The sequence below is a fragment of the Streptomyces sp. NPDC050610 genome (assembly GCF_040654875.1).
GTDB lineage: Bacteria > Actinomycetota > Actinomycetes > Streptomycetales > Streptomycetaceae > Streptomyces.
In genome coordinates this window covers 1-42629 of the sequence record NZ_JBFAIV010000054.1, presented here as the reverse complement: position 1 = coordinate 42629, position 42629 = coordinate 1, and the positions used below count along the sequence as shown (strand labels likewise).

General features: G+C 72.8%; 25 protein-coding genes and 1 pseudogene. 17 read left to right on the top strand and 9 right to left on the bottom strand.

Features of this window, described 5'->3' with window-relative positions:
• Positions 1–327: 327 nt before the first annotated feature.
• Positions 328–1164, bottom strand: coding sequence for an SDR family NAD(P)-dependent oxidoreductase (locus tag AB0I22_RS37090; protein WP_363135431.1), 837 nt, complete (start codon positions 1162–1164; stop codon positions 328–330).
• A 377-nt stretch (positions 1165–1541) separates the two neighbouring features.
• Positions 1542–1865 (bottom strand): putative quinol monooxygenase, encoded by a 324-nt coding sequence (locus tag AB0I22_RS37085; protein ID WP_363135430.1) that lies wholly within the window; start codon positions 1863–1865, stop codon positions 1542–1544.
• A 286-nt stretch (positions 1866–2151) separates the two neighbouring features.
• Between AB0I22_RS37085 and AB0I22_RS37080 the strand changes: the two genes are divergently transcribed.
• The gene (locus AB0I22_RS37080) at positions 2152–3087 is read left to right on the top strand and encodes a LysR family transcriptional regulator (RefSeq protein WP_363135434.1); all 936 of its coding nucleotides are present in this window, start codon (positions 2152–2154) and stop codon (positions 3085–3087) included.
• Here the strand turns inward: AB0I22_RS37080 and AB0I22_RS37075 are convergent.
• Both AB0I22_RS37075 and AB0I22_RS37070 read right to left on the bottom strand, forming a co-directional pair.
• The gene (locus AB0I22_RS37075) at positions 3078–3809 is read right to left on the bottom strand and encodes an SDR family NAD(P)-dependent oxidoreductase (RefSeq protein ID WP_363135429.1); all 732 of its coding nucleotides are present in this window, start codon (positions 3807–3809) and stop codon (positions 3078–3080) included. The genes AB0I22_RS37080 and AB0I22_RS37075 overlap by 10 nt on opposite strands.
• A 378-nt stretch (positions 3810–4187) precedes the next feature.
• Positions 4188–6290, bottom strand: coding sequence for an AAA family ATPase (locus tag AB0I22_RS37070; protein ID WP_363135428.1), 2103 nt, complete (start codon positions 6288–6290; stop codon positions 4188–4190).
• A 411-nt stretch (positions 6291–6701) separates the two neighbouring features.
• Here AB0I22_RS37070 and AB0I22_RS37065 point away from each other — a divergent pair, with 411 nt between their 5' ends.
• Positions 6702–7835 (top strand): glycosyltransferase, encoded by a 1134-nt coding sequence (locus AB0I22_RS37065; RefSeq protein ID WP_363135427.1) that lies wholly within the window; start codon positions 6702–6704, stop codon positions 7833–7835.
• A 20-nt stretch (positions 7836–7855) separates the two neighbouring features.
• A complete protein-coding gene (locus AB0I22_RS37060) occupies positions 7856–8845 on the top strand; it encodes a zinc-binding dehydrogenase (RefSeq protein ID WP_363135426.1) in 990 nt (329 codons plus the stop codon).
• 667 nt (positions 8846–9512) lie between these two features.
• On the opposite strand, the gene AB0I22_RS37055 is transcribed toward AB0I22_RS37060, so the two are convergent.
• Entirely contained in the window at positions 9513–10469 is a 957-nt protein-coding gene (locus tag AB0I22_RS37055; RefSeq protein WP_363135425.1) for a LysR family transcriptional regulator, read from the bottom strand.
• Positions 10470–10629: 160 nt separating this feature from the next.
• Between AB0I22_RS37055 and AB0I22_RS37050 the strand changes: the two genes are divergently transcribed.
• From AB0I22_RS37050 to AB0I22_RS37040, 3 genes are read left to right on the top strand one after another with little or no spacing between them, the layout of a single operon-like run.
• A complete protein-coding gene (locus tag AB0I22_RS37050) occupies positions 10630–11325 on the top strand; it encodes a type 1 glutamine amidotransferase domain-containing protein (protein ID WP_363135424.1) in 696 nt (231 codons plus the stop codon).
• Positions 11326–11327: 2 nt separating this feature from the next.
• Entirely contained in the window at positions 11328–11894 is a 567-nt protein-coding gene (locus AB0I22_RS37045) for a helix-turn-helix domain-containing protein (protein WP_363135423.1), read from the top strand.
• A 36-nt stretch (positions 11895–11930) separates the two neighbouring features.
• Entirely contained in the window at positions 11931–13289 is a 1359-nt protein-coding gene (locus AB0I22_RS37040) for an aldehyde dehydrogenase family protein (protein ID WP_363135422.1), read from the top strand.
• 62 nt (positions 13290–13351) lie between these two features.
• Here AB0I22_RS37040 and AB0I22_RS37035 read toward each other — a convergent pair whose 3' ends face one another.
• A complete protein-coding gene (locus AB0I22_RS37035) occupies positions 13352–14275 on the bottom strand; it encodes a GNAT family N-acetyltransferase (RefSeq protein ID WP_363135433.1) in 924 nt (307 codons plus the stop codon).
• A 421-nt stretch (positions 14276–14696) separates the two neighbouring features.
• Here AB0I22_RS37035 and AB0I22_RS37030 point away from each other — a divergent pair, with 421 nt between their 5' ends.
• Together AB0I22_RS37030 and AB0I22_RS37025 are read left to right on the top strand one after the other, a co-directional pair.
• A complete protein-coding gene (locus AB0I22_RS37030; protein ID WP_363135421.1) occupies positions 14697–15179 on the top strand; it encodes an Lrp/AsnC family transcriptional regulator in 483 nt (160 codons plus the stop codon).
• A gap of 25 nt (positions 15180–15204) precedes the next feature.
• On the top strand, positions 15205–15900 hold the full coding sequence (locus AB0I22_RS37025) for an HAD family phosphatase (protein WP_363135420.1): 696 nt from the start codon (positions 15205–15207) through the stop codon (positions 15898–15900).
• 83 nt (positions 15901–15983) lie between these two features.
• Here the strand turns inward: AB0I22_RS37025 and AB0I22_RS37020 are convergent, their stop codons facing one another.
• From AB0I22_RS37020 to AB0I22_RS37010, 3 genes are all read right to left on the bottom strand, one after another.
• Complete coding sequence (locus AB0I22_RS37020) at positions 15984–18203, bottom strand: NADP-dependent isocitrate dehydrogenase (protein ID WP_363135419.1); 2220 nt, start codon at positions 18201–18203, stop codon at positions 15984–15986.
• A gap of 133 nt (positions 18204–18336) precedes the next feature.
• Positions 18337–19011, bottom strand: coding sequence for a 4'-phosphopantetheinyl transferase superfamily protein (locus AB0I22_RS37015; RefSeq protein WP_363135432.1), 675 nt, complete (start codon positions 19009–19011; stop codon positions 18337–18339).
• Between the two features lie 152 nt (positions 19012–19163).
• Complete coding sequence (locus AB0I22_RS37010; protein WP_363135418.1) at positions 19164–22193, bottom strand: amino acid adenylation domain-containing protein; 3030 nt, start codon at positions 22191–22193, stop codon at positions 19164–19166.
• A gap of 992 nt (positions 22194–23185) precedes the next feature.
• Between AB0I22_RS37010 and AB0I22_RS37005 the strand changes: the two genes are divergently transcribed.
• The 9 genes and pseudogenes from AB0I22_RS37005 to AB0I22_RS36965 form a co-directional block, all read left to right on the top strand.
• A complete protein-coding gene (locus AB0I22_RS37005; RefSeq protein WP_363135417.1) occupies positions 23186–27160 on the top strand; it encodes an amino acid adenylation domain-containing protein in 3975 nt (1324 codons plus the stop codon).
• Positions 27160–37011 (top strand): amino acid adenylation domain-containing protein, encoded by a 9852-nt coding sequence (locus AB0I22_RS37000; RefSeq protein ID WP_363135416.1) that lies wholly within the window; start codon positions 27160–27162, stop codon positions 37009–37011. Before AB0I22_RS37005 ends, AB0I22_RS37000 begins: the two co-directional genes overlap by 1 nt.
• A gap of 97 nt (positions 37012–37108) precedes the next feature.
• On the top strand, positions 37109–38230 hold the full coding sequence (locus AB0I22_RS36995) for a GSCFA domain-containing protein (protein WP_363135415.1): 1122 nt from the start codon (positions 37109–37111) through the stop codon (positions 38228–38230).
• A complete protein-coding gene (locus tag AB0I22_RS36990) occupies positions 38193–38888 on the top strand; it encodes a hypothetical protein (RefSeq protein WP_363135414.1) in 696 nt (231 codons plus the stop codon). The genes AB0I22_RS36995 and AB0I22_RS36990 overlap by 38 nt, the downstream gene beginning before the upstream one ends.
• Before the next feature lie 85 nt (positions 38889–38973).
• A complete protein-coding gene (locus AB0I22_RS36985; RefSeq protein ID WP_363135413.1) occupies positions 38974–39846 on the top strand; it encodes a TauD/TfdA family dioxygenase in 873 nt (290 codons plus the stop codon).
• A 233-nt stretch (positions 39847–40079) separates the two neighbouring features.
• Positions 40080–40763: pseudogene (locus AB0I22_RS36980) on the top strand (transposase); the annotation flags it as partial.
• A gap of 154 nt (positions 40764–40917) precedes the next feature.
• On the top strand, positions 40918–41121 hold the full coding sequence (locus AB0I22_RS36975) for a hypothetical protein (protein ID WP_363135436.1): 204 nt from the start codon (positions 40918–40920) through the stop codon (positions 41119–41121).
• On the top strand, positions 41122–41472 hold the full coding sequence (locus tag AB0I22_RS36970; protein ID WP_363135435.1) for a hypothetical protein: 351 nt from the start codon (positions 41122–41124) through the stop codon (positions 41470–41472).
• 185 nt (positions 41473–41657) lie between these two features.
• The coding region (locus tag AB0I22_RS36965) for a transposase (RefSeq protein WP_363135412.1) at positions 41658–42629 on the top strand (972 nt) is incomplete at its 3' end.

Here is a 42629-nt window from a genome sequence, read left to right as displayed (position 1 = left end):
CGCCGAGCAGGCGACGGCCGAACCAACGAACCTGAACACCCGTCAACCCTCACTGACCAGCTGATCAGCAACTCCCGAGCAGCGGGGGAACCTCACCTGCGCGTACGAGCTGGGCAACCACCACCGGGCGCACTGGTTCCACCAGCGTCTCCATCACCTACTGAAGGGTCATCTGGGGGGGGTGAGCCTGCCGGCGGTCCGGGAGAACCGGGCACGGCTGGTTGTTGTCTGTTACCTGTTGTCTGTTGTCTGTGGCGGCGTGCGCGGCCGTACTTCTGCCGACGGCGGCACCGTCCTCCGTGCCCTCGGTCTCTCGCCCCGTGCCGCTCAGTCCAGCCATGCGGACATGGCGCGAAGCACGTTGCCGCCGTCCAGATCCGCGAGAGACAGCCCGACGAAATCGACGGCGGCCTGGGAGGTCTGCCAGCGGAACCTGGGGGTGTCCGTGGTCGCCGCCTCGACCACCACTGCCGCCGCGTCCTGAGCCGGCTGCCCGCTCGCCATGGCCTTGCCGGCCGCCGTGAAGAACGTGTTCGCCAGGTCTTGGTAAGGGCCGTCCGGGGCGGCGAGTGCTTCGGTGTCGAGGTTCTCCATCATGTTCGTCACGACGGCCGCGGGCTCGACCACACTGACGGTGACCCCGAAGCGGGCTGCCACCGGCGCGAGGGACTGCATCAGGCCCTCGACGGCGAACTTCGAGGCGCAGTACGCGTCCATGAACGGCTCGCCGACGGCTCCTGCATTGCTCGTGACGGTGACGATCCGTCCGGCGCCGGAGCTCCGCATCGACGGCAGTACATGCCGGGTGAGCGCGGCGACGCCGAGGAAGTTGACGTCGAGCTGTCTCTGCAGAGCGGCGTCGCTCAGTTGCTCAAGTGTGCCGAAGGTCGCGCTGCCGGCGTTGTTGACGAGGATGCCGATGTTCCCGAACTCGGCCGTCACGTCGTCCAGGCACGCACGCGCCCCGTCGTGGTCCGTGACGTCCAGGGCCCGCACCGTCAGGTCCACGCCCTGGCGTTCGGCCTCGGCCCGCAGAGCGGCGGACCGGCCGGTGTCGCGCATCGTCGCCACGACGTGCAGCCCCTTGCGCGCCAGGCCGAGCGCGGTGTGCAGGCCTATACCGCTCGAAGTCCCCGTCACGACCGCGATCTTGTTTTCCGTCACGTTGAATCACCTCGATAAATCAAGTCGCATTGCTTCGGCAGCGGAGATCGGACGCAGTTCCCGCTGTACGTCAGCGCCGCACTCGCAGCGGAAGCGGTCACGAAGTGGCCCGTGCCGCTTCCTCGATCAGCTGAGTCACAGCGTCCGACCGGGAGAGGGTGACCGCATGCAAGGCATCGACGGTCACCCGCTGCGCCAGGGCGCGCTCCGCCCTGCGGGGCTGGGCCTCCGCCGGGAATGGTGCGACCCCCGCTGGTCTCGTACATCAAGGACCTGCTGAACGGCATGGCATCGATGGCCCGTGGTGCTCCGCGTGCGTCATGCCGTGAGGGCTTCGTAGATCGCGCTGCGTCGTGCGGGCGGAAGCGTAAAAACCGTCAGCGCGGGGTGTCCTGGTCGGCGGTACCGTGACCGAGCGGGGTGAACACCTGGATCTCGGGTGCGCCGGTGAGCAGTTCGATCAGTTGGCCCAGGGACTCGGCGAGCCAGGGTTCCTGATTGTGGCTGTCCAGGTCCTGCTGTGAGGCCCACTTCTCGATGAGGACCAGAGTCAGCGGATCGCCCACGGCCTCGTGGGCCTCGTGGGACAGGCAGCCCGGTTCCCGGCGGGAGCGTTCCACCATCGAAGTGATGAGCTTTCGGGCCTCGTCCGCCCGGCCGGCCCGAAGCCTCGCCGTCCCGACCACGGTCACAGATGTCATTGGTTGTGCCCCTTGCTGTACACACCGGTCCGTCCGGCGCACAGTCAGCGAACCATCCGGTCCGCCGGTGGGGAAGGTCCGATCCGGCATGGGCGCCCATGCCCGCCTGGCATGGATCCGAGCATGGATCCGAGCATGCGGCACCGCCGGTTCGCGCACAGGACACAGGACGGTCTCTGCCCCGACCCGGTCGAAGGGTCGCGAGATCCCGACCCCCGTGAAGGCGGCGCAGGCTCGGCCGATATGCCTGGGTAGCGCAGCAATTTAGGCTATGTGAGTGACAGACATGGACCTTCGGCAGATCAGGTACTTCCTCGCCGTGGCGCATGAGCGCAACTTCACGCGCGCCGCCCGGCAACTGGCCATGACGCAACCGGCCCTGTCCCGCGCCGTACGGTCACTGGAGCACATGGTGGGCGCCGAACTCTTCGTCCGCGGGCCGCGCTCCGTCGAACTGACCGATGTCGGACGGGTGCTGATGACCGAGGTCTCCGGCCTCGACGAGCGTGTCGCGAGCGCGCTCCGCGAGGCCCAGCGCGCGGCCCAGGACACCAGCCCACCCCTTCGGTTGGCGGTACGCGGCTGTGACGGAGGGCTGGCGGGCCGCCTCGTCGAGGAGTGCGCGGCCCGCCTGCCCGGCCAGAGGGTGGACCTGATGTTCACCGAACCGCTGGCGCAGCCCGCAGCGGTCCGCTCGGGAGGGTGCGAACTGGCTCTGATCCGGGTGCCATACGTCGCATGGTCGCTGGCGAGCGAGACATTGCTGACAGAACCCCGTGTCGCGCTCCTGCCCACGGATCACCCGCTCGCCTGCCGCGCCGAGGTGAATATGGACGAACTGGCCGGCGAGACGGTGGTGATGGGGCCGGTGGCCAGTGAGCAGGAGCGTGCTTATGGGGCCGGCGCCGACCTGCGCGACCGTCCGTGGCGAGAAGGGCCCGCGATACGCGACTCCCTGGAGATTCTGTCGACGGTCGGTCTCGGGCAGGCGATCGCGTTCGTCCCCAGGTCCGTGCTGCCGGCGGACACCCACCCATGGGGCATCAAGATGGTGCGCGTACGGGACCTCTCGCCCAGCACCTTGCAGTTGGTCTGGCACGAGTCCAGCACCTCCCGGGCCGTCGCACGGTTCGTCCGGCTCGCGCTGGAGGTGTCGGACGTGGTGCTGGCCCGCCACAGCGCGTCAGTGTCGACAGGCCCGGCGGCACAGTTTCAGGGCTGAGGGTGAAGCTGCTCGATCCGGTCGCGTTTGGTGTACATGTCCCAGTACTGCTCGGCCAGATCGTCGGGGTCGGCGACCGGGAACTCCGGGGCCGACTTCGCAGTATCTGCGCTCTGCGCGCTTGCGGTCTGGGTGAAGAGGGCGTTCAGCTCGCTGCGGGCGATGCCGGCGCCGACGGAGAGGGTTCCGGCGTAGATGCCCGCGTCGGCGAGTTCACCGTGCAGAGAGTAGAGGTAGTTGCGGGCGGCGGCGCCGAGGGGTGCGAGGCCGCTGAGTCCTGGCATGGGGTGGACGGCGGTGACGCCGGTGGTCAGGAGGAAGGCGCCGTCTCCCCGCTCGGTCCATTCCGGCAGCACTGCGCGGACTACCTCCACGGGCGTCAGCAGGAACATGGGGAGGCCCTGCTCCAGCAGCGCGGCATCCGTCCGGGCGGCCGGAGTGAAGCTCTGGTCGGTGCTGACCGGCCCGTACTCGATCACGTCGATACGACCGAAGCGCTCGCGGATGCTCGCGATCAGCGCCGGCATGTCGGCGGGCCGGGACAGGTCCGCGGTGAACGCGGCCGCCTCGATGCCGTCCGCCGCCAACTGCTCGACGAGGGCGTCCAGACGCTGTTGGCGGCGCGCCACCAGGGCGACGCGGAAGCCCTCGCGGCCGAAGCGGCGGGCGACGGAGATACCGAGGCCGGTCCCGGCCCCGAGAACAGCGATGACTTTGGACATGAGGGACGATCCTTGTTCCAGCTGTCCAGGAATCCTGGCCCTGTGGTCAACGTACGCCGGGACGGTAGCATGCAACTTGACCAGAAGGTCAAGTTCCCCGTGGGGAATGGGTACATGCGGGCCGACGCGCAACGGAACGCGGGAAAGCTGCGCGCAGCCGCCGCCGAGTTCCTCCCGGAACGCGGTCCGCAGGCGCCGCTCAAGGGGATCGTGTTCGTCTTCGCCGCCGACGCCTTGCCGGCCCGCGCGACCGCGGAGACCGCCCCGGATGCCTGGCGCCGCCAGGTCGTCTGCCTCCTGGGCGGCCTGCGCACCGAGGCCGCCCGCGCCTCTGGCCCGCGGCCGACTACGACCACGATTGCGACTACGACGCGGGACTCACCCGGTGGAAGGTGCCCTGGAAGGCGCCCCCGGTCGCCGCAGCGGTGTCCCGTCGATCTCGTGGCGCCACATGATGTCGGTGATCCGCTCGACCGCGCCGGCGAGATGGCGCCGGTAGGTACTGAACGGCAGGCCCAGCCGCCGGGCGGCGGCTTCCTGGGTCGAGGGCCCTTCGACGAACGCGGCCAGGGCGGCGCGGTGACTTTTCTCGCCTCCTCGCTCCAGCGGGAGATGGTGGATGGCGTTGCGGAGGACGTCCTCCAGCGGCATGGCGTGGGCCCGTACAAGGCGGCTGTTCTGCAGGGGGCTGAGGGCCAGTTCGTCGGGCCAGCGCAGCGTGCGCAGCGCGGAGCGGGCCGCGGCGGTGAACTCGGCGTGCGTCACCACGAGGGTGTCACCGCCCTGCCTGCCCGCGGACTCCGCTCCCGCGGTCGCGGAGTCCGCGAGAGCGGTGCCGAGCATCCCGTCCGTCTTCTCCGCCAGCCAGGAGGCCGTGGGCAGGGGGCGCCAGTCGTGGGCGAAGAGGCGGTAGCGATGGCCTCCGATCTCCACCGCGGTGTCCACGGGCCGCATGTCGCAGTGGAGCAGGTGCTTGTCCCAGAATCCGTCGTCCCGCATGACGATGAAGCTCCAGGCGAGCTTCTCGTCCCGGATGATCTCGCCGAACATGCGCCACAGCGCCAGGTCCATCACGGGTGAAGGCCGCTGGTAGGTGCCGCGGCCGACGTGGAAGCGCGCCATGGAGATGTGTTCCCCCGTCCGCAGCGGGCCGTGCCGACGGACGTGCTCCCAGGCCACGGCCGCGACCGGATCGTGCGACTCGCCCTCGAACGCCGTCAGTTTGAGCCACGCCGAGCAGCCGGCGACGTCGTCGCCGGGCGGCACCTTCTGCATATGGAACGCCTCGGGCTGCCGGGCGAGCCAGTGGGCGGCGGTGCGCGCCGAGTCCGCTCCCTCCTGGTGCCGGACCAGCTCCACGACCGCGGGTTCGTGGCCGGGGCGACAGGGCAGGTCCTCCACCAGTCCGTACGGGTGCCAGCGGTGCGTATCGGACATGAACCCGTCTCTGCGGTACAGGAACTGGAGTTCCCCCACCGCGTGGAGGAAGCGGGCGGGTACGGCCGTGCGAACCCGTTCCAGCAGGTGCACCCTGAGCCTGGTGTGCAGGTCGGCGAAACCTTCCGGGTCACGCCAGCGCAGATCTGCTTCGAGTGCCTCTCTGACCACGTCATGCGGGTGGACGCCCGCCGTCGTGGTTTCGATGTAGGGCTGCTCTCTGAGCCAGGCGAACAGTTCGCGTCCCCGCTCCCCGAGAAGGGCGCGCAGCAACTGTTCGGAGGTGATGTGGGCGTGTGCGCACACTTCCAGGGCGGCCCGGTGGGCCTGGGTGGGGGGATCGCCCACGAGATGGCGCAGCAGCGCGGCGATGACATCCTGGCCGGGCGACCCGGCGACCGCGTAGTCGGCGCCGGGCACCGGACCGGTGTGCCGTACCGCCGCGGCGGCGGCCAGGGCGAGGGCCAGCGGATGTCCGCCGGTGAAGGAGAGGATGTCCTGGTGCAGGGGCTCGGGGATCCCGCGCCGCTGGAGGAAGAGGCGGCTCTCGGCCGGATCGAGGGCGGTCACCGGCAGAACATCGAGGAGGTCGGCCCACGCGGGGTCGGCGAGCCGGACCGGGTCGGGCGCCTGACGGCCCGCGACGACGGTGACCGTGCCGTCCGGCAGGTACGGCAGGCACTCGTCGAACAGCCACGTCTCCAGATGCCCGCGGTCCTCGAAGGTGTCGATGAGGAGCACGGCACGCGGGTCCTCGGACGCGGGACCGACAGCGCGGCCAAAGCTCTGCGCGTCGGTCGGAGCGGTACGTCCGTCGACCTGGACGACGGGGCGGTTCCTCAGCTCCGCCTCGTCGGCGAAGCGCCGCAGAAGGGCGGATTTGCCCACGCCTCCCGGGCCGTGCAGGAACAGGACGCGAGGAGCGTCGAGGCCGCCGTCCAGCGCTCTGCCGAAACGCCGGAGTTCCCCGTCGCGACCGACGAAAGAGTCTCGACGGGTCTTCTTCAGCCGGTCACCGAGTCTCATCATGCCGTTCGCGTTCATCAAGGCCTTGCTGGTCCCGGTTCTGGTCCTGGTGCTGGCTTTGGTCCTGGGAAAGGAATCGCGCACCCCCCGCTGGGAAGCGCGCCACCGTCACCAGCATAGAAGCCGCACGATCACCGGGGTCGAGCGGTCCTGCGGGGCAGAGTCGAGCGGTCCTCCGGGGCAGGCCGGCGATGAGCGGAAGCGGATGATGTCAGCGTCGAGTGAGCACCGTATGAGCACAGTTTCGCTGTCCTGACCTCGCACAATGATCGAGAGTCACGCCTCGTGAACCGCCCCGGCCGCCCGTCGGCGACCCGGCTGTCGCGGGCCGTGGCGCGTGTCCGCGCGTGCCCCGTCCTCGTGACGGGGCACGGCCGCAGCGGCGCCCCGACTCCTGATCTCCCGATCCGACAGGAAGACCGAACCACCATGCGCATTCTGTTCTCCGGCACGCCCGCCTACGGGCACCTCCTGCCGCTGCTGCCCCTTGAGCGGGCGGCACGAAAGGAGGGGCACGACACCGCCGTGCTCACCCACGGCTCCATGGCCGACGTGGTCGCACCGGCGAAGGTCCTGCCCGCCGGGGCGGGCCTGGAGGAGATCATGCTGGAGGTGCACCGCCGTACGGGTGCGAACGCGGCGACGGACACGAGCGCGGCGACGGTCGGCGAGTTCTTCGGCGGCGCCCGGGTGGACCTCGGGATCGACGAGGCACTCGCGGCGGCGCGGGAATTCCGTCCCGACCTGGTCGTATCCGATTACGTGGACTACCTGGGGCCGGCGGTGGCCGCCGGGCTGGGGGTGCCGTGGGCCTCCCACTCCGTCGGCATCGCCGTCGACGGCTCTCAACGCGAGGCGATGCGGGCCGCCGCCGCGGAACGGATGCGGAAGCGCGGCATCACTCCCACCGACCCGGTGGCCACGGTCGACCCCTGGCCCGCGTGTCTCCAGCAGGACGACTGGACGGCGGGGCCGGACCGGATCGCCCTGCGCCCGGCGGCCCACGAATCGGAGACGGAGACGGGCTCCTGGGTACGGCCGGAGTTCCCCGGCCGTACCCATCTGCCGCACGTCCTGGTCACCCTGGGCACCATCGTCGACGACGCGGACGCCCTGGCCGCGATCGTCGACTCGCTGGGCGCGCACGACGTCAACACCATCGTGGCGGTCAACCCGGCCGCGGACACGGACAGCCTCAGCGTGGACACCTCGCGCGTGCACTTGGCCGGGTTCGTCCCCATGAGCCGCCTGCTCGACGGTGTCGACGTGGTGGTCTCCTCCGGCGGCGCCGGAACGGTCCTGGCGGCGCTCAGCTCGGGCACCCCGATGGTGATCCTCCCCCTGGGACTCGACAAGCCCGTCAACGCGGAACGCACCGCCAACATCAAAGCGGCCGTGGTCGTGACGGAACCGCGAGCCATCGGGGAGGCCGTCGGCCGCGTACTCGCCGACCCGTCGTACGCCGAGGCCGCGACCACCGCCTCGAAGCTGATCGCCGAGATGCACCCGGCAAAGGACGTCCTCGGCATGCTGCTCGCCCGCATCGCGCCGACCGGGCGCTGAACGTCAAGGACGGTCTTCACATGTACGCGATACGCCAGTACGCCTACGGCCCCGCCGACATGCTGCGCCACGAACGGGTCGACCGGCCCGAACCGAGCGCCGACGAAGTACTGATCAAGGTCGATGCCGCCGGGGTCCATCTCATGGACACGGTCCTGCGAGCCGGCTCGGACCTTGGACTCCCGTTGCTGGAGCTGCCGATGACACCGGGCCGCGAGGCCGCCGGTACCGTCCAGTCCATCGGCGCGGAGGTCGATCCCTCCTGGCTGGGACGGAGGGTGGTGGCCTACCTGGGTCATGAACGCTCCGGCGGATACGCCGAGTTCGCGGTGGCGGACACGGCGTCGCTGCACGCACTCCCTTCCTCGCTCACCGCCGCGGCGGCGGTCGCCATGATCGGCACCGGCCGTACGGTGGTCGGCGTCCTGGACCAGGCGCAGCTCACCGCCCGTGACACGGTCGTGGTCACCGCCGCGGCCGGCGGGATGGGCACCCTGCTGGTGCAGGCGGCCCGGCGGGCGGAAGCCGTCGTGGTCGGACTCGCCGGCGGCCGGCGCAAGACGGAGCACGTTCTCGCCGAGGGCGCGGACGCGGCGGTGGACTACACGGCCGACGGCTGGGCCGCGCGGCTGGCGGAGGCCGTGGGCCCGGATGGCGCGAGCGTCGTGCTCGACGGCGTCGGCGGCCGGACAGGCGTCACCGCCATGCGCAGCCTCACCTCCGGAGGCAGGCATCTGTACTACGGATGGGCCTCCGACCCGGGCAGCTTCGCGGCCCTCCCCGCGGAGGAGCTCACCCGGCGCGGCATCTCGTCGCAGTTCGTGGCGGGCCCGACCCTGTTCGCGCTGCCGGGCGGCATCCGCGCGTTGGAACGGCGCGCCCTCGAAGAGGCGGCCGCGGGACGGCTGCGCCCGGCTCTCACCACGTACGCCTTGACGGACGCGGCGCGGGCACATCGCGCGCTGGAGTCCCGCGCCACCACGGGCAAGGTGGTGCTGCTTCCCGGGTAAGGTCCGGGCGCGCCGGAGGGCGGCCCGCGGCAGACCTGGTACAGGCGACAGCTGGGTATCCGCGTTCAGCAGGCGCAGCAAGCGTCGTTCGCGCTCATGCACCGCGGGTCGTCCGCGTCGACGCGGAGTCCCGTCGTGACACACCTGCCCACGGCCAACCATGCTTGCGAACCGGCCAAAGCCCTCGGTGCCGTTCTCGGCCTGCAAGAACCTGCCTCGGCGCGGCGCCCTGGCCATCCGCCTGCTTGACGTTGCGAAGAACATCATGAAGCCGAGAATGCCGAGCGCGTGGCCGCGCGGGCCCCGGCACCGGGCGTACACGCCGCAGAAGACGACCGCGAGGAACGCGGCGTCGCGCGGCAGGGGCTGGTCGTGCAGCGCGGCGAGGCCGCCGGCGACGGCAGCGGTGAGCGAGTGCCCCTGGAGGTACGAGACGACGACGGCCAGGCCGATGCCGAGCACGGCACGGCACGGAGGAAAGCCAACGGACCATCGGCGGCCGGTCGGCTCCTTCAACTCGGTCGGCCCCTTCAACTCGTACGGCTCGTACGGTTCATACGGCCGTGTCGGCTTCGCTGCCCAGGCACGTACGGCTCGTGTGGCTCGTAGGACCGCGCCGCCTGCGCTGCCAGGCCCGTACGCGGTCGCAGGACCGTGCCCGCCCCCGCTACCAGGCGCGTGCGGCCCGCTGGAGGGAGTCGCGGACGAGGGCGACGTGGGGGTTGTCCGCGGAGCCCGGGCGCTGGACCAGGTAGCCCGTGTTGATCGGGGCGTCCTCGGGGTCGTGGAGGAGGGCGAGTGCGCCGGAGGCGAGCGCGTCGCGGCAGAGGTAGCGGGGCAGTACGGAGAATCCGGCCCCGGCCGTGACGGCGGAGAGCACGCCCCGCAGGTCGGGGACGGTGACGGCGGGGCGGCAGGTGATGCGTCTGCCGAAGACGTGCCGCCAGTAGCGGCGGACGAGGGGCAGGTCCGGGGCGTAGCCGACGAGCGGGATGTCGTGCAGCGGGGCCGGGCCGTCGGCGGCGACGCGGGCGGGGCCGCCGATTCGGTCGGCCCACGCGGGGGCCGCCACCAGGACGAGTTCCGCGTCGGCCAGCGGCAGGGGCGCCGGGGCGCGGCCCCGGGGGCGGGACGTGGCGATGACCAGGTCGTGGCGTCCGGCGCGCAGCTCGTCCAGGAGCGCTTCGGTCGCTCCGGTGGCGACGCGCAGTTGTACGCCCTTCTCGATGAGCGGCGCGAGGGACGGCAGGACGCAGTGGCACAGCAGCTCGGCCGGGCCCGCGAGCTGTACGGGCTCGGCGGGGGCGCTGTCGAGGGGGCCGCCGTGTCCGGTGACCGCGGCGAGGGCGTCGAGGGGGTCGGTGATCCGGGCGGCGAGCGCGTCCGCGAAGGGGGCGGGGGCCGCGCCGCGCGGCTGCCGCTCGAAGAGCTCGCGGCCGAGCTGCCGCTCCAGGGCGCGGATCTGGGTGGTGACGGTCGGCTGCGAGAGGCCGAGCAGGCGCGCGGCGGCGGTGAAGGAGCCGGACCGGTGCACGGCGAGGAAGGTGCGCAGCAGGTTCAGGTCCAGCGGGGCGGCGGGGAGCTGCTCCGTTCCGGTCGCGTCATCGGAAATCCTATGGACCATATGGGCCACCCTATTGGTTTTCGGTGGGTCGGTCGCTTTACGGTCGGGCCATCGCCACACTGACGTTCCGCGTGCGGAGTGTCAGAGTCTCCGGATCGCCGGTGTGCGCGCTCCGTACCCTCTTGGGCCCCGCGCGGGTCCGCATCCTCGGAGAGACACCATGTCGAAGATCCTTTTCGTTGTGACCGGCGCCGACCACTGGACGCTGGCCGACGGCACCGAGCACCCGACCGGCTTCTGGGCCGAGGAGGCCGTCGCCCCCTACGAGGCTTTCAAGGCGGCGGGGCACGAGGTCGTCGTCGCCACGCCGGGCGGCGTCGTGCCGACCGTCGACCAGGGCAGCCTGGCGCCGGAGGCCAACGGCGGCCAGGAGGGCGCCGACCGCGTCGCGGCGTCCCTCGCCTCCTTCACCGAACTACGCCGGCCCGTCGCGCTGGCCGACGTGGACCTCGCCGACTACGCCGCCGTTTTCTACCCCGGCGGCCACGGCCCCATGGAGGACCTGGCCGTGGACGCCGGCTCCGGCGCGCTGCTGGTCGCGGCCCTGGAGTCCGGCACGCCGCTCGGCGTGGTCTGCCACGCCCCGGCGGCGCTGCTCGCCGCCACCGGGGCGGACGGCGCCAACGCGTTCGCCGGCTACCGGCTGACCGGTTTCACCAACGCCGAGGAGCGGCAGGCCGGGCTCGCGGACAAGGCGAAGTGGCTGCTCCAGGACCGGCTCCTGGAGATCGGCGCCGACTTCCAGGAGGGCGCGCCGTGGGCCCCGTACGTGGTCGTCGACCGCACGCTGGTCACCGGCCAGAATCCGGCCTCCTCCGCCCCGCTCGCCGCCGAGCTCCTGAAGAAGCTGGCCTGAGGATGGCCTCCGACCGGCTCCCCGAGGTCCTCGACGCCGCGTACGAGTGCCTCACCAGGTACGGCGTGCGGCGCACCACGATGGACGACATCGCCTCCGCCATGGGCGTGTCCCGGTCGGCGGTCTATCAGTACGTCCGCGGCAAGGACGATGCCTTCCGCCGGCTCGCCGAGCGCCTGCACGCCGAGGCGCTCGCGCGGGCCCGGCAGGCGGCGGCCGCCGAAGGCGCCACGGCCGCGGAGCGCGTCCGCGGCGTCCTGGCCGTGAAGCTCGCATTGGTCCGGCGGCTGTCCCAGGACTCACCGCACGCGGCCGAACTCCTCGACGAGAAGGCGCGCGGATTCGGCGACGTGTGCCTCGGATTCACCGGCGGGGTCAACGGGCTGCTGACCGAGCTGTTCGCCGAGGCGGGGACCGCGGCCGGTACGGAGCCGGCCGAGGCCGCCCGTATCTGCATCGCCCTCGTCGTCGGCCTGGAGTCCATATCCGACGCCGAGCGGCTCTTCGACCCCGCCGTGGACGCGCTGCTGACCGGCCTCTTGGGCGCTCCGGCGCGGCCCGCCGCCTGACCCCGGACCACTATCCCTCCCCCTCTCCCCCAGGAAATGACTGTGACCACTGAAACCGCCACTGAATTCACCGCCGAGCACGCGGCGGCGCTCGTCGCCCGGCTGCGCGCCGCCTTCGACACCGGCCGCACCAAACCGCTCGACTGGCGCGTACGGCAGCTCACCCGGCTGCGCGACCTGCTCACCGAGAACCGCGAGACCATAGCCGACGCCGTCCACGCGGATCTGCACAAGCCGCACGCCGAGACGTACGCCGCCGAGGTCGACTTCACGGTGCGGGAGATCGACCACACCCTGGAGCACCTGGCCGAGTGGCTGAGCCCGCAGCCGCTCGCGCCCTCGGCCCTCGCGGGGCTGCCCGACGGCTCGACGGCGGGCACGCGGTACGAACCGCTCGGCACGGTCCTGGTCATCGCGCCCTGGAACTACCCCGTCCAACTGCTGCTCGCGCCGCTCGCCGGGGCGCTGGCGGCGGGGAACGCCGTGGTCCTGAAGCCGAGCGAAGTCACCCCGACCACCTCCGCGACGATGGCCGCCCTGGTACCGAAGTATCTGGACACGGACGCCGTGGCCGTCGTCGAGGGCGGCGTGCCGGAGACCACAGCGCTGCTCGCCCAGCGGTACGACCACATCTTCTACACCGGCAACGGCGCCGTCGGCCGCATCGTGATGCGCGCCGCCGCCGAGCACCTGACGCCCGTCACCCTCGAACTCGGCGGCAAGTCGCCGGTGTTCGTGGACCGGGGCTTCGACGCGGCGGGTGTGGCGGCCGTCGCCGCGCGGCTGGCCGACGCCAAGTTCCGCAACGCCGGGCAGACCTGCGTCGCCCCCGACTACGTGCTGACCGACCCGGAGACCGCTCCCGCGCTGGCGCGGGCGATCGGCGAGGCGGTGGGGAAGCTGTTCGGCGCGGACCCGCAGTCCTCGCCCGCGTACGGGCGCCTCGTCAACCAGCGGCACTTCGACCGGGTCGCCGCCCTGCTCGGCTCGGGGACGACGGCCTTCGGCGGGCGGACCGACCGGGACGACCTCTACATCGAGCCGACGGTGCTCACCGGGGTAGGGGCCGACGAGCCGGTGATGCGGGAGGAGATCTTCGGCCCCGTGCTGCCGGTCCTGACCGTCTCCGGTCTCGATGAGGCGATCGCGTTCATCAACGACCGCGACAAGCCGCTCGCCCTGTACGGCTTCACCGAGGACGAGGCCACCCGACGGCGGCTCGCCGACGAGACGTCCTCCGGCGGGCTCGGCTTCGGGCTGCCGATGGCCCATCTGCGGGTGTCGGAGCTGCCGTTCGGCGGTGTCGGCGAGAGCGGGCTCGGCAGCTACCACGGCCCGTACTCCATCGCCACGTTCAGCCACCGCAAGGTACGCCTCGACGTGCCGCTCGGCTGACGGGCCGTCACCGCGTGAGTGGGCGGGGACGCCGATCACCGGCGTCCCCGCCCTGTCCTGCGTCAGCTCCAGACCATGCTGACCGCGCGTTCGAAGTTGACGTATCCGGCGCGTCGGAAGGCGTTCGCCATGGGGGTGTTGCCGAGATCGGTGGCCGCCCGGACGCGGGGGACGCCCTGTTCGGCGAGGACGCGGGTGCCCTCGGCGAGGATGTCGTCGATGTGGCCGTTGCCGCGGTGTTCGGGCAGCACCGCGAGGTAGGCGATGATCGCGTTGTAGTCGTTGCGGGCCGGGATGACGAACCCGACCGGCTCGCCGTCGGGCAGGGTAGCGACCCGCCACCAGTCCCGCGGGCTGGTGTAGCGCGCGAGCTCCTGCTCGTAGTGGTCGGCCGCCGCGTCGGGGACGGACATCCGGGTGAGATCGTCCAGGCTGTGCGCGTCCAGCGTGCCCTCCAGGACGCGCGCCATCAGGTCCAGCAGCTCAGCGGTGTCCTGGAGCGGGCGGAACGCCAGGCGTCCGCTCGGCCCCGGCACCGGCGTCCCAGGACGCCACTCCAGGCGCAGCCGTTCGACGAAGAGCCGGGCTCCCGTCCGTTCCAGGACGGTCATTCGGTCCTCGACGACGCGTCTGGCCGCCGTGGTGTCGCGCCAGTCGGCGGGGATGAAGCGGCTGTACTCGGGCGGCCGGGCCCCGGCGGGCAGGACGGCTGCCATCGCCGTTCGCAGCAGGCGCACGCCGATGTCCACCCGCTCGGCGGCGGGGGCCGCGTCGTCGATGTCGAGGACGTCCAGGAGGGCGGGCTCCGCGTCCCCGGGCCGGCCCCACCAGGCGGCCCTGGCGAGCAGGCGGTCGCCGCGCAGGGCGACCCACATCCATTCGGGCCGCCGACGGCCGCCGGCGAGGTCGTCCGCCAGCTCCGCGTCGAGGACGTAGGGCAGTCGGCGGAAAAGGTCGAGTTCTTCGCGTCCGGTGATCGGACGCATGGTCAGGCCGTTCTGTACTGCGGTCAAGGCACGCTCCGGTGAAGGCGCCCGTCCCGTCCGGGGTCAGTCGCGGTGCGCGCCCCGGGAGGGCACAAGCGCGGTGATCATGGCGATCATGGGCTTATCCCTCCTCTCGCGGTCGTGGCCCCTCGGCCCTGGCGGCGGGGGTCCGGGCCATTTCTAACCGGCCGCGGCGCCGCCCGCAATCCCTTTTCGATCATCGAGCGGGCAGACGTCGAGGACTCTTGCGGTCCGGTCACCGAATGCGGTCCGGTCACCGAACGGGCGGCGCGTCGAGGGCCGCGATCCGATCCGATCACCGAGCGGGCGGGCGTCGAGGGCGGCGGGTTCACGCCCCGGCGGCTGGGCCATTGGTACAGTCCTCGGACCGTTTCACCGACCACACGGGAGACATGGGCCCATGGCCGTGGACGAGCTCGATGCCAAGATCCTCCGGCTGCTCCTGGAGCAGCCGCGCACCAGCGTGCGGGAGTACGCGCGCACGCTGGGCGTCGCGCGCGGCACGCTCCAGGCGCGGCTGGACCGCATGGAGCGGGACGGGGTGATCACGGCGTACGCGCCGCGGCTGTCCCCGGCCGCCCTCGGCCACCCGGTGCTCGCCTTCGTCCATATCGAGGTGACGCAGGGGCGGCTCAACGATGTGGGGGACGCGCTCGCGGGGGTTCCGGAGATCATCGAGGCGTTCTCGACGACGGGCGGCGGCGATCTGCTGACGCGCGTGGTGGCCCGTGACGCGGCGCATCTGGAGGACGTCATCCAGCGGCTGATCCAGCTGCCCGGCGTCGTGCGGACCAGCACCGAGGTGGCGCTGCGCGAGCGGGTGCCGCACCGGATGCTGCCGCTGGTCGACGCGGTCGGGCGCGCGGGCCGCCGGCCCGCGTGATGCCGGGCTTGGCATCCTGGGGTGCATGAGCACTACCCAGAACACTTCGGTCATCTTCGATCTCGATGGAACGCTCGTGGACAGCGAGCCGAACTATTACGAAGCGGGGCGGCAGGTCCTGGCCCAGTACGGCGTGACCGGCTTCAGCTGGGAGCAGCACACCCGCTTCATCGGCATCGGCACCCGCGAGACGCTGGCGGCACTGCGCCGCGAGTACCGGATCGAGGCGCCGGTCGAGGAACTGCTCGCCGCGAAGAACCGCGCGTATCTGGAGCTGGCCGGGGCGCGTACCGAGGTCTTCCCCGAGATGCGCGACTTCGTGAAGCGGCTGCACGCGGCCGGGGTGCCGATGACGGTGGCGTCCGGCTCCTCCCGCGAGGCGATCGGCGCGGTGCTGGCCGCCACCGGCCTCGACGCGCAGCTGACCACCTTCGTCTCGGCGGAGGAAGTGGCCGCCGGCAAGCCGGAGCCGGACATCTTCCTGGAGGCGGCCCGGCGGCTGGGCGCCGCGCCCGCGGACTGCGTGGTCCTGGAGGACGCCCCGCCCGGAGCCGAGGCCGCGCACCGCGCCGGGATGCGCTGCGTCGCCATCCCGTACGTACCGGGCACGACCGGCGATCCGGCGTTCGCGACGGCCGGGCTCCTCTTCGCGGGCGGGCAGCCGGATTTCAGCGCCCAGGCCGCGTACGACTGGGTCGTACGGCCCACGCCCACGTCCTGACCGCCACGGCACACCGCCCCGGCCGGAACGAGGTCCGGCCGGGGCGGTGCGGTGTGACGCGCTCTGATCAGGCGATCAGGCGATCAGGCGAGCGTCGCCAGCGCCTGGTTGAGGGTCGCCGACGGGCGCATGACGGCCGCGGCCTTGGCCGGGTCGGGCTGGTAGTAGCCGCCGATCTCGGCGGGCGAACCCTGCACCGCGATCAGCTCGTCGACGATGGTCCGCTCCTGCTCGGCCAGCGTCTTGGCGAGGGCCGCGAACGCCTGCGCGAGCTGCGCGTCCTCGGTCTGCTTCGCCAGCTCCTGGGCCCAGTAGAGCGCCAGGTAGAAGTGGCTGCCGCGGTTGTCGATGCCGCCGAGGCGGCGGCTCGGCGACTTGTCCTCGTTGAGGAAGGTCGCCGTCGCGCGGTCGAGGGTGTCCGCGAGCACCTGGGCGCGCGCGTTGCCCGTGGTCTGCGCGAGGTGCTCGAAGCTGACCGCGAGCGCGAGGAACTCGCCCAGGCTGTCCCAGCGCAGGTAGTTCTCCTTGACGAGCTGCTGGACGTGCTTGGGCGCGGAGCCGCCGGCGCCCGTCTCGAACAGCCCGCCGCCGTTCATGAGCGGGACGACCGAGAGCATCTTCGCGCTGGTGCCGAGCTCCAGGATCGGGAAGAGGTCGGTCAGGTAGTCGCGCAGCACGTTGCCGGTGACCGAGATGGTGTCCTCGCCGCGGCGGATGCGCTCCAGGGAGAACGCGGTCGCCTCGACGGGCGTCATGATCTCGATCCGCAGGCCCTCGGTGTCGTGCTCGGCGAGGTAGGTGCGGACCTTCTCGATGAGCTTCGCGTCGTGCGCGCGGCCCTCGTCGAGCCAGAACACGGCCGGGGCGCCGGTCGCGCGGGCGCGGGTGACGGCCAGCTTGACCCAGTCCTGGACGGGCAGGTCCTTGGTCTGGCACATGCGGAAGATGTCGCCGGCGCCGACCGTCTGCTCCAGCACCACGGCGCCGCCGCCGTCGACGACCCGCACCGTGCCGGTGGCCGGGATCTCGAAGGTCTTGTCGTGGCTGCCGTACTCCTCGGCCTTCTGCGCCATCAGACCGACGTTGGGCACGGAGCCCATGGTCGACGGGTCGAAGGCGCCGTTCGCCCGGCAGTCCTCGATGACGGCCTGGTAGACGCCGGAGTAGCTGCTGTCGGGGAGCACCGCGAGGGTGTCCGCCTCGCCGCCGTCCGGGCCCCACATGTGGCCGGAGGTGCGGATCATGGCGGGCATGGACGCGTCGACGATGACGTCGCTCGGCACGTGCAGGTTGGTGATGCCCTGGTCCGAGTCGACCATCGCCAACTCGGGGCCCTCGGCCAGCTCGGCCTCGAAGGACGCCTTGATGGCCGCGCCCTCGGGCAGCGCCACCGCGCCCTTGAGGATGCCGCCGAGGCCGTCGTTCGGGGTGAGGCCCGCCGCGGCGAGCGTCTCGCCGTACTCGGCGAACGTCTTCGGGAAGAAGGCGCGCACCACGTGGCCGAAGATGATCGGGTCGGAGACCTTCATCATCGTGGCCTTCAGGTGCACCGAGAACAGCACGCCCTCGGCCTTGGCGCGGGCGATCTGCGCCGTGAGGAACTCGCGCAGCGGCGCGACCCGCAGCACGGAGGCGTCCACGACCTCGCCCGCGAGGACCGGCACCGACTCGCGCAGCACGGTGGTGGTGCCGTCGTCCCCGGCCAGCTCGATGCGGAGCGAGCCGTTCTCGGCGATGACGGCGGACTTCTCGGTGGAGCGGAAGTCGTCGGCGCCCATGGTCGCCACGTTCGTCTTCGAGTCGGCCGTCCAGGCGCCCATGCGGTGCGGGTGCGCCTTGGCGTAGTTCTTCACCGACGCGGGGGCGCGGCGGTCGGAGTTGCCCTCGCGCAGCACCGGGTTGACGGCGCTGCCCTTGACCTTGTCGTAGCGGGCGCGGATGTCGCGCTCCTCGTCGGTCTTCGGGTCGTCCGGGTAGTCGGGCAGTGCGTAGCCCTGGCCCTGGAGCTCCGCGACGGCCGCCTTGAGCTGCGGGATCGAGGCGGAGATGTTCGGCAGCTTGATGATGTTCGCGCCGGGGGTCTTGGCCAGCTCGCCGAGCTCGGCGAGCGCGTCGGCGACCCGCTGGTCCTCGGTGAGGCGCTCCGGGAAGCCGGCGAGGATGCGGCCGGCGAGGGAGATGTCACGGCTCTCGACGGCGACCCCGGCCGTCGAGGCGTATGCCTCGACCACAGGCAAGAACGAATACGTCGCCAGGGCCGGGGCCTCGTCGGTGTGTGTGTAGATGATGGTCGAGTCAGTCACCCGGTGCTCCGCTCCACGTCTGCAACATTGCTTGATATCAAGATATCCCGTGGCCGCCCCCCTCTCGACAGGGCCCTGCCCCTCCCGGTGCGAGCGAGGGAGCGGAGGCGGAACGGGACCGTCGTCCAGGCTCTCAGCCGGCCGGCGGGTACGCGATGGCGGTGAGGACCAGCCCGTCCCGTACGAGCCAGCGGCCCTGGAACCCGGTGAGGGCGCGGCCGTCCGGGTCCTCGCGGCTGACCAGCAGGCGGGCGGTGAACGTGCCCTGTGCCGCACCGTCGGCCGCGTCGAATTCCAGGTGGGCCTCGTGGAAGTCCAGCCACGCGCCGGTCAGCGGGAACCAGGTCTTGTAGACGGACTCCTTGGCGCTGAACAGCAGCCGGTCCCAGTGCACGTCGGGCCGGAGTCCGGCCAGCGAGTCGAGCTGCCGCTGCTCGGCGGGGAGGGCGATGGACTCGTAGACGCCCTCGGGCAGCGGGCCGTGCGGCTCGGCGTCGATGCCAAGGGAGGCGATGTCCGTGCGGCGCGCCACGGCGGCGGCGCGGTAGCCGTCGCAGTGCGTCATGGAGCCGACGATGCCCTCCGGCCAGGCGGGGGCGCCGCGCTCGCCGTGCACCAGGGGCGCCGGAGGGCGGCCGAGCCGGGCCAGGGCCTGCCGGGCGCAGTGCCGGGCGGTGGTGAACTCGCGGCGCCGCTTGTCGACGGCCCGGGTGATCAGCGCCTCCTCCTCGGGGAAGAGGCGCGCGTCGGCGGGGTCCTCGAAGGACTCGGCGGACTCGGCCGCTGCGGGCAGCAGGCCGGCGATCATGGCATGCCCGCCGCTCCGCTCGCTCTCCCGGCCGCCGCTCCGTTGGTTGTCCCGTCCATTGACCCGTTCGCCGTTCCGGTCGTTGTCCTGGTCGCCGCTCCCGGGTCCGCGGGGCGGCGGTACGTCCGTACGCTCGTCGCGGCCCGTGCTCGTCACTGCGTCTCCTGGAGGTCGGCGACCACGGCGGCGATGCCCCGTACGGTCGGTTCGTCGAAGTAGGCGGACAGCGGCACGTCCACGTCGAGCCGTTCCAGTATGCGGGTGGATATCTGGGTCATGGTGATCGAGTGGCCGCCGAGGTCGAAGAGGTCCTCCGTGTCCCCCAGCGTGGGCAGCCGCAGCACCTCGCACCAGATCTCCCGGACCGCCTCCAGCGGGCTGTCCACGCCCGCCGACGCCGGGGCGGCGGGCTCGGGCGGCTCGGGCAGCGCCGCCCGGTCGAGCTTGCCGTTCGGCGTCGTCGGCAGGGCGTCCAGGGCGACGAATGCCTCGGGCACCATGTACGCGGGCAGCGCCGCCGCCAGTGCGCGGCGCAGCTCCCCCGCGTCCGAGCCGCCGACGTGGTAGCCGACCAGCCGCCCGTCGCGCACCGCGACGGCGGCCCGGTCGACGCCGTCCGCGGCGAGCAGCCGCGATTCGATCTCGCCGAGTTCGATGCGGTAGCCCCTGAGCTTGATCTGGTCGTCGGAGCGGCCGCGGAATTCCAGCTGCCCGTCGGGGCGGTGCCGTACCCGGTCGCCGGTCCGGTACATCCGGCTGCCCGGCCGCCCGTACGGATCGGGCGGGAACCGCTCGGCGTCCAGGTCCGGCCTGCCGACGTAGCCGCGGGCGAGGCCGGCACCGGCGATGTAGAGGTCGCCGGGCACGCCGACCGGGACCGGCGACAGGCGCTCGTCGAGCACGTAGGTCCGGGTGTTCGCCAGGGGGCGGCCGATCGTGACCCGGTCCGGGTCGGGGCCGATCTCCTGGGCCGTCGACCAGATGGTGGTCTCCGTCGGCCCGTACACGTTGACGAGCCGCGCGGTCCTCGGGCGCAGCCGCCGCGCGAAGGCCAGTGGCAGCGCCTCGCCGCCGACGAGGGCGGTGACGCCGGGCGCGTCGAAGCCGCCGTCGAGGAGCATCGCCCAGCCGGTGGGGGTCGCCTGTACGTGGGTGACCTCGTGCCGGGCCGCCAGGGCGGTCAGCTGCGCGCCGTCGCGCGTCTGGCTCTCGCTCGCGACGACCACGGTGGCGCCCGTGATGAGGGGGAGGAAGAGTTCCAGGCCGGAGATGTCGAAGGACACCGAGGTCAGCGCCAGCCAGGTGTCGGCGGGCCGGGCGCCGAGGAGCTCCTGGACGGAGAGCAGCAGGTTGGTCAGGGAGCGGTGCTCGATCTGGACGCCCTTCGGGCGGCCGGTCGAGCCGGAGGTGTAGATGACGTAGGCCAGGTCCCCGGGGGCCGGGGGCTCCGCCGGAACGGGGGCGTCCGGACCGTCGTCGGCAGAAGCGTCCGGGGCGAGGTCGGCGTCGGTCAGTTCGACGACGGCTCGGGAGTCCTCCATGACGTACTTCAGCCGCTCGGCCGGGTACTCCGAGTCGAGCGGGACATAGGCGGCCCCGGCCTTGAGGACCCCGAGCAGGGCCACCAGCAGCCGCTCCGAGCGGCTCGTCCGTACGGCCACGAGGGAGCCGTGGCCGATGCCCCTGCCGCGCAGCCGGGCCGCGAGCCGGTCCGCGTCGGCGTCCAGCTCCGCGTAGGTCAGGCGTCGGTCCGCGTGGACGACGGCGACGGCGTCGGGGGTACGGGCGGCGTGCTCGGCGATCAGCTCCGGGACCGTACGGGCCGGGTACGCCCTGGTGGTGTCGTGCCAGCCGGACAGCAGCCGCTTGCGCTCGTCCGGGCCGGTCAGCGGCAGCTCGGCGAGCGGGGTCCCGGGGGCGGCCGTGACGTGGCCGAGCACCGACAGCCAGTGCCGGGCGACGCTCTCGGCGCCCTCGCGCGTCATGGCGTCCGGCGGGTACTGGAGCATCACGTCGAATCCGTCGGCGGTGTCGGTCAGCTCGGCGCGGAGCGCGTTGCGGGCGGTGCGGTTGGAGATCTGCCACTCCACGGACACGTCCAGGCCGGCGAAGCTCGGCGGCGGCCCCATCCGGCGGTAGGACATGGTCACGGGCGCGAGCGCGACGCCCGGCCGCACCCTGGCCCCGGCCCGCCCGAGCGGCACCTCGCGCACCTGGTAGAGCTCGCGGAGTCCGCTCCGTACGGCGCGGGCGAAGTCCTCGAAGGGGGTGCCGCCCTCGGGCGCCGAGGCGAAGGGCAGCTCGTTGACGTGCACGCCGATGTGGTGGCGCTGCTCGGGGGTGCGGGTGCCGAGGTCGAGGGCGGTGACGGGCGTCTTGTTCCCGTAGCGGAAGAGGACGGCGTGGAAGGCGGCGGTGAGCAGTTCGAAGCGGCTCACGCCGATCCGCTCGGCGAGCGGCCCGAGCCGCGCGTGCAGTTCCTCGGGGAGGCCGAACTCCACCGAGTCCCCTTCGCCCGCCCCTTGGGCAGGGCCCTCCAGGCCGGGGAGCACGACGTCGTCGTCGCCGGGCGGGTGCTGCGCCCAATACCGCCGCGCGGCGGGCAGCTTGGCCGCGATCCGCTCCTCCTCGGCCCCCGCAGGCTCCTCCGGCACCGGCGCCATCGGTCCGGGGCCGCCGTCCGCGGCCTCCGCGATCTCCGCCTCGTAGCGCGCCGCGAGGTCGTTCACGAACGTCTGCATCGCCAGGCCGTCGAAGACGATGTGGTGGACGAGGAGGAGAAGGCGGTGCGCGCGGGGGCCGACGATCTGGAGCACCGGCCGGAACAGCGGGCCGCGGGCGAGGTCGTAACGGTCCGCCAGGTACGCGCGCAGGGCGTCCGGGCGCTCCGGCTCGACGACCAGTTCCGGCTGGACCGGGGCCGGTACGAGGTGGGGCACTCCGGCCCGGTCCTCGACGGCGCGGCCGAGCTGCCAGTGCGCGCGCTGTACGGCGGCGCACGCGCGGCGCAGCGCTTCGATGTCGAGGTCGCCGTCGAGGCGCACGGTGAACGCGATGTTGTGCACGGCCCCGCAGTCCGCGAGTGACTCGTTGAACCAGATTCCGCTCTGCGCGGCCGACGCGGGGCGCGCGGGGTCGCTGGTGTGGTCGGGGGTTCGCGGACTTGCTGGAGCTTCGGTCATCGAACACGTCCTGGGGCCATCGTGGTGGTCGGTGTTGAGCTCTTGTGCTGCGGCCGGGTGGGTCCCCGCGTCTGTGAGGCGCCCTCAATCTGCCTCATTGCGATCGGAATCCGCAACGTTTAGCGACGGTGTTCCCGGGCTACGGCCGCGTATTACTTGGCCGCAGCCGAAACCGAAGCCGGGGCGGAACCGGAAGCGGAACATCGACCATTGACACACTCAGCGAACCTGATCGATCATCCCTGGGTGACCAAGCGGCCACCACAGCACTCGAACCGGGCGCCGTGTTCCTAGCGATATCCGTCCGGCAGCACGGAAAGTTGGTGCGCGTCATGGGCACTTGCGGCGCCGGCCGGACCGGCCTCGGCCCGCGGCCGAAAGCGACCACGGGGGCCCCGGAGGCAGTCATGCGTTAAGGGAAGCATCGCGAGCCGAGCCCCGATTCCGGAATATCGCCGCCGCGATGGAAACCGTGAGGGAAACAGAAGCCCGCCGTGAGAGAAACAACACCCCCGAGAAATCCCGGCCAACTCGTGTGCGTCCGCGCGGAGTTCGCCTCGCCCCTGCCCGTACGCGCCGGGGGGCCGTACGTGCCGGTATGCCGGGCCGCGCGGCGCGGGAGCCGATGTCGCGGACCCGGCGTTCTCCCGCTCGCCGCCGTACGGACGTTTTCCGGATTCGGCCGAACACGGTGGCCGCGACGGGGGTTCGGCCGTCCTTGTCGGCCGCGGCGGGGGTTCGGCCGTTCGCGGTGAAGCGACGGGGACATGCGATCACCCGCGTCAATACCTCATGATGCCCACTGGTCCAGCGAACCGAAGCGAACCGAAGTCATCCAGCGATCCACAATGATCCGAAGTGATTGAGCCTCCCCCACAGGGAAAGGGCTGGTTTTGTCGGCGAATCAGACGTTCCGTAATTCTGCCTCCGATCGCCCCTCGGCGACGCGGAAGCAGACCGCCATCGAACCGCTGAAGAACCGTGCAGCGCCAATGGAGTTGTCCTTCTCCCAGCAGCGGCTGTGGTTTCTGGCGCAGTTGCCGGGGGCGAGCGAGGCGTACCACATGCCGCTGGCGCTCCGGCTCCGCGGGCCGCTGGACCGGGCGGCGCTGACCCGCGCCCTCGACGCGCTGACCGCCCGGCACGAGGTGCTGCGCACCCGGTTCGCCGCCACGGCGGGGACGCCCTTTCAGGTGGTCGGCCCGCCCGAGGCGGGTTTCGCCCTGCGTGCGCACGACCTGTCGGGTCTCGCCGGGGCCGACGCCGAGGAGCGCCTGGAGGAGCTGGCGCGCGAGGAGGCGGCCGAGCCGTTCGACCTGGCCGCGGGCCCGCCCGCGCGCGGGCGGCTGGTCATGCTGGGCGACGGCCATCACGTACTGATGGTGACGTTGCATCACATCGCGTCGGACGGCTGGTCGATGACGGTCCTCACGCGGGAGCTCGGGGAGCTGTACGCCGCGTTCCAGCGGGGCGAGGAGAGCCCGCTGCCGCCGCTGCCGGTGCAGTACGCGGACTACGCCGCCTGGCAGCGGCGGTGGTTGTCCGAGGACGGGCCGACCAAGGAGAGCGACTACTGGAAGGCCGCGCTGGCGGCGGCCCCGGCACTGCTGGAGGTGCCGGCGGACCGGCCGCGCCCGGCCGAGCAGGACTACCGCGGCGGATCGGTGCGGCTCGACTTCGGCGCGGAGCTGACCGGCGCGCTCAAGACGCTGGGCCGCCGCAACGGCAGCACCTTGTACATGACCGTGCTGGCCGGCTGGGCGCTGACCCTCTCCCGGCTGTCGGGCCAGGACGACGTGGTGATCGGCACGCCCGTCGCCAACCGCCGCCGCAGCGAGCTGGAAGGCCTGATCGGCTTCTTCGTCAACACCCTCGCGCTGCGGATCGACCTCTCCGGCGGGCCGGCCGTGGCCGACCTGCTCAAGCGGGTGCGGACCACTGCCCTGGCCGCCATGGACCACCAGGACCTGCCGTTCGAGCGGGTCGTGGAGCTGGTCAACCCGCCGCGCAGCCAGGCCCATACGCCGCTGTTCCAGACGATGTTCGCCTGGCAGAACGACGAGGGCGGCGAGCTGGCCCTGCCGGGCATCGAGACGTCGCCGCTCCAGTCGCCGTACGCGGTGGCCAAGTTCGACCTGACGCTGACGCTGTCGGAGGAGGACGGCCGGATCGTCGGCAGCCTGGACTACGCGGGCGCCCTCTTCGACGCCGCGACCGCGGAGCGCTACGGCCGTCACCTGCGGCGGGTGCTCACGCAGATGGCGGAGAACCCCGCGCGCGCGGCGCGGGCCGTGTCGCTGCTCGACGAGCGGGAGCGGCGGCAGGCGCTGGTGGACTGGAACGGCGGCGTCCGCGCCGGTGCGCCGGGCGGCGTCGTCGAGCGCTTCGAGGCCCAGGCGCGGGCGAACCCCGGACGGGCGGCGCTGGTGAGCGCCGGCGAACGGCTCGACTACGGCACGCTGGAGCGGCGCGCCAACCGGCTGGCGCACGGGCTGATCGCCCGCGGGGTGCGCCCCGGACAGCGGGTCGGCCTGCACGCGGGGCGCTCGGCGGACCTGGTGGTCGGCATCCTGGGCGTCCTCAAGGCCGGCGCCGCCTATGTGCCGATGGACCCCGTCCTGCCGCTGGAGCGGCTGACGGAGATGACGGCGGACGCCGCGCTGGTGCTGAGCGACGCCGCCGAACCGCCCGCGGGGTGGTCGAAGCTGACGGCGGTCGAGGCCGGGGGCGGGAGCGAGGACCCGGTCGGCATCGCGAACGACCCGGCCGGCCTGGCCTATGTGATCTACACGTCGGGCTCGACGGGCCGGCCCAAGGGCGTGGCGGCGACCCACGGCAATGTGCTCAACCTGCTGGACCACGGACTGGGGCAGTTCGGCGCCGAGCCCGGCGAGGGCGCCGCGCTCTGGTCGAGCATCGGCTTCGACTCCTCGGTGCAGGAGACCCTGCTGCCGCTCACCACCGGCGGCACCCTGCACCTGGTGCCGGAGGAGCTGCGCGGCGATCCGAGCGCGCTGATGGAGTGGCTGCGCTCCCACCGCATCGTGCAGACGTTCCTGCCGCCGGCGTTCATCAAGTGGATCGACGAGGCGCCCGAGGAGCGGCTGGCGGGGCTGATGGTGCGTCAGCTGCTGACGGGCGTGGAATCGCTGCCCGAAGGGGCGCTGTACCGCATGACGCGGCTGATGCCCGAACTGCGCGTGCTCTACGGCTACGGGCCGACGGAGACCACGGTCTACTGCACCGCCTACGTCGATCCGACGCCCGCAGCGCGGCAGTGCCCCATCGGCCGGCCGCTGGCCAACACGCGCGTCTACCTGCTCGACGAGCGGCTGGAGCCGGTGCCGGTCGGCGTGGCGGGCGAGATCTACGTCGGCGGCGCGGGGCTGACCCGGGGCTACCTCGGCCGGCCGGACCTGACCGCCGAGCGGTTCGTGGCCGATCCGTTCGCACCCGGCGAGCGGATGTACCGCAGCGGCGACCTGGCGCGCCGGCTGCCGGACGGCGACATCGAGTTCCTCGGCCGCGGCGACCGCCAGGTCAAGCTGCGCGGCTTCCGCATCGAGCCCGGCGAGATCGAGGCGGTGCTGCTGGAGCAGCCCGGCGTGCGCGAGGCGGCGGTGCTGGCGGACCACGGGCCCACCGGCGAACAGCGGCTGGTGGCCTGCGTCGGCCGGGGCGACGAGGAGCCGTGGTCGGCGGCCGAGTGGCGGGAGGCGCTGTCCCGGCGGCTGCCGGGCTACATGATCCCGGCGCTCTTCCTGGAGCTGCCGAGCCTGCCGCTGACCGTCAACGGCAAGCTCGACCGCGCGGCGCTGCTGGAGCGGGCCGGCGACGGCGGACCCGTCGTGGTCAACACGTCCAGCCCGCGCGACCACATCGAGTTGAAGCTCTATCAGATCTGGCAGCGGCTGCTGCTGCGCTCCCGGATCGGCATCCGGGACAGCTTCTTCGACATCGGCGGCAGCTCGATCTCCGCGATCAAGATGGCCCACGCCGTCGAGGAGGAGTTCGGCGAGAAGCTGCCACTGCGGGACATCATGCTGCACCCCACCATCGAGGAACTGGGCGGACGGCTGCGGCAGGGCGCCGACGGACGGCCGCCGAGCAACCTGATCGAGTTCCGCGCGGGCAGCGGGGCCCAAGTGGTCTGCGTCCACCCGGCGGGCGGCACCGCCTTCTGCTACCTGTCCCTCGCCAAGGCGCTCGGACCGGACTGCGGCGTCTACGGCATCCAGTCGCCCGGCGTGAACCCCGGCGAGACCTTCCTGCCCACGGTCGACGCCATGGCCGAGTCCTACCTGCGGCTCATCGAACCGCTGCCGGACGGGCCGCTGATCATCACCGGGCTCTCCTTCGGCGGACTCATCGCCCACGAGATGGGACGGCGGCTCGCGCAGGCCGGGCGCACCGACATGAGCGTCGTCCTGCTCGACGCCCAGGGCAGCGACGACCCGGACAACCGCCCCGGCATCGAGCCCGTCAGCATGGCCGAGTTCCGCGACAAACTGGTCAAGTTCAACGGCATGTACCCGGGCATCGACGACGAGCAGATCGAGCAGTACTACCGCATCTACTGCCACAACCGGGAATCCGCGCGCGACTACGACCCGCCGTCGACATCGGCCCGGCTGTTCCTGATGCAGGCCGTCGAGGGCGCCGACGAGGACTTCCTGCGCGACGTACGCGGCTTCTGGCGCCGCCGCGCCGAGGGCGACTACCTGGTGGAGCCGATGACCTGCGACCACTGGGAACTCCTGGAGGACGACGGCATCCCGCAGGTCGCCGCGGTGATCGAAGCCGAAGCGGCCCGTATCGCGGAAACCAGCCTGCCGCGCACCTCATCCGGCCTGCCGCGCACCGCATCCGGCCCGTCGCGCACCGCATCCAGCCCGGCGCGCACCGCATCACGTCCGCAGCCGCCCGCGGAGCGGAGTTCCGGTCCGGTCCCGGCGCAGGAGAACTGATGGCACCCTCATCGAAACCCGAGGCCGGCCGCCCGGCGGCCGGCCTCGCCCGGAACGTGCTCGCCCAGGCCCGTCGCACCCCGGCAGCCGTCGCGGTCGCCGACGGCGCGACACTGCTCGACTACGCCGGGCTCGACGCCGCGAGCGCCGCCGTCGCCCGCGCCCTGCGCCACCGCGGCGTCGGCCCCGGCCAGGCCGTGGCGGTCTGCCTGCCGCGCTCCTGGCAGCTGATCTGCGCCATGCTCGGCATCCTGCGGCTGGGCGCGGCGGTCGTACCGCTCGACGCGCAGAGCCCGCCCGCGCGCCGCCGCCACATCCTGGCCGACTCGGCGAGCGTCGCGGTGATCCACGGGGCGGAGGCGCCGGCCGGGCTGCCCGAGGACATCGCCGCGCTGGAGGTGGCCGAGCTGCTCGACGGCGGCTCGGATGCCGGTGGCCTCCGTGCCGCCGGTGCCGCGCCCGAGCTTCCGTGCTCTGACGCAGCGTTCTCGTTCCTCTTCTACACCTCGGGCACCACCGGTCTACCCAAGGGCGTCGAGGTGCGCGACGCCGGAATCCTGCGGCTGGCACGGCCGGGCTACCTCCGGCTGCCCGAGGCGCCGCGCTTCGCCGGCCTGTCCAACCCCGCCTTCGACGCGCTGAGTTTCGAGGTGTGGGTGCCCCTCCTGACCGGCGGCAGCTGCGTGATCCTCGACGACGCGACGGTGCAGGACCCCGACCTGCTGGCGGCCGCGCTGGAACGCGAGCGGATCGACGCGCTGTTCATGACCGCCGCGCTGTTCAACGCGGTGGTCGACAAGGCGCCGCACTGCTTCTCCGGCGTCGGCCAGGTGCTGGTGGGCGGCGAGCAGCTCAACGCCCGCCTCATCCGCCGCTGGTACCGCGACAACCCCGCCTGCCGCACCCAGCTCGTCAACGGATACGGCCCCACCGAGACCTCCACCTTCGCCGTCTGCCACCCGATCCCCCGCGACTTCGACGGCGAGGTGGTGCCGATCGGGCGCGTACTGCCGGGCACCGAGGCGGTGCCCGTGGTCGACGGCGCCCGGCTCGCCGAGACCGGCGAGGCGGCCGAACTCCTCATCACCGGCGAGGCGCTGGCGAACGGCTACCGCAATCTGCCCGACGAGACCGCGCGCCGGTTCGTCCGGCTGCCCTGGCTCGACGGCGGCCGCGCCCGCTACTACCGCACCGGTGACCTCGTACGCCAGGACGCCACCGGACTCATCACGTACGTGGGGCGCCTGGACCGCCAGGTCAAGGTGCGCGGCTTCCGCATCGAACCGGGCGAAATCGAGGCGCGCATCACCGCCCACGCCGCCGTGCGGCAGGCCCACGTCTGCACCCGCCGCGACGCGGCCGACGCCGCGAACGAACTGCTGGCCTACCTGGTACTCGGCGCCGACCTGTCCTTCGACGACTTCGACCGGCACCTGGCGGCCGCCCTGCCCGCGTACATGCGCCCGCACCGCGTTCACCGCGTCGACGAGCTGCCCCGCAACGCCAACGGCAAGGTCGACGAGGCGGCGCTGCTCCGCCGCGCCGATACGCCCTGGCGGCGCGCCGAGAGCGACGACACGGCGGCCACCGGCCACCAGCGCGAGGTGCTCGACCTCGCGGGCCAGGTGCTGGGCGCCTCGGAACTGCGGCTCGGCGACCGCTGGATAGCCAACGGCGGCGACTCCCTCAAGGCCCTGCGGCTGCGCTTCGAGGTCCGGCGGCGCTGGGGCCGCGAAGTGCCCCAAGCCCTCGTCCTGCGCGCGACCTTCGAGGAGCTGGCCGCCGCCATCGCGGCGGACCGGGACGAGAACGAACCCCCGTACCCGGTGCCCGCACCCCCCTCTGGCGCGCGCTCCGCCCCCGCCACGTCCGAACAGCAGCGGCTGTGGCTCCTCCAGCAGCGCGACCCGCACTCCCGCGCGTACAACGTGGGACTCGCCTTCCGGCTGGAGGGCACGGTCGACACCGACGCGCTGCGGCACTCGCTCCGGCGGCTGGTGGCACGCCACGCGGCGCTGCGGACCGCCTTCGAAGCCGCGCCGGAGGGGCTGCGACAGGTGGTCGCGGAGCCGTACGACCCGTGGACTCCGGTGCCTGTGCCGGTGCCTGTGCCGGTGCCGATGCCGCTTGACGCGGAGGCGGGCGGCGTGGAGCCGGGCGGTACGTCACCGGGGAGCACGCCGCGAAGCGGTACGTCACCGGGCGGTGCGTCCCCAGTCGGTACGGAACCGGGTGGCGCGGAAGCAGGTGTCGCGGCAGCGAACAGCGTAGAGGCGGGCAACTCCGCACCGCGCGGCGCTGAGCCAGACAGCCCGGAACCAGGTGGCCCAGGAGCAAGCAGCCCGGAGCCGGCGAGCGGCGAAGCCGAGTGGCGGGCCGTCGCCGACCGGTTCTTCGGGGAGCCCTTCGACCTGGGGCGGCCGCGGATGTTCCAGGCGTGCTGGCTGCCCGCCGAGGGCAGCGGCGGTGTGCTGCTCTTGCGTCTGCATCACATCGCCGTCGACGGCTGGTCGCTCAACGTCATCTTCCGCGAGCTCTCGGCGGACTACGCGGCGGCGCTGAGCGGCACGGAGCACGGCGGCGAGAGCGACGACAGAAGCAAGAGCAGCGAGAGCAGCGAGGACCGTCCCGCGCCGACGCCGCTCGACTACGCCGCCTGGCAGGCCGACTGGTTCGCCCAACCCGCCTACGGGGCCCAGCGCGCCGCGCTGGCGGAGCACTACGGCGACGGCGACCCGGACGAGGCCGCGCCGCCGCTGGACCCCAGCCCCGTCCCGGCCCGCGGCACCGGCCGGCTGCTGTACACCACGCTCGGCGAGGACCGGCGCCGCGCGCTCGACGCGCTGGGCGCGGAGCTGGGGCTCACCCGGTTCCAGGTGCTGCTGGGCGTGTTCGCCTGGAGCCTGTACGGAGTGACCGGCCGCGGCCGGCCGCGGATCGCCGGGCCGGTGGCCAACCGTCCGGTGCAGGACTTCGAGTCCGGCGTCGGCATGTTCGCCAACACCGTGCTGCTGCCGCTGGACCTGGACCCCGCCGAAGGCCTGCGTGCCCAGCTCCGGCGGCACGGCGCCGACGCGCGGCGGGTACTGGACCGGCAGGACGTGGCGCTGGCCGATGTGCTGGCCGACCAGGGCCCGCGCACCGACGGCCCGCCCTTCGACTTCATGTTCGTCCTGGAGAACACGGACTTCGACACGCTGGCGCTGCCCGGCAGCCGCTCCCGCCCGCTGTGGCCCGTGGCGGCCGACGCGAAGTGCCCGCTGACGCTGTCCGTGGTCGAGCGCGGCACCGGCTTCGACTGCCTGTGGGAGTACGCCGACGGCCAGTTCGACGCCGCCGAGGTACGCGCCCTGGACGGGCTGTTCCGGCGCGCCCTGGACAGCCTGGCCGAGGGCGGTACGGACACGCTGGCCGAGCTGGTGGCCCCGTACCGGCGCGGTCTGCCGGACCCCGGCCGCGCCCCCGCGCTGTCGCCGGACTTCGCCACGGTGGCCGACGGTTTCGCCCGCCAGGTGCGCCGGACGCCCGACGCCCCGGCGCTCACGAGCGGCGACCGCACCCTGAGCTACGCCGAACTCGACGCGTACGCCGCCGCGCTGGCCGCCGAACTGCGCACCCGCTTCCCGCTGCCCGCGGACGACGGCCTGCCCCGCCGCGTCGCGCTGCACTTCGAGCCGTCGGTCGAGCACGTGGTGGCGCTGCTGGCGCTGGCCCGGCTCAACCTCACCATCGTGCCGCTGGACCCGTCCTATCCCCCGGCGCTGCTGCGGCAGATCCTGGACCAGGTGGAACCGCTGTGCGTCCTGGTGGCGCCGGGCGGCGAGGCCGCCGTCGACGCGATCGCCCCGGCCGGCCTGCCCCGCCACCCGGTGGTCCTGTCGTCGGCCGCCGCGCCGCAACCGCCGCCGCACGACGGTCGCCGGCCGCTCTACACCCTGTTCACCTCCGGCTCCACCGGTACGCCCAAGGGCGTGCAGGTGCCGGACCGTACGCTGTGCGATCTGCTGCACTGGCAGACCGAGGCGGGCGGGCTGCCGGGCGGCGCCGTCACGCAGCAGTTCTCCATGCTGTCCTTCGACGTCTCCTTCCAGGAGGTCTTCGGCACGCTGTGCGGGGGCGGTCGCCTCACGCTCGTACGGCCGAGCTGGCGGCAGGACGCGCCGGCGCTCCTGGAGCAGCTCGAAGAGGCAGGCGTGGAGCGCGTCTTCATGCCGTATGTGGCCTTGCAGCTGCTGGCCGAGCACGGCGTGCGGCTGGGCCGCTTTCCCTCCCGGCTGCGGGAGGTGGTCACGGCGGGCGAGCAGTTGCTGTGCACCGACGCGATCCGGCGCTGGTTCGCGGGCATGCCCGGCGCGCGCCTGTTCAACCACTACGGGCCGTCCGAGACGCACGTGGTCAGCGCGCTCCGCCTGGACGGCGATCCGGCGCGCTGGCCGGCCCGGCCGTCCGTCGGCAGACCCGTCGCGGGCGCCTGGCTGCGCGTCGTCGACGAGGCCGGCGAGCCCGTGCCGCCCGGCTGCCCCGGCCGGCTGCTGATCGGCGGCACGATGGTCACGCCCTGCTACCTGGGCGATCCGGCGCTCAACGAGGAGCGCTTCGTGAAGGTGCCCGGCCTGGGCACGTTCTACCGCAGCGGCGACCGGGCGCGGTTCGACCGCGACGGCCTGCTCCACTATCTGGGCCGCGACGACCAGCAGATCAAACTGAGCGGCTACCGGCTGGAGTTGGGCCAGATCGAAGCGGCCCTGCTGCGCCACCCGGACATCGTGAACGCGGTGGTGGTACGGGACGGCGAGCGGCTGACGGCCTGCCTGCAGTGCCGCACCGGTGCGCCACGGCCCACGCGGGAGGCCCTGACGGCCCATCTCGCGCCGCTGCTGCCGCCGTACGCGCGTATCGACCGCTTCCGTCTCCTCGACGCGCTGCCGCTCACCCCCAGCGGCAAGCTGGACCGGCGGCAGGCGCTCACCGCGCCCGGCGAGGAACTGCGCCCGCGCGCCGCCGCCGCGCCGGTCCGCTCCGCGCGCGAGAACCGGCTGACCGAGCTGTTCGAGGAGGTCGTCGGCAGGCCCATCGGCCTGGAGGAACGCTTCTTCGACGCCGGTGCCACCAGCCTCGACCTGATGCGTTTCCATCTGCGCTGCACGGCGGAGCCGGAGCTCGGCTTCACCATCCCCGACCTGTTCGAGCACGTCACCATCGGCCGGCTGGCCCGCTTCCTCGACGACCGGGCGGCCACGGCCACTGCCGCTGCCACGGCCGAGGCGACCGCCCCCGAGACGGCTGGAGCGGCTGACGAGCCGGTGGCCGTCGTCGGCATGGCGGTACGGCTACCCGGCGCCGACGACCTGGCCTCCTTCTGGGAGATGGTGGAGAGCGGCGGCCGGGGCATCGAGCACTTCGACGCCGCCGACGGCCTGGTCGGCGCCCGCAGTTGGATGAGCGGTCTCCTCTCCTTCGACCCGGAGCACTTCGGCCTCAGCCGGCAGGAGGCGCGGCTGATGGACCCTCAGCAGCGCCATCTGCTAATGGCCTCCGTCCAGGCACTGGCCCACGCGGGCATCACAGGGACGTCCTGGGTCGCCGAGGCCGGTGAACCCGCCAACTCCGCCGGGATGGCCGGGACCGCCGGGGCCGCCGGGAGCGCTGGCACGGCCAGCGCTGTCGGTCCGGCCAGGACGGCCGGCACCGCCGGGACGGCCGGCACCACCGGCGCGGCTGACACCCCCTCAACGGCCAAGCGCCAGCGCATCGGCATCGTCGCCGGCTGCGGCGAGAACACCTACTACCAGTCCATGCTCCGCGACGCCGACCCGAACCGGCTGCCCGACGGCTTTCAGCTCGCCCTCCACCACGAGAAGGACTTCCTCGCCACCAAGGTCGCCTACCACCTCGATCTGACGGGCCCCGCCCTCACCGTGCAGGCGTCCTGCGCCAGTTCGCTGGCGGCGGTCCATGTGGCCGCCGGGCTGCTGCGGCAGGGCGACGCCGAGGTGATGCTGGCGGGCGGGGTGCTGATCGACACCCTGCTCGGCGGCGGCTACCGCTACCGGCCGCAGCACATCTTCTCCAAGGACGGGCACTGCCGACCGTTCAGCGACGACGCCAGCGGCACCATCGGGGGCAGCGGCGTCGGCGTGGTGGTCCTCAAGCCGCTGCGGCTCGCGCGGCGGGACGGCGACACGGTCTACGCGGTGATCAAGGGTTCGGCCCTCAACAACGACGGCTCGGGCAAGCTCAGTTACAGCGCGCCCTCGCTCGCCGGGCAGCGTGAGGCGATCCGCACCGCGCTGCGCCGCAGCGGCCGCGGCGGCGCAGACGTCGGCTACGTGGAGGCGCACGGCACCGGCACCCAGCTCGGCGACCCGGTCGAGGTCGGCGCGTTGCGCCAGGCATTCGGCCCGACCGGGCCGGAGAGCTGCGCGCTGGCGTCGGTGAAGAGCCAGATCGGCCACCTGGGCGCCGCCTCGGGCGTGATCGGGCTCGTACGGGCCGCCCTCGCCGTCCGCCACGGGGTGATCCCGCCCAACGTCGACTTCCACCGCCCCAACCCGCGGCTCGCCGCCGACCTCGCGCCGTTCCGCATCCCCACCCGATCGGAGCCCTGGCCCGCCGGGCGGCCCCGAGTAGCGGCGGTGAGCAGCTTCGGCATCGGCGGCACCAACGCCCATCTGGTGCTGGAGGCCGCCGAGTCCGCCCCGCCGCCCGCCGCCGGGCCGTGCCTGATGCTCTCCAGCAGCAGCACGGCCGGGCTGCGCGCCGACGCCCTGCGCGTCGCCGACTATCTGACGGCCCGCCCCGAGGCGTACGGGCAGGTGCTGCGCCACCTCCAGGCCGGCCGCGTACAGCGGCGCCTGCGGGCGGCGACGGTGCTGGCCGACGCGGCGGACGCGGCGGCCTGGCTGCGCGAGGTCGGCTCCGGCGAGGTGACTCCTTCGGGAGCTTCGAGGCCTTCAGCGGCATCGGGCCCGTCAGCGGCTTCGCAGGCGACGCGAGACCGAGCGACGCAGGGCGAGAGGCTGCCGGACGAGGGGCCCCTCCGCGCCGAGGACCTGACGCCCGAGGAGGCTGCCGCCGCCTGGCTGGCCGGAGCGGAGCTCCAGTGGCCCGCCGGACCGGCGTCGGCGCCCTGGGACTTCCCGCCGCCCGCCTTCGCGCTGGCCGACTACGACTTCGAACGCGCCGCCCCGAAGACCGCCACGGCGGCGGAAGCGCCCGGAGCGGGCGGCTGGGAGATGCCGCCTCGGCTGCCCGAGGCCGACTGGCTGCACCAGCCGCACTGGGTGCGGCTGAGCCGCGCCACCGCCGGCGGCGCGTCCGCCGCGCCCGGCCTGCTGGTCGCGATGACGGCCGCGCCGCTCCCGCCCGAGGCGCTGCGCCCCTTCGCGGCGGCCTACGAACGGGTGGTGCGGGTCAGCGCGGCGGGCTCATTCGCCCGGCTCGGCGACGACGTGTACGAAGTCGACCCGGCCGACCCGGCCTCGCTGCGGCAGCTCCTGGACGAGCTGTCCGAGGCGGGCGCGGCCGGCGTCGACTGGCTGCACGCGCTGCCGCTGTCCGTCGACGGCCCGGTGGGCGAGGACGCGCTCGCGCGGGCCCAGTGGGCCTGCGTGGACACCCCGGCCGCCCTGCTCCAGGCGGTCGGCGGCCTGTCGTGGCCCGCCCGGCTGCGCCCCTGGTGGCTCTCGCACCAGGCCCAGCCGGTCGAAGGGGCCGTGCGGCGCCCGGAGTCGAGCCTGCTGGCGGGCGTCTGCGAGGTCGCGCCGCAGGAGTGCGCGGTCGACGGCCACTGGCTGGACCTGCCCAGCGCCGACCCGGCCGACTGGGCGCCGCTGCTCCCCGCCCTCCTCGCCGGCGCCGACGCCGCCACGGCGCTGCCGCGCCGGCTGGCCCTGCGCCAGGGCTACTGGTGGCGACAGGCGCTGCTGCCGGTGCCCGGACCCGCCCCGGCGGCGCCCTTCGCGCTGCCCGCGCGAGGCGGCACGTATCTGATCCTCGGCGGTACCGGCGGCATCGGCGCCAGCATCGCGGCCTGGCTGCTGGAGGAGCGGCCCGACTGCCGCGCGCTGCTGCTGTCCCGGCGGCCGGAACTGCCGGCCGACCTGGCGCCGTGGGCGGACCGCGTCGAGCTGATCGAGGCCGATCTGGCCGAGGCGACGCCCGAGGAGATCATGGGCCGACTGGACGGCCTCGCGTACGCCGGCCGGATCGACGGTGTCGTACATGCCGCGGGGGCGGGGGCCGGCGGTCTGATCGCCCGGCGCGATGCCCCCGCGATGCGCCGGGCCATGGCCGCCAAGCTGCGCGGCGCCCTGCTGGTGGAGCGGCTGATCGAACGTCACCGGCCGGTGTTCGCGGCGTACTGCTCGTCGATGGCCGCGCTGTTCGGCGGCGTCGGCCAGCTCGACTACGCCGCCGCGGCCGGTCTTCTGGACGGCTTCGCCCGGCACCGGGCCGGGGAGGCGGAGACCACCGTGCGGATCGGCGTGGACTGGGACATCTGGAGCGAGGTCGGCATGGCCCGGCACGCGCTGCGGTCGGACCCCCGCCACCAGGCCCACCTGACCGTCGGCCTGGCGGTGAAGGAAGGGCAGCGGCTGTTCGCGCAGGCGCTCCAGCTGCAACTGCCGCAACTGCTGGTCTCCACGACCGACATCGAGCGGGCGCGCGGCTTCTACGCGCCGGACGCCGGCGCCCCGAAGACCGATGCTCCGAAGACCGATGCTCCGAAGGGGGGCCCGTCCAAGGCCGGCGTGCCTTCGTCCGTACCGGGTCCGGACGAAGTCCCCGCCCCCGCTACGACGGCGGCTTCGGCGGCCGAGCGGCTGTCCACCTGGCTGTGCGACTGGCTGGGCCTGGACGGACTCGACCCGGCCGCCTCGCTCTACGACCACGGCGCCGATTCGCTGACGCTCCTCGACCTGATCGGCGAGGTGAAGGACCACTTCGGCGTCGACCTGGAGCTGTCCCAGCTGAGCCACCAGGTGAGCCTGGCCGAGGTGCTGGCGCGGCTGGACGAGGCGGCGCCCGCCGGGCCGTCCGCCGAAATGTCCACGACGGCAGCCGTGGCGGCGTCCACCGAGGCCCCCGTGACGCTGGAGGTCTGGCAGCCGGGCGAGGGGCGCGACGTGCTGTGCCTGGTCCACCCGGTCGGCGGGGACATCCAGGCGTACCGGGCACTGGTCTCGGCCCTCGATCCGCGGCTCACCGTCTGTCTGATCGCCGACCCCGGACTGCTCCGCCCCCACCCGCCCGCCTGGTCGCTGGCCGAACGGGCGCGCCGCTACCACGCCGCGCTCGAAGCCCGCTTCCCGCACAGCGAGTGGCGCCGGCAACTGGCCGGCTGGTCCTTCGGGGCGTGGGTGGCGCAGTCGATGGCGGCCGAGGCGGAGGCCGCCGGCCGCCCGGCGGCCGGGCTCTACCTGGTGGACCCGCCACCGCCGGACGCCGGGCCGCACTTCGCCGCCTACGACGAGACGCAGCTCGAAGCGGTCTTCGCCCACGAGCTGGGCCAGGGCGGCGCGGGCGCGCCCGCGAGCCAGGAGGCGGCGGCGTACGCGGAACGGCTGGCGCGCTGCTGCCGCGCCAACCTGGCGGGCATGGCGGGGCACGAGCCGCCGCCGCTGTCCGGCACGCCCAGCCGACTCTGGCTCGCCGGCCGGCCGGTGGCGGGCCTGCCCGCACTGGGTTCCGCGCGGGAGCAGCAGCGGCAGTGGCGGGCGCTGCTGCCGGAGCCCGCGGGCTCGTACGTCCTCGACACCACCCACTACGGCATCGTCCGGCCGCCGGGGGTGCGGGTGGTGGCCGACGCCATCAACGCCGCGTCGCTGCCCGACCCCGCGCCGCGCTGACACCGGCCACGAGCCGGTGCCGCCCACCGCAGGACCGGCCCGGCCACGGACCGGCGCCGCCCACGAGCCCACGAGCCCACGACAGGAAGAGTTGGACTTGGACACCACCGGCACCGGGCCGAGCCCGGCCCCCGCGACGGGCAACCCCTACCAATCGCTGCCGCCGCGCTCGTTCTGGCGCTCCGCCGTGGCCGAGCCGGACATGACGGACATCGGCGGGCTGTGGTCCCCCAAGTTCGGCATCGGGCAGGACGAGCCGGTCCTCACCGCCGGTTCGTGCTTCGCCCGTCACATCGGCCGCGCGCTGCGCGAGCGCGGCATGAACTGGCGCGACGCCGAACCGGCCCCGCCGGGGCTGACCGAGGCCGAGCGGACGGCCCGCCACTACGGCGTGTTCTCCTTCCGCACCGGGAACATCTACACCGCCGCCATGCTGCGGCAGTGGCTGTCCTGGGCGCACGGCGAGACCGCGCCGCCCGACGAGGTCTGGAGCGAGGACGGCCGCTTCTTCGACCCGTTCCGCCCGGCCGTCGAACCCTCGGGCCACGCCTCGGCCGAGGAGGTACGGGCCGCGCGCCGGTCGACACTCGGGGCCATCCGCGAGGCCGTGGCGGGGGCGGGCGTGCTCATCTTCACCCTCGGTCTGACCGAAGCGTGGCGGGACCGGGCGACGGGCACGGTCCACCCGGTCTGCCCCGGCACGGTGCGCGGCACGTACGACGCCGAGCGGTACGCGTTCCACAACTTCACCTATCCCGAGGTGTACGACGACCTGTCGGCGGCCATCGGGCTGGCCCGCGCCGCCAATCCCCGGCTGCGCGTCCTGCTGACCGTGTCGCCGGTGCCGCTGACGGCGACCGCCACCGGCGGCCATGCTCTGACGGCCACCACGTACTCCAAGTCCGTGCTGCGGGCGGTGGCCGGCCAACTGGCTCTGGAACTCGGCCACGTCGACTACTTCCCCGCGTACGAGCTGGTCACGGGCTTCCCGTTCAAGGGGACGTGGTTCGAGCCGAACCTGCGCACGGTCGCGCCGGAGGGCGTCGCCTTCGTCATGCGCCACTTCTTCGACGGACTGGCACAGAGCCCCGCCGCCCCCGAACCGGCCCGGCCCGCCGAGCCCGACGCACCTGCCGCACCTGCCGCACCTGCCGCACCTGCCACCGGAGAGGACTTCTGGTGTGACGACGCCGTACTCGACTACTACAACCCCCGCTAGGTTCCTGCTCCTGGGCGACTCGCACGCGGGGCCGATCGGCCGGGCGGCGAAGGAGGCCGGCATTCCGTTCAGCGGCGGCCCGATCGGGGCCGGGCGCGACTTCAACGCCGACTTCTTCGACGTGCGCGAGGGCGACGTCGTATTCCGCAAGCCGCAGGCGGACGCCTACTACCGCGGCTTCCTGACCGAACTGGACGCGGCCGGACTCGACCGGCTGACGGTCCCGCTGGTGGCGACGTTCGGCTTCAGCGCCCACTTCATCGCCACCACCCAGAACTGGCACATCTACCGCACCCGCGACGGCGGTTTCCCACCCGGCTTCCTGACCGGCCCGCTGTTCGACGCCATCGTCCGCGCCACGGTCCGCGACGCGCTTGCCTTCTACGCGCACGCGCACGCCATGGGCCTGCGGGTGCTGGCGGCGATGGGCCCGCAGCGGGTGCCGAGCTTCTCCGACCCGGTGGTCTTCAGGGCGGCGCAGGACGTCGTGCGCGGCGCGCTGGCCGAACTCGGCGTGGAGATCGTGGACCTGCGGTCGCGCGTGACCGGCGAGGACGGCTTCCAGCGCCCCGAACTGTGCGAGACCAACGACGTGATCCACGGCAATCTGGCGTTCGGCCGGCTGATCCTGGTGGAGCTGCTGGAACGGGGACTCTGAGCACGCACGGCACCGCGACATCACCACCGACATCGTCATCGTCTTCGGCCGATGTCACTCACCCCCCGATCCTCAGGAGGATGGAATGGAGCAGTACGCACTGGATGCCGTCGAGCGCATCACCACCAGGCCGCCGGAGGTCTACGACTCCATCGGCGTCGATCCGCTGACGCCGCTGACGGGCGCGGAGATCTCGGGTCTGGACCTGTCCAAGGAGTTGACGGAGGGACAGGTCGACGAGCTCAAGCGCGCGTTCCTCGCCCATCATGTGCTGGTCTTCCGCGACCAGACCATCTCGGGCGACGACCACAAGCGGATCGCCGGCCACTTCGGCGAACTGCACCTGGTGGCGGCGCCCGCCGAGGACTCCGACCCGTACATCCTCGAACTCAGCACCACCAAGGACTCGCGCGCCGTGGCGGGCAACGGCTGGCACGCCGACGGCACCGCCGACGCCGAGCCCTCGCTCGGCTCGATGCTCTACATCACCCGCACCCCGGAGATCGGCAGCGGCGGCGACACGCTGTTCGCCAACATGCACCTGGCGTACGACCTGCTGTCGCCGGCCATGAAGACGTTCCTCGACGGGCTGACCGCGGTCCACGACGGGCTGCTGCCCTGGCAGGGCGAGACCCCGCCGGCCGACTACGTCGTCCCCAAGAACGAGCACCCGGTAGTGGCGCGCCACCCCGAGACCGGCCGCAAGCTGCTGTTCGTCAACGGCGCCTACACGTCCCACATACCGCAGCTCTCACGCGCCGAGAGCCGGGCGGTACTGGACATGCTCTACGCCCACATCGCCGGCACGCCCATGCTGTCCTGCCGGGTCCGCTGGGCCCCGAACACCCTGGTGTTCTGGGACAACCGCTGCGTACAACACCACGCGACGTGGGACTACTACCCCCACTCGCGCTACGGCCAGCGCATCGCCATCAAGGGCCAGCGGCCTCGGGCCTGACTGGTCGTCTGGTCTCGCGCGGGCCGCACTCAACGACAGGGCGATCGTGCGGGGCCTTGTCCCGATGTACCGCTGGCGGGCGACTCCGTCAGCGGACAAAGGGCCGGGGCCCAGGGAACGGGACACATCGGACTCGAAGGCCACGAACACGAATCTAGCGGTAGTTCGTTGAATCAAGCTTGGTGGCGGGTAGGCGCCGGGTGAGGAGTCTTCTCGCGAGGGGAGGGTCGGCGATGACCGAGCCGAAGCCGTGTCCGTCTGCTCCAGGGCCGCTGGAGGCGTATGCCGCGTGGTTCGACGACTGCTTCACGCATATCGCCCAGCGAAGCGGATTCCGCATCTTCCTGACGGGGCTGCTGCCGCCACGGGACCGCAACAAGACGCTGACCTGCCTGGCCGGGGCCGAGCCGGTCGCCGAGGCCGGACGGCCGGAGGTGCAGCGGCTGCAGTTCTTCCTGTCCGAGTCGTGCTGGGAACCCGAGAAAGTCAACCAGGTGCGCCTGGACCTGCTGCTGAGCGACCGTCACACCGCTCCGAACGCCGACGGAGTGCTGGTCGTGGACGACTCCGGCGACCGCAAGGACGGCACGAAGACCGCCTTCACCGGGCGGCAGTGGCTGGGACGGCTGGGCAAGACCGACAACGGCATCGTCACGGTCACCACCTTGTGGGCCGACGAGGAACTGTACTGCCCGCTGTTCGCCGACCCCTACACCCCCGCGAAGCGCCTGGCCGGCGGGAAGAACGACCCAGCCTTCCGCACCAAGTGGCAGCTCGCGGCCGATCAGGCCGGGCGCGCTGGCTCGGCCGACGTGCGTTTTCGCGCGGTGGTCGCCGACTGCGGCTACGGCGACATCGACAACTGGCGCGCCGCTCTGCGCGAGCAGCGGCTGCCCTTCGTGGTGGCCGTCAAGCCGCGCCGGGGCGCCTGGGCCTACGGCGAGCAGGCGCACACGCCCCAGGACGCCGCACGCGACCTGGCCTGGAACGGACGATCCCGGCGACTGGGCACCGATCGAGCGCCGCTTCCGCGACGGGCACACCACCACCTGGTGGGCGGCCAAGGCCACCTTGGGCTGGTGGGGGCCCAACGGGACGACCCGGCTGGTCGTCGCCACCGCCGACCCGTCCACGGTGCCGGAGAAGGCCACCTGGTACCTGGCCACCGACCTGTCCCGCCCCGGCGGCCCGCACGATCCCGCGGCCGGCGGCGACAGCCCACACCGCCCCGCCGACCTGACCGAACTCGTCCACCTCTACGGACTGCGGCACTGAGTGGAGCAGGGCTACAAACAGGTCAAGGACGAACTCGGCTGGGCCAATTTCCAGGTCCGCTCCAAGCAGGCCATCCGCCGCCATCAGGTCCTGGTCCACTGCGCATTCAGCTTCTGCTGGGACACCTGGTTCATCGACGGCCCGGGCGCCGACCCGCCGCCCGACGGGGCGCCAGAGACGGGGCACCGCCGAAGGGCACCAGGACTCCCGACCGCCCGAGCGGCCCGCGTCCGCTCCTCCGCAACACCCGACCTGGCCCAGTGCCCTGCGCCAGGTCCGCTCCTGGCTGACCCCCGCCATCGCGCTCGCACGCTGCTGGCGCGCCTGGTCGAAGGCGCCCCCACCCGCTGACCTGCAGGCTCTCATCGACAACGTCGAAGCAGGACTGGGCATCCACCTCTATCTGCCACCTTGATTCAACGAACTACCGCTAGCCTCGGCGTTTCAGTTGGGGTCCGTCCGAATCATGGGCGGTAACGCGAAAGTGCCTTCTGAGCTGGGACGATGAACCTTGTCGAGGGGTTCTGTCGGTCCAGGTGGAAGGCACTTTCTGCGTGCAGGGTATCGGTTCTCGTCCCAGGCCTCATGTCTCCGCCGATGGTGCGGGGGTGGTCGGGCATGCCGGGGCACGATTGCTGGCCGATCTCGCCGATGTCACCGGACTGACCAGCGCGTACTCCACCGTGTTGAGACCGCTTCGGCCACGCGGCACCGGCCATGACCCGGGCCGGATCGCGACCGACCTCGCGGTGATGCTCGCTGACGGCGGCGACACCATCACGGATCTGGCCGTCCTGCGTGACCAGGGCGAGGTGTTCGGCCCGGTCGCCTCGACGCCGACTGCCTGGCGACTGTTGGCCAGCGTCGACGAACGCATGCTTGACCGCCTGCGCTCGGCCCGCGCCCAGGCCCGGGAAGTGGCCTGGCTGCAGGCATCCGAGACCCGCTGCGGCATACCGCCGGCGAAAGCCGGCGGACAGGAACTACCCGGCCTGGTCCTGGACATCGACGCCACACTGATCACCTGCCACTCCGAGAAGGAGGCGGCCGCACCCACCTACAAAGGCGGCTTCGGCTTCCATCCTCTGGTGTGTTTCCTGGCCAACACCGGCGAGGGCCTGTCCGGGCGGCTGCGGCCCGGGAACGCCGGAGCCAACACGGCCGCGGACCATATCGCGGTTCTGGACGACGCTCTCGCGCAGATCCCCGACGCCCACCGGCACGGCACTGACATCCTCGTCCGCACCGACAGCGCCGGATCCGCGAAGGTCTTCCTCACCCACGTCCGAAATCTGCGCACACGCGGAATCCGCACCCTCTTCTCGGTCGGATACGCGGTCACCGAGCCGGTCCGCCGCGCGATCCGCGCCCTGCCCGACCAGGTCTGGCACCCCGCCCTGGACCAGGACGGCACCCTCCGCGAGTCCGCCGAGGCCGCCGAGCCGACCGGCATGACCGACCTTGCCGGCTACCCGGCCGGCACCCGCATCATCGTCCGCCGCGAACGC

What these genes read in the sequence shown, in the direction of transcription:
- AB0I22_RS37070 (WP_363135428.1), bottom strand. Translation starts at nt 6,290, where the DNA reads ATGAACGCGAACGGCATGATGAGACTCGGTGACCGGCTGAAGAAGACC.
- AB0I22_RS37085 (WP_363135430.1), bottom strand. Translation starts at nt 1,865, where the DNA reads ATGACATCTGTGACCGTGGTCGGGACGGCGAGGCTTCGGGCCGGCCGG.
- AB0I22_RS36985 (WP_363135413.1), top strand. Translation starts at nt 38,974, where the DNA reads ATGGAGCAGTACGCACTGGATGCCGTCGAGCGCATCACCACCAGGCCG.
- AB0I22_RS37055 (WP_363135425.1), bottom strand. Translation starts at nt 10,469, where the DNA reads ATGGTCCATAGGATTTCCGATGACGCGACCGGAACGGAGCAGCTCCCC.
- AB0I22_RS37075 (WP_363135429.1), bottom strand. Translation starts at nt 3,809, where the DNA reads ATGTCCAAAGTCATCGCTGTTCTCGGGGCCGGGACCGGCCTCGGTATC.
- AB0I22_RS37025 (WP_363135420.1), top strand. Translation starts at nt 15,205, where the DNA reads ATGAGCACTACCCAGAACACTTCGGTCATCTTCGATCTCGATGGAACG.
- AB0I22_RS37005 (WP_363135417.1), top strand. Translation starts at nt 23,186, where the DNA reads ATGGAGTTGTCCTTCTCCCAGCAGCGGCTGTGGTTTCTGGCGCAGTTG.
- AB0I22_RS37000 (WP_363135416.1), top strand. Translation starts at nt 27,160, where the DNA reads ATGGCACCCTCATCGAAACCCGAGGCCGGCCGCCCGGCGGCCGGCCTC.
- AB0I22_RS37030 (WP_363135421.1), top strand. Translation starts at nt 14,697, where the DNA reads ATGGCCGTGGACGAGCTCGATGCCAAGATCCTCCGGCTGCTCCTGGAG.
- AB0I22_RS37015 (WP_363135432.1), bottom strand. Translation starts at nt 19,011, where the DNA reads ATGATCGCCGGCCTGCTGCCCGCAGCGGCCGAGTCCGCCGAGTCCTTC.
- AB0I22_RS37040 (WP_363135422.1), top strand. Translation starts at nt 11,931, where the DNA reads ATGACTGTGACCACTGAAACCGCCACTGAATTCACCGCCGAGCACGCG.
- AB0I22_RS37045 (WP_363135423.1), top strand. Translation starts at nt 11,328, where the DNA reads ATGGCCTCCGACCGGCTCCCCGAGGTCCTCGACGCCGCGTACGAGTGC.
- AB0I22_RS37080 (WP_363135434.1), top strand. Translation starts at nt 2,152, where the DNA reads ATGGACCTTCGGCAGATCAGGTACTTCCTCGCCGTGGCGCATGAGCGC.
- AB0I22_RS37010 (WP_363135418.1), bottom strand. Translation starts at nt 22,193, where the DNA reads ATGACCGAAGCTCCAGCAAGTCCGCGAACCCCCGACCACACCAGCGAC.
- AB0I22_RS37035 (WP_363135433.1), bottom strand. Translation starts at nt 14,275, where the DNA reads ATGCGTCCGATCACCGGACGCGAAGAACTCGACCTTTTCCGCCGACTG.
- AB0I22_RS37050 (WP_363135424.1), top strand. Translation starts at nt 10,630, where the DNA reads ATGTCGAAGATCCTTTTCGTTGTGACCGGCGCCGACCACTGGACGCTG.
- AB0I22_RS37065 (WP_363135427.1), top strand. Translation starts at nt 6,702, where the DNA reads ATGCGCATTCTGTTCTCCGGCACGCCCGCCTACGGGCACCTCCTGCCG.
- AB0I22_RS37060 (WP_363135426.1), top strand. Translation starts at nt 7,856, where the DNA reads ATGTACGCGATACGCCAGTACGCCTACGGCCCCGCCGACATGCTGCGC.